56 protein-coding genes, 5 tRNA genes and 1 pseudogene are annotated in these 55,042 nt (G+C 60.3%); 37 read left to right on the top strand and 25 right to left on the bottom strand.

Annotation, left to right across the window (positions count from 1 at the left end; all coding sequences use genetic code 11):
* Positions 1 to 188: 188 nt before the first annotated feature.
* Complete coding sequence (locus C5L12_RS12815) at positions 189 to 1,061, bottom strand: ATP-binding protein (RefSeq protein ID WP_105372442.1); 873 nt, start codon at positions 1,059 to 1,061, stop codon at positions 189 to 191.
* A gap of 195 nt (positions 1,062 to 1,256) precedes the next feature.
* Here C5L12_RS12815 and yajC point away from each other — a divergent pair, with 195 nt between their 5' ends.
* The 4 genes from yajC to C5L12_RS12835 all read left to right on the top strand — a co-directional run bounded on the left by yajC (position 1,257) and on the right by C5L12_RS12835 (position 3,515).
* The gene (yajC, locus tag C5L12_RS12820; protein WP_105372443.1) at positions 1,257 to 1,604 is read left to right on the top strand and encodes a preprotein translocase subunit YajC; all 348 of its coding nucleotides are present in this window, start codon (positions 1,257 to 1,259) and stop codon (positions 1,602 to 1,604) included.
* Positions 1,605 to 1,690: 86 nt separating this feature from the next.
* Entirely contained in the window at positions 1,691 to 2,077 is a 387-nt protein-coding gene (locus C5L12_RS12825) for an Mth938-like domain-containing protein (RefSeq protein ID WP_105372444.1), read from the top strand.
* A 1-nt stretch (position 2,078) separates the two neighbouring features.
* On the top strand, positions 2,079 to 2,933 hold the full coding sequence (locus C5L12_RS12830; protein WP_105372445.1) for a phytoene/squalene synthase family protein: 855 nt from the start codon (positions 2,079 to 2,081) through the stop codon (positions 2,931 to 2,933).
* A 75-nt stretch (positions 2,934 to 3,008) separates the two neighbouring features.
* Positions 3,009 to 3,515, top strand: coding sequence for a hypothetical protein (locus C5L12_RS12835; RefSeq protein ID WP_425350782.1), 507 nt, complete (start codon positions 3,009 to 3,011; stop codon positions 3,513 to 3,515).
* Here the strand turns inward: C5L12_RS12835 and trmFO are convergent.
* The 3 genes from trmFO to C5L12_RS12850 form a co-directional block, all read right to left on the bottom strand.
* On the bottom strand, positions 3,493 to 4,902 hold the full coding sequence (gene trmFO / locus C5L12_RS12840) for a methylenetetrahydrofolate--tRNA-(uracil(54)-C(5))-methyltransferase (FADH(2)-oxidizing) TrmFO (protein ID WP_105372446.1): 1,410 nt from the start codon (positions 4,900 to 4,902) through the stop codon (positions 3,493 to 3,495). The genes C5L12_RS12835 and trmFO overlap by 23 nt on opposite strands.
* Before the next feature lie 167 nt (positions 4,903 to 5,069).
* A complete protein-coding gene (locus C5L12_RS29215; RefSeq protein ID WP_105372447.1) occupies positions 5,070 to 5,213 on the bottom strand; it encodes a DUF1127 domain-containing protein in 144 nt (47 codons plus the stop codon).
* Between the two features lie 241 nt (positions 5,214 to 5,454).
* Entirely contained in the window at positions 5,455 to 5,601 is a 147-nt protein-coding gene (locus C5L12_RS12850; RefSeq protein ID WP_105372448.1) for a DUF1127 domain-containing protein, read from the bottom strand.
* A 730-nt stretch (positions 5,602 to 6,331) separates the two neighbouring features.
* Here C5L12_RS12850 and C5L12_RS12855 point away from each other — a divergent pair.
* The 3 genes from C5L12_RS12855 to C5L12_RS12865 all read left to right on the top strand — a co-directional run bounded on the left by C5L12_RS12855 (position 6,332) and on the right by C5L12_RS12865 (position 9,754).
* A tRNA-Leu gene (locus C5L12_RS12855) sits at positions 6,332 to 6,416 on the top strand.
* Between the two features lie 144 nt (positions 6,417 to 6,560).
* Positions 6,561 to 8,051 carry a trigger factor gene (gene tig, locus C5L12_RS12860; protein WP_105372449.1) on the top strand — a complete coding sequence of 497 codons (1,491 nt, stop codon included), beginning with the start codon at positions 6,561 to 6,563 and terminating at the stop codon, positions 8,049 to 8,051.
* Positions 8,052 to 8,131: 80 nt separating this feature from the next.
* Positions 8,132 to 9,754, top strand: a complete 1,623-nt coding sequence (locus C5L12_RS12865) for an ABC-F family ATP-binding cassette domain-containing protein (protein ID WP_105372450.1) — start codon at positions 8,132 to 8,134, stop codon at positions 9,752 to 9,754.
* A 45-nt stretch (positions 9,755 to 9,799) separates the two neighbouring features.
* Here C5L12_RS12865 and C5L12_RS12870 read toward each other — a convergent pair whose 3' ends face one another.
* Positions 9,800 to 9,979, bottom strand: a complete 180-nt coding sequence (locus C5L12_RS12870) for a hypothetical protein (protein WP_105372451.1) — start codon at positions 9,977 to 9,979, stop codon at positions 9,800 to 9,802.
* A 219-nt stretch (positions 9,980 to 10,198) separates the two neighbouring features.
* Between C5L12_RS12870 and C5L12_RS12875 the strand changes: the two genes are divergently transcribed.
* Together C5L12_RS12875 and C5L12_RS12880 are read left to right on the top strand one after the other, a co-directional pair.
* Positions 10,199 to 10,606 carry an OsmC family protein gene (locus C5L12_RS12875; RefSeq protein ID WP_105372452.1) on the top strand — a complete coding sequence of 136 codons (408 nt, stop codon included), beginning with the start codon at positions 10,199 to 10,201 and terminating at the stop codon, positions 10,604 to 10,606.
* A gap of 197 nt (positions 10,607 to 10,803) precedes the next feature.
* Complete coding sequence (locus tag C5L12_RS12880; RefSeq protein ID WP_105372453.1) at positions 10,804 to 11,022, top strand: hypothetical protein; 219 nt, start codon at positions 10,804 to 10,806, stop codon at positions 11,020 to 11,022.
* A 32-nt stretch (positions 11,023 to 11,054) separates the two neighbouring features.
* Here C5L12_RS12880 and C5L12_RS12885 read toward each other — a convergent pair whose 3' ends face one another.
* The 3 genes from C5L12_RS12885 to C5L12_RS12895 form a co-directional block, all read right to left on the bottom strand.
* Positions 11,055 to 11,684 carry a glutathione S-transferase family protein gene (locus C5L12_RS12885; RefSeq protein WP_105372454.1) on the bottom strand — a complete coding sequence of 210 codons (630 nt, stop codon included), beginning with the start codon at positions 11,682 to 11,684 and terminating at the stop codon, positions 11,055 to 11,057.
* A 54-nt stretch (positions 11,685 to 11,738) separates the two neighbouring features.
* Positions 11,739 to 12,185, bottom strand: a complete 447-nt coding sequence (locus tag C5L12_RS12890) for a GNAT family N-acetyltransferase (protein WP_105372455.1) — start codon at positions 12,183 to 12,185, stop codon at positions 11,739 to 11,741.
* Between the two features lie 69 nt (positions 12,186 to 12,254).
* A complete protein-coding gene (locus tag C5L12_RS12895) occupies positions 12,255 to 13,469 on the bottom strand; it encodes an NADP-dependent isocitrate dehydrogenase (protein ID WP_105372456.1) in 1,215 nt (404 codons plus the stop codon).
* Between the two features lie 226 nt (positions 13,470 to 13,695).
* On the opposite strand from C5L12_RS12895, the gene C5L12_RS12900 reads away from it, so the two are divergent.
* From C5L12_RS12900 to C5L12_RS12940, 9 genes are all read left to right on the top strand, one after another.
* Entirely contained in the window at positions 13,696 to 14,226 is a 531-nt protein-coding gene (locus tag C5L12_RS12900) for a hypothetical protein (protein ID WP_105372457.1), read from the top strand.
* Positions 14,227 to 14,389: 163 nt separating this feature from the next.
* The gene (locus tag C5L12_RS12905) at positions 14,390 to 15,226 is read left to right on the top strand and encodes an RNA methyltransferase (protein ID WP_105372458.1); all 837 of its coding nucleotides are present in this window, start codon (positions 14,390 to 14,392) and stop codon (positions 15,224 to 15,226) included.
* A complete protein-coding gene (gene murI / locus C5L12_RS12910; protein ID WP_105372459.1) occupies positions 15,210 to 16,007 on the top strand; it encodes a glutamate racemase in 798 nt (265 codons plus the stop codon). Before C5L12_RS12905 ends, murI begins: the two co-directional genes overlap by 17 nt.
* Before the next feature lie 384 nt (positions 16,008 to 16,391).
* Positions 16,392 to 16,628 (top strand): DUF1127 domain-containing protein, encoded by a 237-nt coding sequence (locus C5L12_RS12915; protein ID WP_105372460.1) that lies wholly within the window; start codon positions 16,392 to 16,394, stop codon positions 16,626 to 16,628.
* Between the two features lie 80 nt (positions 16,629 to 16,708).
* The gene (locus tag C5L12_RS12920) at positions 16,709 to 17,161 is read left to right on the top strand and encodes a GNAT family N-acetyltransferase (protein ID WP_105372608.1); all 453 of its coding nucleotides are present in this window, start codon (positions 16,709 to 16,711) and stop codon (positions 17,159 to 17,161) included.
* 62 nt (positions 17,162 to 17,223) lie between these two features.
* Positions 17,224 to 17,862, top strand: a complete 639-nt coding sequence (locus C5L12_RS12925; RefSeq protein ID WP_105372461.1) for a LysE family translocator — start codon at positions 17,224 to 17,226, stop codon at positions 17,860 to 17,862.
* A 23-nt stretch (positions 17,863 to 17,885) separates the two neighbouring features.
* Positions 17,886 to 18,257, top strand: a complete 372-nt coding sequence (locus C5L12_RS12930; RefSeq protein WP_105372462.1) for a GFA family protein — start codon at positions 17,886 to 17,888, stop codon at positions 18,255 to 18,257.
* Positions 18,258 to 18,266: 9 nt separating this feature from the next.
* Positions 18,267 to 18,899, top strand: a complete 633-nt coding sequence (locus tag C5L12_RS12935) for a LysE family translocator (RefSeq protein WP_105372463.1) — start codon at positions 18,267 to 18,269, stop codon at positions 18,897 to 18,899.
* 111 nt (positions 18,900 to 19,010) lie between these two features.
* The gene (locus C5L12_RS12940; protein ID WP_105372464.1) at positions 19,011 to 20,525 is read left to right on the top strand and encodes a helicase HerA domain-containing protein; all 1,515 of its coding nucleotides are present in this window, start codon (positions 19,011 to 19,013) and stop codon (positions 20,523 to 20,525) included.
* A 4-nt stretch (positions 20,526 to 20,529) separates the two neighbouring features.
* Here C5L12_RS12940 and C5L12_RS12945 read toward each other — a convergent pair whose 3' ends face one another.
* Complete coding sequence (locus tag C5L12_RS12945) at positions 20,530 to 20,775, bottom strand: DUF982 domain-containing protein (protein WP_105372465.1); 246 nt, start codon at positions 20,773 to 20,775, stop codon at positions 20,530 to 20,532.
* A gap of 300 nt (positions 20,776 to 21,075) precedes the next feature.
* On the opposite strand from C5L12_RS12945, the gene rpsD reads away from it, so the two are divergent.
* Entirely contained in the window at positions 21,076 to 21,693 is a 618-nt protein-coding gene (rpsD, locus tag C5L12_RS12950) for a 30S ribosomal protein S4 (protein WP_105372466.1), read from the top strand.
* 59 nt (positions 21,694 to 21,752) lie between these two features.
* Here rpsD and sthA read toward each other — a convergent pair whose 3' ends face one another.
* Positions 21,753 to 23,246, bottom strand: coding sequence for a Si-specific NAD(P)(+) transhydrogenase (gene sthA, locus C5L12_RS12955; protein ID WP_105372467.1), 1,494 nt, complete (start codon positions 23,244 to 23,246; stop codon positions 21,753 to 21,755).
* A gap of 217 nt (positions 23,247 to 23,463) precedes the next feature.
* On the opposite strand from sthA, the gene C5L12_RS12960 reads away from it, so the two are divergent.
* From C5L12_RS12960 to C5L12_RS12990, 7 genes are all read left to right on the top strand, one after another.
* Positions 23,464 to 24,195, top strand: coding sequence for a FadR/GntR family transcriptional regulator (locus C5L12_RS12960; RefSeq protein ID WP_105372468.1), 732 nt, complete (start codon positions 23,464 to 23,466; stop codon positions 24,193 to 24,195).
* Positions 24,196 to 24,289: 94 nt separating this feature from the next.
* A complete protein-coding gene (locus C5L12_RS12965; protein WP_105372469.1) occupies positions 24,290 to 25,798 on the top strand; it encodes an ABC transporter substrate-binding protein in 1,509 nt (502 codons plus the stop codon).
* A 72-nt stretch (positions 25,799 to 25,870) separates the two neighbouring features.
* Positions 25,871 to 26,818, top strand: a complete 948-nt coding sequence (locus C5L12_RS12970) for an ABC transporter permease (protein ID WP_105372470.1) — start codon at positions 25,871 to 25,873, stop codon at positions 26,816 to 26,818.
* Complete coding sequence (locus tag C5L12_RS12975) at positions 26,815 to 27,690, top strand: ABC transporter permease (protein ID WP_105372471.1); 876 nt, start codon at positions 26,815 to 26,817, stop codon at positions 27,688 to 27,690. Before C5L12_RS12970 ends, C5L12_RS12975 begins: the two co-directional genes overlap by 4 nt.
* 19 nt (positions 27,691 to 27,709) lie before the next feature.
* Entirely contained in the window at positions 27,710 to 29,494 is a 1,785-nt protein-coding gene (locus tag C5L12_RS12980) for a gamma-glutamyltransferase family protein (protein WP_105372472.1), read from the top strand.
* A 4-nt stretch (positions 29,495 to 29,498) separates the two neighbouring features.
* Positions 29,499 to 30,263 (top strand): DUF1028 domain-containing protein, encoded by a 765-nt coding sequence (locus C5L12_RS12985; RefSeq protein WP_105372473.1) that lies wholly within the window; start codon positions 29,499 to 29,501, stop codon positions 30,261 to 30,263.
* Positions 30,264 to 30,274: 11 nt separating this feature from the next.
* The gene (locus tag C5L12_RS12990; RefSeq protein WP_105372609.1) at positions 30,275 to 32,086 is read left to right on the top strand and encodes an ABC transporter ATP-binding protein; all 1,812 of its coding nucleotides are present in this window, start codon (positions 30,275 to 30,277) and stop codon (positions 32,084 to 32,086) included.
* Between the two features lie 11 nt (positions 32,087 to 32,097).
* On the opposite strand, the pseudogene radC reads toward C5L12_RS12990, so the two are convergent.
* From radC to C5L12_RS13010, 4 genes and pseudogenes are all read right to left on the bottom strand, one after another.
* Positions 32,098 to 32,850: pseudogene (gene radC / locus C5L12_RS12995) on the bottom strand (RadC family protein); the annotation flags it as partial.
* Positions 32,851 to 32,900: 50 nt separating this feature from the next.
* Positions 32,901 to 33,737: a type I methionyl aminopeptidase gene (map, locus tag C5L12_RS13000; protein ID WP_105372475.1), complete on the bottom strand. Its 837-nt coding sequence runs from the start codon at positions 33,735 to 33,737 to the stop codon at positions 32,901 to 32,903.
* Positions 33,738 to 33,762: 25 nt separating this feature from the next.
* Positions 33,763 to 34,482, bottom strand: a complete 720-nt coding sequence (gene sfsA / locus C5L12_RS13005; protein ID WP_105372476.1) for a DNA/RNA nuclease SfsA — start codon at positions 34,480 to 34,482, stop codon at positions 33,763 to 33,765.
* A gap of 12 nt (positions 34,483 to 34,494) precedes the next feature.
* Entirely contained in the window at positions 34,495 to 36,378 is a 1,884-nt protein-coding gene (locus C5L12_RS13010) for a PHA/PHB synthase family protein (protein WP_105372477.1), read from the bottom strand.
* A 79-nt stretch (positions 36,379 to 36,457) separates the two neighbouring features.
* Between C5L12_RS13010 and C5L12_RS13015 the strand changes: the two genes are divergently transcribed.
* The 4 genes from C5L12_RS13015 to recJ all read left to right on the top strand — a co-directional run bounded on the left by C5L12_RS13015 (position 36,458) and on the right by recJ (position 41,577).
* The gene (locus C5L12_RS13015) at positions 36,458 to 36,862 is read left to right on the top strand and encodes a hypothetical protein (RefSeq protein ID WP_105372478.1); all 405 of its coding nucleotides are present in this window, start codon (positions 36,458 to 36,460) and stop codon (positions 36,860 to 36,862) included.
* Positions 36,863 to 36,960: 98 nt separating this feature from the next.
* A complete protein-coding gene (locus C5L12_RS13020; RefSeq protein WP_105372479.1) occupies positions 36,961 to 38,178 on the top strand; it encodes an LL-diaminopimelate aminotransferase in 1,218 nt (405 codons plus the stop codon).
* A 63-nt stretch (positions 38,179 to 38,241) separates the two neighbouring features.
* Positions 38,242 to 39,564 carry a homoserine dehydrogenase gene (locus tag C5L12_RS13025; protein ID WP_105372480.1) on the top strand — a complete coding sequence of 441 codons (1,323 nt, stop codon included), beginning with the start codon at positions 38,242 to 38,244 and terminating at the stop codon, positions 39,562 to 39,564.
* A 180-nt stretch (positions 39,565 to 39,744) separates the two neighbouring features.
* Positions 39,745 to 41,577, top strand: a complete 1,833-nt coding sequence (gene recJ, locus C5L12_RS13030) for a single-stranded-DNA-specific exonuclease RecJ (RefSeq protein ID WP_105372481.1) — start codon at positions 39,745 to 39,747, stop codon at positions 41,575 to 41,577.
* Positions 41,578 to 41,610: 33 nt separating this feature from the next.
* Here the strand turns inward: recJ and C5L12_RS13035 are convergent.
* The 4 genes from C5L12_RS13035 to gloA form a co-directional block, all read right to left on the bottom strand.
* Positions 41,611 to 41,685, bottom strand: a tRNA-Glu gene (locus C5L12_RS13035).
* A gap of 160 nt (positions 41,686 to 41,845) precedes the next feature.
* Positions 41,846 to 41,920, bottom strand: a tRNA-Glu gene (locus tag C5L12_RS13040).
* Between the two features lie 124 nt (positions 41,921 to 42,044).
* Entirely contained in the window at positions 42,045 to 42,596 is a 552-nt protein-coding gene (locus tag C5L12_RS13045; RefSeq protein WP_157949044.1) for a hypothetical protein, read from the bottom strand.
* 172 nt (positions 42,597 to 42,768) lie between these two features.
* Positions 42,769 to 43,209 carry a lactoylglutathione lyase gene (gene gloA / locus C5L12_RS13050; RefSeq protein WP_105372483.1) on the bottom strand — a complete coding sequence of 147 codons (441 nt, stop codon included), beginning with the start codon at positions 43,207 to 43,209 and terminating at the stop codon, positions 42,769 to 42,771.
* 198 nt (positions 43,210 to 43,407) lie between these two features.
* Here gloA and C5L12_RS13055 point away from each other — a divergent pair, with 198 nt between their 5' ends.
* The 5 genes from C5L12_RS13055 to C5L12_RS13075 all read left to right on the top strand — a co-directional run bounded on the left by C5L12_RS13055 (position 43,408) and on the right by C5L12_RS13075 (position 45,114).
* The gene (locus tag C5L12_RS13055; protein WP_105372484.1) at positions 43,408 to 43,986 is read left to right on the top strand and encodes a cold-shock protein; all 579 of its coding nucleotides are present in this window, start codon (positions 43,408 to 43,410) and stop codon (positions 43,984 to 43,986) included.
* Entirely contained in the window at positions 43,986 to 44,462 is a 477-nt protein-coding gene (locus C5L12_RS13060; protein WP_105372485.1) for a DUF192 domain-containing protein, read from the top strand. The genes C5L12_RS13055 and C5L12_RS13060 overlap by 1 nt, the downstream gene beginning before the upstream one ends.
* A gap of 97 nt (positions 44,463 to 44,559) precedes the next feature.
* A tRNA-Pro gene (locus C5L12_RS13065) sits at positions 44,560 to 44,636 on the top strand.
* A 51-nt stretch (positions 44,637 to 44,687) separates the two neighbouring features.
* Positions 44,688 to 44,993, top strand: coding sequence for an ETC complex I subunit (locus C5L12_RS13070; protein ID WP_105372486.1), 306 nt, complete (start codon positions 44,688 to 44,690; stop codon positions 44,991 to 44,993).
* Positions 44,994 to 45,037: 44 nt separating this feature from the next.
* Positions 45,038 to 45,114, top strand: a tRNA-Arg gene (locus tag C5L12_RS13075).
* Positions 45,115 to 45,432: 318 nt separating this feature from the next.
* Here C5L12_RS13075 and C5L12_RS13085 read toward each other — a convergent pair.
* Positions 45,433 to 46,575 (bottom strand): glycosyltransferase, encoded by a 1,143-nt coding sequence (locus C5L12_RS13085; RefSeq protein WP_105372488.1) that lies wholly within the window; start codon positions 46,573 to 46,575, stop codon positions 45,433 to 45,435.
* A gap of 433 nt (positions 46,576 to 47,008) precedes the next feature.
* Between C5L12_RS13085 and C5L12_RS13090 the strand changes: the two genes are divergently transcribed.
* Positions 47,009 to 47,665 carry a hypothetical protein gene (locus C5L12_RS13090; protein WP_157949045.1) on the top strand — a complete coding sequence of 219 codons (657 nt, stop codon included), beginning with the start codon at positions 47,009 to 47,011 and terminating at the stop codon, positions 47,663 to 47,665.
* Positions 47,666 to 47,716: 51 nt separating this feature from the next.
* On the opposite strand, the gene C5L12_RS13095 is transcribed toward C5L12_RS13090, so the two are convergent.
* From C5L12_RS13095 to C5L12_RS13110, 4 genes are all read right to left on the bottom strand, one after another.
* The gene (locus tag C5L12_RS13095) at positions 47,717 to 48,490 is read right to left on the bottom strand and encodes an amino acid ABC transporter ATP-binding protein (protein WP_105372490.1); all 774 of its coding nucleotides are present in this window, start codon (positions 48,488 to 48,490) and stop codon (positions 47,717 to 47,719) included.
* A gap of 31 nt (positions 48,491 to 48,521) precedes the next feature.
* Entirely contained in the window at positions 48,522 to 49,679 is a 1,158-nt protein-coding gene (locus C5L12_RS13100; protein ID WP_105372491.1) for an amino acid ABC transporter permease, read from the bottom strand.
* 4 nt (positions 49,680 to 49,683) lie between these two features.
* Complete coding sequence (locus C5L12_RS13105; RefSeq protein ID WP_105372492.1) at positions 49,684 to 50,877, bottom strand: amino acid ABC transporter permease; 1,194 nt, start codon at positions 50,875 to 50,877, stop codon at positions 49,684 to 49,686.
* A 99-nt stretch (positions 50,878 to 50,976) separates the two neighbouring features.
* On the bottom strand, positions 50,977 to 51,999 hold the full coding sequence (locus tag C5L12_RS13110; protein WP_105372493.1) for an amino acid ABC transporter substrate-binding protein: 1,023 nt from the start codon (positions 51,997 to 51,999) through the stop codon (positions 50,977 to 50,979).
* 364 nt (positions 52,000 to 52,363) lie between these two features.
* Between C5L12_RS13110 and C5L12_RS13115 the strand changes: the two genes are divergently transcribed.
* Positions 52,364 to 53,554 carry a cystathionine beta-lyase gene (locus C5L12_RS13115; RefSeq protein ID WP_105372610.1) on the top strand — a complete coding sequence of 397 codons (1,191 nt, stop codon included), beginning with the start codon at positions 52,364 to 52,366 and terminating at the stop codon, positions 53,552 to 53,554.
* On the opposite strand, the gene C5L12_RS13120 is transcribed toward C5L12_RS13115, so the two are convergent.
* Both C5L12_RS13120 and C5L12_RS13125 read right to left on the bottom strand, forming a co-directional pair.
* On the bottom strand, positions 53,555 to 54,718 hold the full coding sequence (locus tag C5L12_RS13120; RefSeq protein ID WP_105372494.1) for an FAD-dependent monooxygenase: 1,164 nt from the start codon (positions 54,716 to 54,718) through the stop codon (positions 53,555 to 53,557).
* A 16-nt stretch (positions 54,719 to 54,734) separates the two neighbouring features.
* Positions 54,735 to 54,980 carry a zinc-finger domain-containing protein gene (locus tag C5L12_RS13125; RefSeq protein ID WP_105372495.1) on the bottom strand — a complete coding sequence of 82 codons (246 nt, stop codon included), beginning with the start codon at positions 54,978 to 54,980 and terminating at the stop codon, positions 54,735 to 54,737.
* Positions 54,981 to 55,042 lie beyond the last annotated feature (62 nt).

Raw genomic sequence — 55,042 nt, forward strand, 5'->3', positions numbered from 1 at the left:
CTCAACAGTGTCCTCACCATCAAATGGGCCGATCAAATCGGACTACCCAGGCTCGCTTAGCCTCAATCTCTCAAACCGCCCGGTGCGGACCCGCATGCCGGGTGGTGTGGCAGGGGTGCGATTGATTGAATCGCCCCCTATGCCGATTGGCGATTTCCGTCGGCAACGGTGCCGCAACAGCCGGGTTTTCAGTCGCGGTTGATCGGTTTGCGCAGCCGGCCGGCGAGGTCCTGGATGTATTGCCATGCGACTCGCCCGGAACGTCCCCCGCGCGTCGTTGCCCATTCGAGCGCTTGCGCGTGCAATATCTCCCGCTCGAGGCCGAGGTCGAAATGATCCGCATAGCCGTCGATCATCGTCAGATAGTCGTCCTGGCTGCATTTATGGAAGCCGAGCCACAGGCCGAAACGATCGGAGAGCGATACCTTTTCCTCGACCGCCTCGGAAGGATTGATGGCTGTCGACTGTTCGTTCTCTATCATGTTGCGCGGCAACAGGTGGCGGCGGTTTGAGGTCGCGTAGAAGAGCACGTTGTCGGGACGCCCCTCGATTCCGCCATCCAACGCGGCCTTCAGGGACTTGTAGGCTGTGTCGTCGTGGTCGAAGGAAAGATCGTCGCAGAAGATGATGACCCGATGGCCGGAGATTTTGAGAATGTCGAGAAGGTCGGGCAATGATGAAACATCCTCCCGATGCACCTCGACGAGCTTCAGGGGGATGCCCGCCGCCGAGCGAACGTCCTCATGAACAGCCTTAACCAGGGAGGATTTTCCCATCCCGCGTGCGCCCCAGAGCAGCACGTTGTTGGCCGGAAAACCCTCGGCAAAACGTTGGGTGTTTTCATGCAGGATGTCGCGGACATGATCGACGCCGCGGATCAGCTTTAAGGCAACGCGGTTGGGACGCGCCACCGGCGAAAGGCGCCGGTTGGTCGGCACCCAGACGAAGCAGTCGGCGGCATTCCAGTCGTTGATGGCCGGAGCCGGTCCGGCGAGACGCTCCAGGGCATCCGCGAGCCTGCGAACTTCAGCCAGGATAAGGGTGTTGATGTCATCGCTCATCGTGTTCCTCCGGTCGTTCAGACGGCTTCGATGCTCCGGTTGCTGCGGTACCATGGCCATTGATGCGTCAAAAGGCTGCGAGTAGTGGATTCAGTACTGTTCACAACCTGTTTCTGTTGCATTCCCGCCCATCACAACTATATTCCGGCGGCTTGTAACGGGGGCTTGGGTCTCCGGTAATCTTAGGAGTTCTCGATGTTCATTACCGAAGCATTCGCCCAGGCCGAAGGCGCCGCACCCGGAGCCTCCGCATTTGGCTCCGGCCTCGAAATGCTGTTCCTTTTCGCCCCTTTGATGGTGGTCTGGTATTTCTTTCTGATCCGCCCGCAGCGGACAGCTCAGAAGAAGCGCCAGGAGACGCTGTCGGCGATCCGCCGCGGTGATCAGGTCGTTCTCGGCGGCGGCATCACTGGCAAGGTGAGCAAGGTCATCGACGATTCCGAAGTCGAAGTTGAAATTGCCGAAGGCGTGAAGATCCGCGCCATGCGGGCCTATATCGCTGAAGTCCGGGTCAAGGGCGAGCCGGTCAAGACAGAAGCCTGATTGAGGCGGGCACGTATCAAACGAGCTTGTAAAAATTGCACGGGCCGGATTGTCCGGCCCGAAACTTTTTAAGGTATGTGCGAACTATGGCGAAAGGCATCGAAATCCGCGAAGCCCATTTTCCAGGCCGCGCTCCGATCGATGCCTATGGCAACGGCGGCTTCCGTTTTGCTGACATGTCGCATCGCGGCTCCTTGCTCTGCCTTCCGTCCGGAATCCACGGCTGGGATATGCAGGAAGGCGATCCGCTGACGGTCGAGGCCTTCGCCAGGGTGCTCGCCGAGGCGGAAGGCATCGAAGTGGTGCTGGTCGGTACGGGTGCGAACTTGAAGCCGCTTCCCGCCAGTTTGAAGGCAGCACTCAAAGCGAAGGGCATCGCTTCCGATCCGATGAGCACGGGCGCGGCGGTTCGGACCTTCAATATCATGCTGGCCGAATCGCGGGCCGTGGCGGCTGCCCTGATTGCGATCTGATATGAACGATTCCCCAAAAGAAACCCGCGATCTGTGTCTATCGATACTGAGGGAAACGGACCGTGACCGTTACCTTGCCTGCCTTCTCTCGCCAGTGGACAAGCGCGGTGCGCTTGCCGCGCTCTATGCCTTCAACGCCGAGATTGCCCGCGTGCGCGACGTGGTGCGCGAACCGCTGCCCGGCGAAATCCGCCTGCAATGGTGGCGTGATCTCTTGGAAGGCAATGCGCATGGCGACAGCGGCGGTAATCCCATCGCCGCCGGCCTGATCACGGCCATAGAGACGTATCGCCTGCCCCGGCAGACGCTCATAGACATGGTCGAGGCGCGGATATTCGACCTCTATGACGATCCGATCGTCGACCGGAACGCGCTGGAAGGCTATGCGGGAGAGACAGCCTCTGCGCTGATCCAGCTTGCTAGTCTGATCCTCTCGGCCAACGATGCCACCCAATCCGCCGATGCGGCCGGTCATGCCGGCGTAGCGCAGGCGATCGCAGGCTTCCTGCTGCTCTTGCCGGTGCACCGACATCGCCATCAGCTCTATCTGCCGGTCGACATTTTGGCTGCCACCGGGCTCGACCGAGATACATTCCTGAGCGGTGAGGACAAGACACGCATATCCGCCGCCATCGATGCCTTCGCCGGCCTTGGCCTCGAGCATCTCGCCAAGGCCCGGAAAGCCGGGCCGATTCCCGCCTCCGTCTTCCCGGCCTTCCTGCCGGTAGCGCTAGCTGAACCGGTCCTGCGCGGCGCGGCTCGGGCGGGCGTCGCTGCGCTCGATATTTCCCTGCAATCGCCGCAATGGCGGCGTCAACTCAGGCTGCTGAAGGCGGGCATCACCCGCCGGTTTTGATCGACGCTAAATTCGCACAAGGCTCGTCATTTAAAGCGACCAGGGCATAGGCCGGCGCATCAAAGGAGAAGCGGCGTGAGTCCCGTCATTGTCTGGTTGATCATCTTTGCGCTTCTGATGGCGCTCGCCTATTACGTGACCCGATTGATCGGCAAGGACCAGGAGGGAAGCCGTCACGATACCGGTCTCGCCATTCTGGAATTCGGTCGCGCCTTCCCCAATGAAGCAATCCGCAGCCTGCATGTCACCGCGGACGCGGGCGCAATCTTTGTCCGGCTCTACGGCAGCAAAGCTGGTTTCATGCGCAGTCGCGGCAACCACTACGCCTGCCACCTGATTGCTCCGGGCCGGGTGCGGATCTTCCCTCTGCCGAACGCGAAAGGATTCAGCGCCGAATTCCTCGACGCGCCGACCCAGAACGGCACCTTCGTCTTCTCGACGGAAAAGGAAGCCGCTGAAGTCTCGCTCTGGCTGCTCGACAACTATGTCAACATCCCCGGCCTTGGGGCCGGGGAAACGGTGGAAGCGCCAGCCGATCCGGACGCGTCCGGAGACGGCATCAGTCCCGACCGAGCCAAATAGAGCAGTCCTGCAGCGCCCGCGCCGCCAGCAACTGCCGTTTCATGACCGTCTTGTCCTTGCCGCGAAAACGCTTGACGCCTTCAGGCTTGACGATCGAGCCAGGCTCCAACTCCGGAAACAGTCCGAAATTGACGTTCATCGGCTGGAAGGAGCGTTTTCCCGGCTCGTCTTCCGAAACGAGATGGCCGCCGGTGATATGACCGAGCAGCGAACCGAAGGCGGTCGTTGCCGGCGGGGCGACCAGTGCTTCGCCCTTCCGTTCCGCGGCGGCGAAGCGGCCGGCCAATAGGCCGATCGCAGCACTTTCCACATAGCCCTCGCAACCGGTGATCTGACCCGCGAAACGCAGACCGGGCCGACTTTTCAGCGTCAGCGTCCTGTCCAGGAGGACCGGTGAGTGGATATAGGTATTGCGGTGCAGGCCCCCGAGGCGCGCAAATTCCGCATTCTGCAGCCCCGGGATCATCCGGAAGATCTCCGCCTGCGCGCCGTATTTGAGCTTCGTCTGGAAGCCCACCATGTTATAGAGCGTGCCGAGCGCATTGTCCTGCCGAAGCTGCACGACCGCATAGGCCTTGACAGTCGGATTGTGGGCATTGGTCAGCCCCATCGGCTTCATCGGTCCGTGGCGCAACGTTTCACGGCCGCGCTCCGCCATCACCTCGATCGGCAGGCAGCCGTCGAAATAGGGCGTACCTTCCCATTCCTTGAAACCGACCGTATCGCCGGCGATGAGGGCGTCGACGAAGGCGTTGTACTGCGCTTCATCCAACGGGCAGTTGATATAGTCCTTGCCGGTACCGCCAGGGCCGACTTTATCGTAACGCGACTGATACCAGCAGATGTCCATGTCGATCGAATCGCGATGCACGATCGGGGCGATGGCGTCAAAAAAGGCGAGCGAATCTTCACCCGTCTCCGCCTGAATGGCCGCGGCGAGCGCCGGCGAGGTGAGGGGGCCGGTGGCGATGATCGCCAGATCCCATTCCTTGGGCGGCAGACCCTGGATCTCCTCGCGCACCACGGTAATCAGCGGGTGCTTTTCGATCGCCTCGGTAACCGCCTCGGAAAAGCCGTCGCGGTCGACGGCGAGCGCGCCGCCGGCAGGTACTTGGTTCCTGTCAGCCGAGGCGATGATCAGGGAATTGGCAAGCCGCATTTCCGCGTGGATGACGCCGACCGCGTTGGCCGTCGCATCGTCGGAGCGGAAGGAATTCGAGCATACCAGTTCGGCCAGACCATCGGTCTTATGGGCGTCGGTGCCGCGCACGCCGCGCATTTCATGGAGAATCACCGGAACGCCGGCCTGGGCGATCTGCCAGGAGGCTTCCGATCCGGCGAGACCGCCGCCGATGACATGGATGGGGAAGAGGGAGCTATTCGTCATGACCGGCTCATTATCACGCCGTTCGTCCAACCCAAATCAAAAATGGGCCGGAATCAAAAAGGCACCCGATCAGGTGCCTTTGATACGTCCTTGGATGTGCTTGCCTGGCCTGCCGTTGGCTTGTCGCCGCTGCGGCGTCGCGCGGCGCAATCCACCAGCTGGGCGGATTAGCGGAAGGAGCGCGATGCGATGTTACGGATATCGTAACGGGTCAGACCGATGTCGTTGAGCGCCTGGTTGGAAAGATTGCCAAGCTCGTTCATCGTGCGGCGGTAGCTGATCCAGTTCTTAGCGATGCGGATCGGGTTCATGGTCGTTTCCTCAAGATTTGTCCTGATGCTCTGTCGTCATCAGCGATGTCAGTCTTATACAACCGCATAATAAAAAAGTGCAGTGCAAAAAATATGCGACTGCCATGCAAATGTGCAGGAGGTTGGTGAATTTTAGGGCTGAGCCTGAAAAACCGGCACGGATGCAAAGTGAAGGCACAAAAAGAAAAGCGCCTCCCAGAGGGAAGCGCTTTTGAAAGTCATCAATACGGTCGTGATCGGCTTAGAAGCCGACTGCGGTCCGTGCAACGCGGCGGATGTCTGCGCGGCCGATGCCGAGGTCGTTGAGTTCGCGGTCGCTCATGCGGCCGAGTTCGTTGACGGTTTCGCGATACTTGCGCCAGCTGCTGAGTTTCTGTGCGATGTTCATGGTCGTGTCCCTTTCAAGGCCCTTGCCAGCAGCCCCTTCGGCGCTGCCTTCAATCTCATGACCGCTAATATATGTTGCGTCGCAAAAAGTAACAGCGCCTATTCGGTATGCCACCTATGCAATTGGCGCATTACGAAACGATTAACCATGATGATGACTGGGTAAACAATGGGCATTTTTGCATGCCCATCGGGGAAATCCTCCTTTTGCGGCGCAAAAAAATAACGCCCACCGGGGGAGGAGGTCCGGTGGGCGTCATTTGTAACGACCGGCGATTTGGGAGGAGGAGGATCGCCAGTCCCATCGGGCTTACGCTGGGAGGAGGAGTGCGTCGCCCGAATTTTCATCGCGGGATCAAATCCCGAGGGCACTTCATTTCTGAACGGGTGCCAGACCGTTCGAACCGGAGAGATCAGGAAAATGTTCCAATCAATCGCCGTATCTCCATATTACGAAGCCACACGCTCATTGTGCAGTGCAATATGGGAATGGATGACATGCAATTCATGCATGCCTTCTTCCTAGTTGGTCCCAATATACACATTAGAATTTAATAAAAAGTTAAGCATCCTTGGCGGCAGGATTGCAGGGCCCGGCAGGCGGGTTTTTCGGGCTTTTGCGGAAGTGCCAAAAAACCGTCATTTTCCCTTTGCGTGTGCTGAAACGGGTGATATAGAGACGCGCGCTCCGGAAGGCCTCAGGCCACGAGGATTTTCGACGCGGTTGGGGCGCGGGTATGGTGAAATTGGTAGACACGCCAGATTTAGGTTCTGGTGCCGCAAGGCGTGGGAGTTCAAGTCTCTCTACCCGCACCAGCACCGCCAGGAGTGCGGTCGGGTCAGGAATGGCCGAAGACAAGCGCTCCACGAAGCTGCGGCTGGTCTCTTTGAAGTTCCGGCGATGTGCTCACTGAAACAATGGCTGTCTGGGCACCGCCGCCACGATATGAAGGTTTAAAAATGCAGGTTACCGAAACGCTCGCTGAAGGGCTGAAGCGCGAAATCAAGGTCGTTATCCCGAAGAAGGATATGGAGGCCGAACTGAACGTTCGCCTCGCCGACGCCAAGGACAAGGTCCGCATCAACGGTTTCCGTCCGGGCAAGGTGCCCGTTGCACATCTCAAGAAGATGTACGGCAAGTCGATCATGGCCGACCTCGTCAACGAGATTGTCCGTGAACGCCCGACCAAGATCCTGTCCGAGCGCGGCGAAAAGTCGGCGACGCAGCCGTCGGTCGCCATGACCGAGGACGAAGCTGAAGCCGAAAAGATCCTGAATGCTCAGGCCGATTTCGAATTCACGCTCTCCTATGAAGTCATTCCGCCGATCGAGCTGAAGCCGACCAGCGGCCTGTCCGTCGTTCGCGAAGTGGTGGAGGTCACCGAAGAGGAAGTCACCGAGCAGATCGAAAAGATCGCCGAAAGCGCGCGCACGTTTGAGACGAAGAAGGGCAAGGCCGCCAATGGCGACCGCGTCACCATGAACTATCTCGGCAAGGTCGACGGCGAAGCCTTTGATGGCGGCGCTGCCGAGGACGCTGAACTGGTTCTCGGTTCGGGCCGTTTCATTCCCGGCTTCGAAGACCAGCTGATCGGTGTCAAGGCCGGCGACGAAAAGCAGATCTCCGTGACCTTCCCGGCTGACTATCCGGCCGCCAATCTGGCCGGCAAGGAAGCCACCTTCGATATCACCGTGAAGGAAGTCGCCGCTCCGGCCGCGATCGAAATCAACGATGAGCTTGCCTCCAAGCTCGGCATCGAATCCGTCGACCGTCTCAAGGAGATCGTCCGCGGCCAGATCGAAAGCCAGTACGGCAGCGTTACCCGCCAGAAGGTGAAGCGCCAGATTCTCGACCAGCTCGATGAACTCTATAAGTTCGACACCCCGCAGGGCCTCGTCGACGCCGAATTCGAAAACATCTGGCGTCAGATCAACGCCGATCTTCAGCAGTCGGGCAAGACCTTCGAGGATGAAGACACCACCGAGGAAGATGCGCGCGTCGAATACCGCAAGCTCGCAGAGCGTCGCGTTCGCCTCGGTCTCGTTCTTTCCGAAATCGGCGAAAAGGCCGGCGTCGAAGTAACCGAAGAAGAGATGCAGCGTGCCCTTTACGCTCAGCTTCAGCAGTTCCCGGGCCAGCAGAAGGAAATCCTCGATTTCTTCCGCAACACCCCCGGCGCTTCCGCTTCGCTCCGCGCTCCTATCTTCGAAGAGAAGGTCGTGGACAAGCTGCTTTCTGAAATCAAGGTCACCGACAAGACCGTGACGAAGGAAGAGCTGATGGCCGAAGACGAGGCCGAATCTGCTGAAAAGCCGGCCAAGAAGAAGGCCGCTCCGAAGAAGGCTGCCGCCAAGGCCGAGGCTGCTGATGCTGCCGAAGGCGAAGAAGCTGCCGCTCCGAAGAAGAAGGCTGCTCCGAAGAAGAAGGCTGCTGAGGACAGCGCCGAATAAGCTTCGCATTGAATCTGTAGAAAAGCCGGGTCGGCAACGATCCGGCTTTTTTGTTGTGACAACCTCCAAAGTTCTTCGCCATGATCCGCATCGAAAACATCAGCAAGTCGAATAGTCACCGCATTCTCTTTATCGAAGCGTCGGCGGCGTTGAACCGCGGCGAAAAGATCGGACTCGTCGGCCCGAACGGCGCCGGCAAGACCACGCTCTTCCGGATGATCACCGGCCAGGAGATCCCGGACGAGGGGCAGGTCACGGTCGAAAAACACGTCACCATCGGCTATTTCAGCCAGGATGTCGGCGAAATGTCCGGACGCAGCGCTGTGACCGAGGTGATGGACGGGGCAGGGCCTGTGAGCGAGGTCGCTGCCGAGCTGCGCGAACTCGAAACGGCGATGGTCGATCCGGACCGCATGGACGAGATGGATCAGATCATCGAGCGTTATGGCGAGGTTCAGGCGCGCTACGAGAAACTCGATGGTTATGGGCTCGAGGGGCGCGCCCGCGAGGTGCTGGCCGGATTGAGCTTTACGCAGGAGATGATGGACGGCGACGTCGGCAAGCTTTCGGGCGGCTGGAAGATGCGCGTGGCGCTTGCCCGCATCCTGCTGATGCGCCCGGATGTCATGCTGCTCGACGAGCCGAGCAACCATCTTGATCTCGAGAGCCTGATCTGGCTCGAATCTTTCCTCAAGGGCTATGATGGTGCGCTGCTGATGACCTCGCACGACCGCGAGTTCATGAACCGAATCGTCACCAAAATCATCGAAATCGATGCCGGATCGCTGACCACCTATTCCGGCGACTATGCCTTTTATGAGCAGCAGCGGGCGCAGAACGAAAAGCAGCAGCAGGCGCAGTTCGAGCGCCAGCAGGCCATGTTGGCCAAGGAGATCAAATTCATCGAGCGCTTCAAGGCGCGCGCCTCCCATGCGGCGCAGGTGCAGAGCCGGGTGAAGAAGCTCGACAAGATTGAGCGGATCGAGCCGCCGAAACGCCGCCAGGCAGTGGCGTTCGAATTCCAGCCGGCGCCTCGTTCCGGCGAGGATGTGGTCAATCTCAAGAACGTGCATAAGAGATACGGCAGCCGGTCGATCTACGAGGGGCTGGATTTCATGGTGCGCCGCAAGGAACGCTGGTGCATCATGGGCATCAACGGCGCAGGCAAGTCGACCCTTCTGAAGCTTGTGGCCGGTTCGGCGGAGCCTGACGAGGGCAACGTCACCGTCGGCGCCAGCGTCAAGATGGGTTATTTCGCCCAGCATGCGATGGATGTGCTCGACGGAGACCTGACGGTCTTCGAATGGCTGGAGGCGGAATTTCCGCGGGCCGGGCAGGGGGCGCTGCGGACGCTCGCCGGTTGCTTCGGGTTTTCCGGCGACGACGTGGAAAAGAAGTGCCGGGTGCTTTCGGGCGGTGAAAAGGCGCGGCTGGTGATGGCGGCCATGCTTTTCGATCCGCCGAACTTCCTGGTCCTCGACGAGCCGACCAACCATCTCGACCTCGATACCAAGGAAATGCTGATCAAGGCGCTTTCGGATTACGAAGGCACGATGCTTTTCGTTTCCCACGACCGGCATTTCCTCGCCGAGCTTTCAAACCGTGTTCTCGAACTCACGCCCGAGGGCATCCACCGTTATGACGGCGGATATACGGAGTATGTCGAACGGACCGGTTACGAGGCGCCGGGCCTGAGAAGCTGAGGTGAGCAATATGCAAGACGTGCGGCGCGGGGGCTTGCGGGCCAGTTAACCGCGACTGCCGTTCGGCCTTAGCGCCGGGCTGACTTCCAGCTGTTGCCGGGGTTGATTTTGCGCCGTCTCGCTATCCTGGCTGCTGATCTTCAGCAGGGCACCGAATCCCACGATCGTCGCCAGGATGAGGGAGCCGATGATTTCATAACGAGGCATTCCGAACCGATTGGCCATGGTCGCAACTCCTGATGAAGTTACTTACGCGCACCATGGAAAAATGTTCCCGATCCCGCTCCATGGGTTGCAGCCATACGAGATGCCCCAACCTTCCTGACGATCTTTCTTGATAACCGGCCCCGGTACCTACATGCTGTGCGGAGGCGGCTCAGTGTGGAGGAGCGGTGCAACTGTTGATGCGCCCGGCCGCTGGTCACCGCCCCTTGGGAGGACAGGATGGCGACCTCTACCGTTGAATTGCGCAATGTAGCCGGGACGGAAGCAGCATTGGGATGGGCAGGCGGGCATACGGTGGTCGTCGATCGGCCCGATGGAAAGGCTGGTGGCAAGGGGCTGGGCTTTAATGGCGCCCAGCTTCTCGGCCTGGCGATCGGCGGCTGTTACTGCAACGACCTCCGGTATGCGGCACACGAAATGGATGTCGAACTGGGTGAGATCGAAGTGACGGTAACCGTCGCCCTGGATGGCTCGCCACTGTTGGCAACAGGTGCCGAGCTCGCCGTCCGTTGCGAAACCAGGGATGGATCGGACGTTCGCCTTGTCATCGACAGGGCGTGGCAGGTCTGTACCGTCGCCAATTCCCTTCGGCTCGGCATCCCGGTCAGCATTATCTCCTCGCTATAACTCTGGACGGCGCCCGCCGCGACACCAGAACCGACATCGGCGCCACTCCCTTGCTCCCGAAGGGCACTCCCCGCTTGATCCTTGCCACGCCTCCGTAATCGCGTCGCCCAAAAGGTGTAGGACGGTCTGACGGCAAGCGACGGAACTTCTTGCCTTGCAATCCAGTTATTGCGCCAGGGCATGCAGGAGGCCAGAAGATGCCGCTGCTGATCAGCTATATCATTATTCGCGTGTCGATCGGTTTTGCCCTGGGCGCTGCCACGGCATTGGCGATCCTTCTCCAGTGGTTTGTAACTGGCCCCACGACTCTTGCTGCGCTTGAGATGTGGCTGGTGATCTACGGGTTCGGCTCCGTTTTCGGGCTCGGCTATCTCGCGACATCTCTGGCGTTGGATGCCGACGACGACGGAGCCTGAGCGGCTACCCCGCCATCCGGCCGGATCCAGCACTAACCGGCCTGCTGCAGTTCAGCGGCCGCGGCATTGTCCTTTTCCGATGCGCGCTGATAGGCCTGCCGCGTCGCAAGTCTTTCAAAATATTGCTCGAACGCCGGTCGTTTTTCAATCGAACCAAACTGCAGCCCCCAACCGATCTGCGCGCCGACATAGACATCGGCAGCCGTAAAGGTCTCGCCGGCGATATAGGTATGGGCGCCGACAGCCATTTCGAGCGTGTCCATCACATCCCGGAAGCTGCCGTAGCCGACCATTCGCTCTCGGCCCGGCGGCACTTCAAAGCCAAGCACCCTATTGCTGACGGCGGCTTCCAGCGGGCCGGCTGCGAAGAACATCCAGCGGTAATAATCGCCGCGGGCGGCCGGCGAGGGCGCCAAGCCTGCCTGTGGGAAGGCATCGGCAAGATAAGCGCAAATCGCGGCGCATTCCGTCACGACGGTTTTTCCGTGCACGACCGCCGGCACCTTGCCCATGGGATTGACCGCCTTGTAGGCCTCCCCCTTCATCGTCGTGCCGAAGTGAAGGATCTCGGCCCGATAGGGTACGCCCACTTCTTCCAGCATCCAGCGGGCAATGCGCCCCCGAGACATCGGGTTGGTATAGAGTACCAGTTCTTCCGTCATGACGTCCTCCTCTTGGTTCCGCCAGTGCTACGGCGACTGTTTTGCGGAATCAAGTCACAGCGGCTTGCGGTACTGAATGAAGCCGGAGGCCTGGGCTATCCGATCATAGAGCCGCCGGGCGGTCGCATTGCTCTCGTGGGTCAGCCAATAAAGACGTCCGGCCTTTTTCTGCCGTGCCAGCTCGGCCACGGCTTCGATCAGCGCTTCGCCGGTGCCCCGGCCGCGCCCGCTCATCGCGACGTAGAGATCCTGAAGATAACAGGTCCAGTCCGGAAGCCAGCAGGACCGGTGGAGGATCGCATGTGCGATGCCGACCATCTTGCCGGTTTCGTCGAAGGCGCCGAAGCCATGCATTGGCTCGCCGGGGTCGAGAAGGCGAGTCCAGGTGAGCTCGTACTGGTCCTTCGACAGCACGGTTTCATAGAAACGGAGGTAGGCTTCCCAGAGCGGCTCCCATTGGACCCGGTCGGAAGGTTCGAGCGGACGGACGGTGGTTGTCATGGCTGGCTCCCCAAAAGAAAACGGCAGAACTTGCGTCCTGCCGTTTGATTTCTAGCCGATCTCGGCGACTTACGCAGCCATGGCCTTCTTGAGATTCTCGTCGATCTTGTCGAGGAAGGCGGTGGTGGAGAGCCACGGCTGATCCGGACCGATCAGCAGCGCGAGGTCCTTGGTCATGAAGCCGGATTCGACGGTGTCGACGCAGACCTTTTCGAGCGTGGTGGCGAACTTTGCGAGCTCGGCGTTGTCATCAAGTTTCGCACGGTGTGCGAGGCCGCGGGTCCAGGCGAAGATCGATGCGATCGAGTTCGTCGAGGTTTCCTGGCCCTTCTGATGCTGGCGGTAGTGGCGCGTCACCGTGCCGTGCGCGGCTTCGGCTTCCACCGTCTTGCCATCCGGAGTGAGCAGCACCGAGGTCATCAGGCCAAGCGAGCCGAAGCCCTGGGCAACCGTGTCGGACTGGACGTCGCCGTCATAGTTCTTGCAGGCCCAGACATAGCCGCCGGACCATTTCAGAGCGGACGCAACCATGTCGTCGATCAGGCGGTGCTCATAGGTGATGCCGATTTCGTCGAACTGCGCCTTGAATTCGTTCTGGTAGACTTCTTCGAATATATCCTTGAAGCGACCGTCATACGCCTTGAGAATGGTGTTCTTGGTCGACAGGTAGACCGGCCACTTGCGCATCAGGCCGTACATCATCGACGCGCGAGCGAATTCCCGGATCGACTCGTCCAGATTGTACATGGCCATCGCCACGCCGGCGCCCGGTGCATCGAAAACTTCCTTTTCGATGACCTGCCCGTCTTCGCCGACGAACTTGATCGTCAGTTTGCCCTTGCCGGGGAACTTGAAGTCGGTGGCGCGGTACTGGTCGCCGAAGGCGTGGCGCCCGACGACGATCGGCTGGGTCCAGCCGGGAACGAGGCGCGGGACGTTCTTGCAGATGATCGGTTCGCGGAAGATGACGCCGCCCAGAATGTTGCGGATCGTGCCGTTCGGGCTCTTCCACATCTGCTTGAGGCCGAATTCCTTCACGCGCGCTTCGTCCGGCGTGATGGTGGCGCATTTGATACCGACGCCGTGTTTCTTGATGGCGTTTGCGGCGTCGACGGTGACCTGGTCGTTGGTCGCGTCGCGGTTTTCCACCGAAAGGTCATAATATTCGATGTCGAGATCGAGATAGGGAAGGATCAGCTTGTCCTTGATGAGCTGCCAGATGATGCGGGTCATCTCGTCGCCGTCGAGATCGACGACCGGGTTTGCTACCTTGATCTTTTGCATGGAATTCCTCTCGGACGTATGAGGGATATTTCATCCCCAAAGGTGGACACCAGTGGTGTGCGCTATAGCACCGCCCGACTGGAACGCAAAGGCATTCAGCCAGTGTCATGTGGCTTTTCGCGCCAGAAATCGTCCCGCACTCCGGCTGGTGCAGGATTGTCCTTGCCAAACCACAAACCGCGTTTAATGTCCGGAAAAATCCCACTCGAACAACCGGATTCCTCCCATGCGGATCTTGCCGCTCGCTATCGCTTTTTCGCTGACCTCCATTTTGGCCATGGCGGCTGACGCCACCGATCCGGTCAAGGAGGTCATGAAAGTCACGGAGGACAATTGGAATACGGTCGACAGCGAGTGGAAGTATATTTTCGACGCAGATTCGCTGAAGCGCCTGTTCAGCAAGAAGTTCCAGACAGCTTATGCGGAGGCGGCGAAGCATCCGGCCTACGAGACAGAAAACAATCAGCCGGGCGACCCCTTTGGATATGACGTCGTGACCGCCTCCCAGGACGGCTGTCCGCTGCAGGATATCAAGATGACGGCGGCGCCGGGCGCCAACGGCGTTACCGACGTGACGGTGACGTTCAAGCAATGGACCTGTGTCGATGATGCCCAGATCAAGGACAGCATCAGCGAAGTCCATTTCGACGTAATCGGCGAGGATGGTAGGTCGGTCATCGATGACATCCACCGGGTGGCGGACGGCGAAAAGGATTCCGTCGTCGAGGAAATGCAGTCGATCGCCAAGGGCGAATAGTCTCGCAACCGAAGAGCCGGCCTATTGCCGCTTCAAAGCCCGCCGCGAGGCCGCCTGTCCTGAACCGACGGTCGCTGGTCGATCTGCTATCCAGAGCCATAACGCCCTTGCCGATTGCATTTCAGCTGGTTATTTCCCGGCCAACGATCATCGGAAGGGCATCATGTCAGGTACCAATAGCGAGCGCAAACTGATTGCCGAAGGACCGGCAATCGTGCTGGTGGAACCCCAACTCGGCGAGAACATCGGCATGGTTGCCCGCGCCATGGCGAATTTTGGCCTGGCGGAGCTGCGCATTGTCAATCCTCGCGATGGCTGGCCGAGCGAAAAGGCGCGCTCCGCAGCCGCCAAGGCCGATCATGTGATCGACGGAACCAAGGTTTACGAGACGCTGGAGGAGGCGATCAAGGATCTCAATTTCGTCTACGCGACGACGGCCCGGGAGCGATACGGTTTCAAGCCGGTGCGCTCGCCGGTGGTAGCGGCAGAGACGTTGCGCGGCAGGTTCAAGGCAGGCGAAAAGACAGGCATTCTCTTCGGCCGCGAGCGCTGGGGACTGACGAACGAGGAAGTCGCACTTGCCGACGAGATTGTCACCTTTCCCGTCAATCCGGCTTTTGCCTCTCTTAATATCGCCCAGGCGGTGCTGTTGATGTCGTATGAATGGATGAAATCCGGGCTGGACGACCTGAGCGAGACGACCTTTCAACCGGTCGAGCAGCGGCCTTCGACCAAGGAACAGGTCTTCGGTCTGTTCGAGCATCTGGAGGAGGCCCTCGATGCTCGCGGATATTTTCATCCGCCCGCGAAAAAGCCCAAAATGATCGACAATCTGCGCGCCGTCATCTCGCGGCGGGGGTTTACGGAACAGGAGATCAGTGTGTTCCGGGGCGTCATCAACTCGCTCGACCGTTTTCCGCGCCGATGGTCGAAACAAAATCGGGCAGGCGAGCCGGGAGCGGCCCTGGGGGAGGCGGCAGGGAATGACGCAGACGAATGAGTTGAAGCCTGTGCTGATGTTCGATTCGGGCATTGGTGGGCTGACGGTGCTGCGCGAGGCGCGCGTGCTGATGCCGGAGCGCGGCTTTATCTATGTGGCCGATGATGCCGGGTTTCCCTACGGCGATTGGGAGGAGGCTGCGCTGAAGGAGCGGGTTATCGCGCTCTTTGCCAAGCTTCTCAAGGAATACGATCCTGAAGTTTGCGTGATCTCCTGCAACACCGCCTTTACCCTGGTTGGTGCGGATCTCCGCTCGACCTTTCCGAAGATGACCTTTGTCGGCACCGTGCCGGCGATCAAGCCTGCGGCGGAACGCACGCGCTCCGGTCTGGTCTCGGTTCTCGCGACCCCCGGTACGGTCAAGCGCGCCTATACCCGCGATCTCATCCAGTCGTTTGCCACGCAATGCCATGTGCGTCTGGTAGGTTCCCAGAATCTGGCGCGCATGGCGGAAGCCTATATCAGGGGCGAGAACATTTCCGACGAGGCGGTTATGGCGGAGATCGCTCCATGCTTCGTCGAGAAGGACAACAGCAAGACCGATATCGTCGTTCTCGCCTGTACCCATTACCCTTTCATGGCCAATGTCTTCCGGCGGCTGGCGCCCTGGCCGGTCGATTGGCTTGATCCCGCTGAAGCGATTGCAAGACAGACTCGCCGGAAAGTGCCCCTGGTCGATGGCGCCGAACATCCCGACAGCTATGATTTCGCGGTCTTCACGTCAGGCAATCCCGATTTCGCCACCAGGCGGCTGATGCAGGGATTTGGCCTGAAGGCCTGAGCGCCATCGAACAATGTGGCTTTTTTGTCACGAATTTTTCCTTATGATTGCAATTCGCGATTGTGTGCTTGATTGCCGGCCGATCTCGTGTATGATCTATTCATTCCGCAAAGCGAACACAGGAGGCGTGAGATGACATCCATTACCATGTTTATGCGCCTTTCTGGCGGAACGGCTATCGTGGCCTCGGTGTATCATACATCGACGCCGGCCGGCATGTGCCATCAGGCCGTATAAGCCTGTATCTCCGCCGTTTTTGGCATTTTCCCATTGATCTGACGTGACTGATTGACGGAGCGATTTATCGCGTTTCCGTGTCCGCATCCGCACGTCTTCTTTCATCTCAGAGGACCTGGTCGCGTCATGCGCCGGGACGGAAAAATCATGCGTGAATCACAATTTTTAGTTGCTGACACCCTTTCGGCTGCGGTTCATGATCTGTGCCGCGAACATGGCGTCTGGAAAACTGCCCGTGCACTGCTCCTGGCAGCCTGGAGCCGTCGCCAGACGGAAAACCAGATCTCCGATCTTTCCAGTCGGATGCGCCGCGATATTGGTTTCCCGGAACTGGAGGACGAACGCGGGAATGTACGGTTCATCCTTTGGGATATCCGGCTGTGAAAGGGCTGACACAGATCTCCGGCGGCTTTCCGCCGGAGATCTCGAGCATCTCTTACGGAGATGCCAGGCTGGGGGCTGAAATGACAATCGTCTTCCGCAAACTTGACCATGACGATATGGCGGCTGCCGCGAGCCTCCACCGTGTTTCCTTCGACGAGCGGCTGCCCTGGCTGGCCGGCCTTCATACTTTGGAGGAGGATCGTGGATACTGGCGCGGGCATCTTTTCGCGACCTGCGACATTTGGGGCGCCGAAAGGGGGAGCGCCTTGCTCGGCGTTATCGCCTTCCGCAAGGACTGGGTCGATCAGCTCTACATCCTGCCGAGTGCGCAGGGGCAGGGGATAGGTTCCCGGCTGCTGGACATCGCCAAAGAAGCCCATCCGCAGCTTTTCCTCTGGACCTTCCAGCGCAATGCTACGGCCCGCCGCTTTTACGAAGCGCGCGGCTTTGTGGCGGTCGAACAGACCGATGGCACGGCCAATGAGGAAAAGGAGCCGGACATTCTCTATCATTGGCGTCGCGAAACTCGATAAACACCGCTTGCAAAGCGAAAAAATCGGTGGCTTGCTCGCCCTGTTCCATGGAGGAGTTTCGCATGTCGCTTGAACACTGGCTCGCTTTCGTTGCCGCTTCGTCCATTCTGCTTGCTATTCCCGGGCCGACGATCCTGCTTGTCATCTCCTATGCGCTGAGCCACGGCCGCAAAGTTGCGAGCGCGACGGTCGCAGGTGTCGCGCTTGGTGACTTCACCGCCATGAGCGCTTCCATGCTGGGTCTCGGCGCCGTGCTTGCGACCTCTGCCACGCTCTTCACCGTACTGAAGTGGATGGGCGCCGCCTATCTCATCTATCTCGGCATCAAGCTCTGGCGTGCGCCGGTTTCCGAACGTGCGGCGGAGGCCGATGAGGCGGAGGCGGCATCCGCCAAGCCGATCAGGATTTTCCTTCATACCTATGTCGTGACGGCGTTGAACCCGAAGAGCATCGTCTTCTTCGTCGCTTTCCTGCCGCAGTTCCTTGACCTCAGCCGGCCGCTCTTCTTCCAGATGGCGGTCTTCGAGGTGACCTTCCTGGTTCTCGCAACGCTCAACGCCGCGCTCTACGGCCTGCTCGCTGCTATGGCCCGGAACACGATCCGCAAGCCCAAGGTCCAGCGAATCGTCAATCGCACCGGCGGCTCACTGATGATCGGCGCCGGTCTGCTTTCGGCCAGCTTCAAGCGCGCGGCGGCATGAGGATATTTAAGGGAGGATAACGCATGCTGACCGGACGTTGCCATTGCGGCGAGACCGTCTTCGAGATCAACGGAGAATTGCCTCAGGCGCTGACGCGCTGCACCTGCACTTTCTGCTCCCGTCGCGGCACGCTCTATGCCTATTACGAGCCGAAGCAGGTGCGCGTCACGGCCGATTCCGAGAGCGACAGAATCTATCGCTGGAACTCGAAGCTGGTGGCGCATCATTTTTGCGGCACCTGCGGCTGCGGGACCTATAGCGACAGCCCCGATTTCCAACTCGACGGCACCTGGGACGGCAAGACGCGCCGCATTGGCGTGAATGCCAGGCTGTTCGATGATTTCGACGCCGAGGAATGGCCTCACACCGTGATCGACGGCAGGAACCTCTGGTAGGAGAGCGACATGAGCGAGATGACCATTCTAGCCTTTGCGATCGTCGCCTTCATAGGCATTGCGACGCCGGGGCCGACAGTGCTTCTGGCGCTGACCAACGGTTCCCGTTATGGATTGCGCCGGGCTTTGCCGGGCATGGCGGGCGCCATGCTTTCCGACTTCGTTCTGATCGGCGCCGTAGCACTGGGCCTGGGCGCGCTGCTTGCAGCCTCCGAATTCTGGTTTACGGTGGTCAAGTGGCTGGGTGCGGGTTATCTGGCTTTTCTGGGCATCATGCTTCTCCGCTCCAAGGGATCTCTTGACGTTACGGAAGCTGCTGCAGCGTCAGGCTCTGGCTCCTCCGCTTCCATTTTCCTCAAGAGCTTTCTCGTCGCAGTGACAAATCCCAAGGGCTACCTGTTCTTTTCGGCCTTCCTGCCGCAATTCATCGTGTCCGATGCGCCGCAGGTGCCGCAATATGCCTTGCTCGCCGTCGTCTTCGCGCTGATCGATTTCGCCGTAATGTTTGTCTACGCACTGCTCGGTTCGAAAGCGGTGCATCTTCTCAAGAAGAAGGGCGCTCTCTGGCTCGACCGGGCTTGCGGCGGCGCGCTTTTAGCGCTCGCGGGATCGCTCGCGCTCTATCGGAGGGCCGCCTCTTAAACCCTGTGCATTTTTGCACTTGTCCGGCGAAACGAATCCCGATCTCTGTTATGGCTCGGGAGTGGCGGGCCGTTGGGTCGCCGCACGGAGACGGCATACGGGGTGAGTGCATTGCAGGTTGGCATCGATATGGGAATTGTGTCCGGCGGCGCTCCGGCCAAGCTCGATATCGAGGAGCTTCTGGCCACCCGCTTGCTCGTGCAGGGTAATTCCGGCTCGGGCAAATCGCATCTGCTGCGGCGGTTGCTGGAGCAGTCCGCCCCTTGGGTGCAGCAGGTGGTGATCGATCCCGAAGGCGATTTCGTCACGCTCTCGGATAAGTTTGGCCATGTGGTGGTCGACGGCGAGCGCACCGAGGCGGAACTCGCCGGCATTGCCAACCGCATTCGCCAGCACCGGGTGTCTTGTGTACTGACGCTTGAGGGCCTTGATCTGGAAGAGCAGATGCGGGCCGCCGCAGCCTTCCTCAACGGCATGTTCGATGCTGACCGCGAGTACTGGTATCCGGTCCTGGTCGTCGTCGACGAGGCCCAGATGTTTGCGCCTTCGGTCGGCGGCGACGTCTCCGAAGATGCCAGAAAGCTGTCCCTCGGTGCGATGACCAACCTGATGTGCCGCGGTCGCAAGCGCGGTCTGGCGGGCGTCATCGCTACCCAGCGCCTCGCAAAACTCGCCAAGAATGTTGCCGCGGAAGCCTCGAACTTCCTGATGGGACGAACCTTTCTAGACATCGACATGGCGCGCGCCGCCGATTTGCTCGGCATGGATCGGCGCCAGGCGGAAATGTTCCGCGACCTCCAGCGCGGTAATTTTGTCGCTCTCGGTCCGGCTTTGTCCCGCCGACCGCTGCCGATCGTCATCGGCACCGTAGAGACGTCTGCCCGATCTTCGAGCCCGAAACTGATGCCGCTGCCGGATGCGCCGCAGGATGTCGAGGATCTGATCTTCACGCCGGATCCGGAGGAGTTTACCCGGCCTATGGTTCGCCGGGCGCCGCCGGCACCTCGTCCGACGACGGATATATTGGCCGAGCTTTCCCGCTCCATGCCCGCTGCCTCGCAGGCACCTCAGGAGCCGCGCGCGCCCCAGCCGGAGGTGTCGCCCGAAGCGCGTGAGGAGCGGCTTTCCGCTGTGCTTTCCGAGATTCTCGACGATCCGCAATCGGGCTATCGGACTGACGCGGTCCTCTATCAGGAATTTCTGGTGCGCGCCCGCATGCGGCGCCTGCCCGGACCACCACTGACGCTCTCTGAATTCCGCCGCCGGGTGGCCGTTGCGCGTTCGGGCGTCGACGCCGAAACGGCGGCAGGCGAGGCCTGGCGGACGGCCTTGTCGCTATCCGGCGGGGTCTCGGATGATCTTCAGGGCGTTTTCCTGATGATGGCGAAAGCAGCGATATCAGGCGAACCGTGTCCATCGGATGCCCGTATCGCCCGCGCCTATGGCACCCATTCCGCCCGCCGCGCCCGGCGTCTGCTCGGCTATTTCGAGGAGCAGGGCCTGATCGTGATTCACACGGATTTTTCCGGAAAGCGCGTCGTGGCCTTTCCGGACCTGCAATCGGAGACCGCTCCCGGTAGCGCCGACGCGCCGGACGAGGGCGAGGCGAGGGTGGCGGCCGAATAATCCGCTAATGGATGTGGAAATGCGCTTCCACGGCGGCGGCAATGAAGGCTTGCCGCGCTTCCGTCGGTTCCGATCTTCCGTCAAGGGCATCACCGCAGACCTGTTCGGCGCGGCTGTACTGGCTGCCGTGATAAGACGGCCAAAAACAGTCGAGCACCGTCTTTGCCTGACGCACCGTTTTCACTGTGCGAGTAACGCCGGTTTCCGGGTCTTCAAGTCTGATCGGGTTGTTCCAGGCCTTCGGGCTCATGACACGATACCTCCTCTCTATATGAGATGGGCTGAATATACCGGGATTCAATTGGAGTCTGGAAACAGCCTTACCGAAAGGTTACGACAGCTGACGCTGTTGACATTTCCATGACATACGCCTAAAGACCCCGCCAACGCCGGGTTCAACGCCCGGTGTTTTTGTTGACATGTCCCGTGGTCTCTCCGATCGCTGTCGTGAGAAACCTGTCAGAGCTCTTAAATCAGGGCTCAGAGGAGGGCGTGTTTCCTTGATCCGGTTTGGCAACAAACCGGACTAACCGTTTGAGAAGGAAATGCGATGAGCAAGCGCGCTGCATCCAAGTACAAAATCGATCGCCGCATGGGCGAAAACATCTGGGGTCGTCCGAAGTCCCCGGTCAACCGTCGTGAATACGGTCCGGGCCAGCACGGCCAGCGCCGCAAGGGCAAGCTTTCCGACTTCGGCGTGCAGCTGCGCGCCAAGCAGAAGCTGAAGGGTTACTACGGCGACCTGCGCGAAAAGCAGTTCCGCGCCACCTACGACGAAGCAAACCGCCGCAAGGGCGATACCTCGGAGAACCTGATCGGTCTCCTGGAATCGCGCCTCGACGCCATCGTCTACCGCGCCAAGTTCGTTCCGACGGTCTTTGCTGCCCGTCAGTTCGTCAACCACGGCCACGTGACTGTCAACGGCGTACGCGTCAACATCGGTTCCTACCGCTGCAAGGCCGGCGACGTCATCGAAGTTCGCCAGAAGTCGAAGCAGCTCGTTTCGGTTCTGGAATCGGTTCAGCTCGCTGAGCGCGACGTTCCGGACTACATCGAAGCCGACCATAACAAGATGGTTGCGACCTTCGTTCGCGTTCCGACGCTCTCCGACGTACCTTACGCCGTGGTCATGGAACCCCAGCTGGTCGTCGAATTTTATTCGCGTTGATCACTTGCGAAAATGGCCCCGGAGGGGGCCATTTTCATATTCAGCTGCAGAAAGCCGTCTCATTTCGAGGCGGCTTTTTTTCTTTCCGGTGTCGCGGTGTCCGCGGTCGTGGTCGCGGTGGTATCGAGCGGCTGGGCGGTTGCCACGGGAGCTTCCTTCGGCAGCTCTCCCATGCGATTCCAGGCGTCCAGACCGGCGATCTTGTAGGCTTCCGCCAGCGTCGGATAGTTGAACGTATTCTCCACGAAATATTCGACCGTCCCCTTGAGATTGAGCACTGCCTGGCCGATGTGGACGAGCTCTGTCGCACCTTCGCCGACGATATGAACGCCCAGGAGGCGGCGCGTCTTCAGCGAGAAGATCAGTTTCAATAAGCCGGTATCGAGTCCCATGATGTGGCCCCGCGAGGTCTCGCGGAAGCGAGCGATGCCGCATTCATAGGGAATGCCCCGTTCCTTCATCTCCTCTTCGGTCAGGCCGCAGGTGGAAATCTCCGGCACGGCATAGATGCCGTACGGGAAGTATTTCTGCGGTTCCTTGGCAATCGCGCCGACGGCGACGCGGGCGGCGACGCGACCCTGTTCCATCGAGGTCGAGGCGAGGCTCGGAAAACCGACGACGTCGCCGGCCGCGTAGATACCGGGAACCTCTGTCTCGAAGGTCTCCGGGTTCACCTTCAGGCGACCGCGGCTATCGGCTTCGAGGCCGGCGGCAGCCAGCTTCAGCGTGTCGGTAGCCCCTGTGCGCCCGGCGGCATAAAGGACCATGTCGGTGGTGATTTTGCGGCCCGAATCGACCGTCACCAGCACCTTGCCGTCGTCCAGACGTTCAACCTTGTCGACCTTCTGGCCGAGGAGCAGCTTCATGTTGCGGTCGCGGAGCTGATAGGTGAAATCCTCGACGATCTCCTTGTCGATGAAGTCAAGGATGGTGGATTTCGGGTCGATGACAGTGACGGCCGTATCGAGTGCGCTGAAGATTGTTGCATATTCGATGCCGATGACGCCCGCACCGATGACGACCATGGAGCGAGGCAGATCCCCGATTTCCAGAAGTTCGTCGCTGTCGAGGACCGTCTTGCCGTCGAAGGGGATGCTGTCCGGGCGAAACGGCCTGGTTCCGACGGCAAGCAGGATGCTCTTGCCCTTCACGTGGACCGTCTCGTTGTCGTCCTTGAGCACCTCCAACGTATCCGGCGCGGCGAAGCTCGCCTTGCCGCGAATGTGCTGTACCCGGTTGCGGGCGAACTGGTGTTCGAGCACTTCCACCTCGTGATCGAGGGTGATGAGGAGGCGGCGGCGCAGGTCTTCCGCGCTGATCTCCTGTTTCACGCGATAGGCGCGCCCATAAAATCCGCGCTCGCGCCAGCCGGAGAGGTTAAGTGCGGTTTCCCGCAGGGTCTTTGAAGGAATTGTGCCGGTGTGGACCGAAACACCCCCGACACGTCGACCCTGTTCGATGACAAGGACTTTCTTGTCGAGTTTGGCGGCCTGAATGGCGGCGCGGCGCCCCGCCGGTCCGCTGCCGACGACGATGAGGTCGTATTGGTTCATGGGTGCTCCGTCTTCGAATCTCTGGAGCTGCCGCGATGCAGCAGCGATCACGAATCCTTTTGTAGCCACTTATTCTAAAGGTTTGATTGCGAGGCGTCCAAGCCTGGATTTCGGCGGTAATGCCTATAGTTTGTGCAATGCAAAAATTGCCGAAAAAATGTCTTGACGTTGCGGGCCAAATGCCGTCCTCTTGAACCAATTGTGAATTGGTACGGTAATGGTCCAGAAAAAATCAGAAGTGGCTCACGACACCTCGAGTTACGCGCTCGATCGGTTGCGGGAGCATTTTGCCACCGGAGAATTCGGCTCGGAGGGGCGCCTGCCCACTGAGCGGGCGCTGGCCGAAATGCTCGGCATCAGCCGCCGCGCGGTCCGTCGGGCACTGGAAGTGCTGGAGGGGGAGGGGCTGATTTGGCGCCGCCAGGGCTCTGGTACCTTTATCGGCGAGCGGCCCGACCGGTGGAGCGATCATGTCGGCGAGATCGTCGCCGGTACGGACTTCATGGAGATCATGGAGGTCCGGCTGAGGATCGAGCCGCAGCTTGCCCAGCTTGCCGCAATGCGCGCCAAGCCGGGCGAGATTGACCGGATGCGCAATCTCGCCAGAAAAATTACCGAGAGCCACGATGCCGATGCAAGCGAACTGTGGGACGGCGCCTTGCACCGGCAGATCGCCCAGAGCGCCGGCAACAGACTTTTCCTGTCGATCTTCGACGTCATCAACCAGGTTCGCCAGGACGAGGCGTGGCAGGCAATCCGCGAACGCGCCCGTTCGAGCGGCAACGCGGTCAATATCTCCTTCGCCCAGCACGACGACATCATCGACGCGATAGCGGCGCGTGACCCGGTCCGCGCAGGCGAAGCGATGCGCCAGCACCTCCTGATGCTTCAGGAGCGGCTCGTCCGGGCGACCTCGATGGAGGGCCACCCTCTCGGACAGGCAAGTTGAATTTCCGGTCGGCGCGAGACGGCCAGCAACGAGAAACCGGCACATAAGCCGGGCGACTGCAAACAGGAACAGAGAAAAGAGAGGAATAATTGCAATGAAACGACTGACAAATCTAACGGCAGCGCTGCTGACTGGCGCGCTTTTCGCCTTTCCAGCACTGTCCGCCGAACTGCGCATCGGCCTGCAGGACGATGCCGACGTCCTCGATCCGGCGCAGTCCCGCACCTTCGTCGGCCGCATCGTCTACACGGCCATGTGCGACAAGCTGGTGGACGTATCGCCGGATCTGAAGATCGTTCCGCAGCTGGCGACCGAGTGGAAATGGTCCGCGGACGGCAAGGAGCTGACGATGAAGCTCCGCGATGGAGTAAAGTTCCACGACGGTACCGCGATGGATGCCGCCGCCGTCGTTGCCACGATCGAGCGCAACCTGACCTTGCCGGAATCGCGCCGCAAGAGCGAGCTTAGCTCCGTCGCCAAGGTCGAAGCCGCTGGTCCGCTGGAGGTCAAGTTTACGCTGAAGGCGCCCGACGTTACGTTGCTCGCCCAGCTCTCCGACCGCGCAGGTATGATCGTCTCCCCGAAGGCAGCCAAGGAGCTTGGCGCGAATTTCGGCTCGAAACCCGTCTGCGCCGGCCCGTTCAAGTTCGTCGAGCGCGTCCAGCAGGACCGGATCGTGCTCGAGAAATTTGCCGATTACTGGGACAAGGACAAGGTATTCGTCGACAAGGTCACCTACCTGCCCATTCCGGATACGACCGTGCGCCTTGCAAACCTTCAGTCCGGTGACCTCGACATGATCGAGCGGCTGGCGCCGACCGATGTCGCTGCCGTCAAGGGCGCCTCCGGCTTCAAGGTCGATTCCGTCGTCAACATTGGCTACATGGCGCTCTACGCGAACATCGCCAACGGCCCGCGCGCCGACAACCCGTTCGGCAAGGACAAGCGCCTGCGCCAGGCCTTCTCGCTGGCGATCGACCGCGATGCGCTGAACCAGATCGTTTATGAGGGCACCGCCGTCGGCGGCAACCAGCCGTTTCCGCCGAACAGCCCGTGGTATAACAAAGCATTGCCGGTTCCTGCCCGCGATGTGGAGAAGGCCAAGGCTTTGATCAAGGAAGCCGGTTTCGAGCGGGTACCGATCGAGATGCAGATCCCGAACAATCCGGTGGCCGCGCAGATGATGCAGATCGTCCAGTCGATGGTGGCGGAGGCCGGTTTCGACGTCAGCTTGAAATCGACGGAATTTGCGACGCTGCTGGATGAACAGACCCGCGGTAACTATCAGCTCAGCCGTTCCGACTGGTCCGGCCGCGTCGATCCCGATGGGAATATCCACCAGTTCATCACCTGCAAGGGCGGCATCAACGATACCAAATACTGCAATGCCGAAGTCGACAAGCTGCTCAACGAAGCCCGCGCGTCGACGGACGACGCGGTCCGCAAGCAGAAATACGACGCCGCGGCCGAGATCCTGAACGACGAACTGCCGGTCATCTACCTCGGCCATCAATCATGGATCTGGGCCTACAAGAACAGCGTCACCGGTTTCGTCGCGAGCCCGGACGGCATGATCCGTCTTGTGGGCGTGAAGAAGAGCTGATCCGCTTGTGCCGCGCGGAAGCTCTGCGCGGCACTTTTTCAACGCACCTTTGGAAACATGAGGGGCGGCACTATGCCTGTCTATATCGGAAAGCGTCTCCTCGTCGCGATCCCAACCCTGCTGATCATCTCCATCTTCGTCTTTTCGCTGCAGAAGCTTCTTCCCGGCGACCCGATCCTGACCATGGCAGGCGAGGAACGCGATCCGGCCGTGATCGAATTCCTGCGCGAGAAATATCGGCTGAACGACCCGGTGATCGTGCAGTATTTCTATTGGCTCGGCGGCATTTTGAGCGGAGACTTCGGCATCTCGCTGCGTACCAACCAGCCGGTTCTCGAACTCATCCTGCAGAAGCTGCCGGTGACGATCCAGCTTGCGACCATGGCAATGTTTTTCGCCTTCCTGATCGGCATTCCGATCGGAATCCTCGCGGCCGTCAAGAAGAACACGACCATCGACTACGTGGCCAACATTGTCGCGCTCTCGGGTCTCTCGATCCCGAATTTCTGGCTCGGCATCATGCTGATCCTGCTGATTTCCGTCCAGCTCGGCTGGCTTCCGGCGTCCGGATACGAATCGATCTTCGCTGATCCGGTGCGGTCGCTTCAGACCATGGTCATGCCCGCCTTCGTGCTCGGCAGCGCGCTGGCCGCGACGCTGATGCGGCATACCCGTTCGGCGATGGTGGGTGTGATGAGCGCCGATTATATCCGCACCGCGCGGGCAAAGGGCCTGTCGCCGCGGGAGGTGGTGCTGAGCCACAGCTTCCGCAACGCGCTTCTGCCCGTCGTCACGCTGTCGGCGCTGCTTTTTGGCGAACTGCTGGCAGGTGCCGTGTTGACGGAGCAGATCTTCACCATTCCCGGTTTCGGCAAGCTGATCGTCGATGCCGTCTTCAACAGGGACTATGCGGTGGTGCAGGGCGTCGTTCTGTGCACCGCTGTCGGCTTCATCCTGATGAATCTCATTGCCGACGTGCTTTATGTCCTGCTCAATCCGCGCTTGAGGGCGACGCTATGACGACGATCGATCAAGCGCCGCCCGTCCTGGCGGCGAAGCGAGAACACAGCCGCGCCTGGCGCAAGATGAGGAAAAACAAGAGCGCGCTCGTCGGCGCCGTGATCATTCTCTTCTTCACCGCCCTTGCCGTGACGGCCCCGATCCTGCCGATCATCGATCCGCTGGCGACGAGCTGGTCGGCGATCCGCAAGGCACCGTCTGCCATGTACTGGCTCGGTACCGACGACCTTGGCCGCGATATCCTCTCCCGCATGATCTGGGGTGCGCAGGCTTCCCTGATGGCGGGTGTCTTTTCGGTGGCGATTTCGGTCTGCATCGGCGTGCCGTTCGGGCTCGTCGCCGGCTATTTCGGCGGTTGGGTGGATATGGTGATCTCGCGCGTCACCGAGGCTCTGCTCGCCATGCCCTTCCTGATCATGGCGATCGCGCTGGCCGCCTTCCTCGGCCCGAGCCTGATGAACGCCATGATCGCGATCGGGCTGTCCGCCATGCCGATTTTCGTGCGGCTGACGCGTGGGCAGGTATTGGCGGTGAAGACCGAGGACTATGTGGAAGGTGCTCGTGCGGTCGGCCTGAACCACCTGGAAATCATGCTCCGTTACATTCTGCCGAACGTTATGGCTCCGATCATCGTGCAGGCGACCTTGACGATCGCCACGGCGATCATCGCCGAGGCAAGCCTTTCCTTCCTGGGTCTCGGCCAGCAGCCGCCCGCCGCTTCATGGGGCTCAATGCTGAACGTTGCCAAGAATTTCCTGAACCAGGCTCCCTGGATGGCCATGTGGCCGGGTGCCGCGATCTTCCTCGTCGTCATCGGCTTCAACCTGCTAGGCGATGGCCTGCGTGACGCGCTCGACCCGCGCGAAGCCTAATCTAGAAGGAATTCCGAGAATGACCGAATTCACGACCAGACCCGAAATCCTCGGTACGTTCGGTGTCGTCACCTCCACCCATTGGATAGCGTCGGCCGTCGGCATGGCGATCCTCGAAAAGGGGGGCAACGCCTTCGATGCGGCGGTTGCAACCGGTTTCGTGCTGCAGATCGTCGAACCGCATCTCTGCGGGCCGGGCGGCGATATGCCGGCCATCTTCTACTCGAAGAAGAAGGACAAGGTCGAAGTCATCTGTGCGCAAGGAACTGCGCCTGCTGGCGCGACGATCGAGCATTATACGTCCGAGGGACTGAAGCTCATTCCCGGCGATGGTCTGCTGGCAACCGTCATCCCCGGTGCCTTCGACGGCTGGATGCTGATGTTGCGCGACTATGGCACGATGAGCATCCGAGAGGTCCTGGAACCGGCGATCTATTATGCCGAGCAGGGCCATCCGGTGCTTGCCCGCGTATCCGCCACCATCAAGGGACTTGCGGGATTCTTCGAGAAGGAATGGCCGACATCCTATGCCACGTGGCTGCCGGGCGGCGCAGCGCCGGAACCGCAGAGCAATTTCAGGAACCCGGTGCTTGCCGATACCTGGAAGCGCGTCGTCGCGGAGGCCGAAGCGAAAACCGGGCGCGAGAACCAAATCGAGGCGGCGCGAGATGCCTTCTACCGCGGCTTTGTGGCGGAGGCGATCGACGCTTACGTCCGCACAGCCGAGGTGATGGATGCGAGCGGCGCGCGGCACAAAGGCGTGCTGACCGCGGACGACATGGCGAATTGGCGCGCGACTGTCGAGGCGCCGCAGACCTACGACTACCACGACTGGACCGTCGCCAAAACGCCGGCCTGGGGGCAGGGGCCGGTGCTTCTGCAGTCCTTGGCGCTGTTGAAGGGCTTCGATCTTTCGGCGATGGATCCGGCCGGTCCTGATTTTGTGCACGTGGTCGTGGAAGCCATGAAGCTCGCGTTCGCTGACCGCGAGGTCTATTACGGCGACCCGGAATTTGCGCAGATTCCAACCGAATACCTGCTCTCGGAAAGCTACAACGTTGAGCGTCGCAAGCTGATCGGTGAGCAGGCGTCACTCGAACTGCGGCCGGGCCGTGTGCCGGGTTACGACAACCAGTTCGACCTGACCATGGCGATGCTGGCGGAGGTGAGCGGCAAGGGTGCGGTCTATGAGCCGACCATGTCGCACCTGACCGAGAAGCGCGGCGACACGGTGCATATCGACGTCATCGACCGCTGGGGCAACATGGTCTCGACCACGCCGTCCGGCGGCTGGCTGCAATCGTCGCCGGTCGTGCCGGGCCTTGGTTTCGCGCTGAACTCGCGCGCCCAGATGTTCTGGCTCAAGGAGGGCCTGCCAACCTCGCTCGCGCCGGGCAAGCGCCCTCGCACCACGCTGACCCCCTCGCTGGCGCTGCATCAGGGCAGACCGACGCTGGTCTTCGGCACGCCGGGCGGTGATCAGCAGGACCAGTGGCAGTTGCCGTTCTTCCTGCGTTATGTCCACCACAAGCCGAACCTGCAGGCGGCGATCGACATGCCGCTTTTCCACACCACGCATTTTCCGGGATCGTTCTATCCGCGTACCAGCGAGCCGGGCAACATCATGGTGGAAAGCAATATCGGTGCCGAGGTTCTCGAGGAGTTGCGCCGCCGCGGCCACCAGGTCACCGTTGCCGATCCGTGGAGCGTCGGCCGCCTGACGGCGGCGCGCCGCGACGCGGACGGCCTCATGCGGGCGGCGGCAACACCGCGCCTCATGCAGGCTTATGCGGTGGGGAGATAGGTCCATGACATGGTCGATCGTCGCGCGTGACACGCAAACCGGTCATCTGGGAATAGCCGTCGCCAGCCGCTTCTTTGCTGTCGGCAGCGCGGTACCGCATATCAAGGGCAGAGTGGGTGCCGTCGCAACCCAGGCCTTCGTCAGCCCGCTCTACGGCACGGACGGCCTGAAACTTCTGGAAGAGGGCAGGAGCCCGCAGGAGATCATCGAGACGCTGACCGCCCGCGATGATGGTCGCCGCCAGCGCCAATTCCACCTGATCGATGCCGGCGGTCGCAACGCGGCCTATACCGGCGAGATTTGCGTCGATTGGGCCGGGCATCTGGTGGAGGACAACGTTTCCGTTGCCGGCAACATGCTGACCGGGCCAGAGGTAATCGCCGAAACGCTGCGGGTCTATAAGGAAAAGGCCGCCGCCGGTGCTCCGCTTGCCGAACGCCTGCTCGACGCCATGGATGCCGGCGAGGCAGCCGGCGGCGACAAGCGCGGCAGGCAGTCCGCCGCCATGGTGATCTACCGCGACCAGGATTATCCCTGGTTGCGCATCAACGCCGATGACCATTCCGATCCGCTCAAAGAATTGCGCCGGCTTTATGCCGTCGCGCAGGAGCGGTTCCTGCATGTCGCCGAAACGATGCCGACCCGCGAAAACCCGCATGGCATGATCGACCGGCGTGTCATCGATCAGAAGATAGCCGCGCTGGAAGCCGCCCGTGAGGCGGAAGGCCGTCCATCCGCCTCCTTTGCAACACCCTGGAAACCCCAATGAGGGAGGCGGTCATGAGCGAAGTACCAGTCCTTTCAGTCAAAAATCTCAACACGTCCTTCCTGGTCGATGGCGAATGGAAGAACGTCGTGCGCGACGTCTCCTTCGACGTATATCCCGGCGAGACGGTCGCAATTGTCGGCGAGAGCGGCTCCGGCAAGAGCGTCACATCGCTGTCGATCATGCGTCTGTTGGCTGCCAACACCAGCCGTATCGAAGGCAGGATCATGCTCTCCGGCAGAAATCTCCTGTCGATATCGGAAAAGGAGATGCGCGGTGTACGCGGTAACGATGCATCGATGATCTTTCAGGAGCCAATGACCTCGCTCAACCCGATCTTCACAATCGGAAGGCAGATCTCCGAGGTGCTGACCCGCCACAAGGGATTGTCGAAAGCGCAAGCGCGTGCTGAAACCGTGCGGCTGCTTGAAAAAGTCCGCATCCCGAATGCCGGCGCCCGGTTCGACGACTATCCGCACCAGTTCTCCGGCGGCATGCGCCAGCGCGTCATGATCGCCATGGCCTTGGCATCGAAGCCGAAGCTGCTGATCGCCGACGAACCGACCACCGCGCTTGATGTCACCATCCAGGGACAGATCCTCGACCTGATCAAGCTGTTGCAGGAGGAGGAGGGCATGTCGGTGCTCTTCGTGACCCATGACATGGGTGTGGTCGCCGAGATCGCCGATCGCACCATCGTCATGTATCGCGGGGAGGCGGTTGAGAGCGGCCCGACGGAAGAGATCTTCCATCGCGGCAAACATCCCTATACGCGGGCGCTTCTCTCTGCCGTGCCCCGGCTCGGTTCCATGCAGAACCGCAGGTGGCCGACACGGTTTCCGGTTGTGGATGTGAAGACAGGCGAGGTGGCAGAGCCTTCAGAAATTGCCGGCACGGTCGCCAAGGGCAGGACGCCGGTTCTTGCGGTGAAGAATCTCGTCACACGCTTCCCCGTCCGTTCAGGACTGTTCGCCCGCCAGACTGGCGCGGTGCATGCGGTCGAGAACATTTCTTTCGATCTGTTTCAGGGTGAGACCTTGTCACTGGTCGGTGAATCCGGCTGCGGCAAGTCGACCACGGGCCGTTCGATCATGCGGCTGATCGAGCCGACCGGCGGCGACGTGGCACTCGACGGTTATGACGTCCTGCGCCTCGATCAGACCGGCCTTCGCAATATGCGCAAGACCATCCAGATGATCTTCCAGGATCCGTTCTCGTCGCTCAACCCGCGCATGACGGTCGGCGCCGCAATTTCCGAGCCCTTCGTCAAGCACAAGCTCGGCAATACAAAGGAGGCCAGGGAAAAGACCGCCGACCTGTTGCTGAAGGTCGGCCTGTCGCCCGATATGGCAGGCCGCTACCCGCATGAGTTCTCCGGTGGTCAGCGGCAACGTATTGCCATTGCTCGTGCTCTGTCGCTCGACCCGAAGGTGATTGTCGCCGACGAGAGCGTTTCGGCGCTCGACGTGTCGATCAAGGCGCAGGTCTGCAACCTGCTCCTCGACCTGCAGCAGAGCCTGAACCTGGCTTTCCTCTTCATCAGCCACGATATGGCGGTGGTGGAGCGTGTAAGCCACCGGGTGGCGGTCATGTATCTTGGCGAGATCGTCGAGATCGGCCCGCGTGCTGCTGTCTTCGACAACCCGCAGCATCCCTATACGAAAAAGCTGATGGCGGCGGTGCCGGTGCCCGATCCTTCACGCCGTGGCATCCGGCGCGGAATTTCAAACGACGAGCTGAAAAGCCCCGTCAGGTCGATCGGTTATCAACCACCGAAAAGGCAGTATCGCGAGGTTTCCGATGGGCATCTCGTGCAGGTTGCGTGACGGCTGCAGAGCTAGATCAGCCTGAGGCCCTTGAGGCTGACATGCCCGTCCTTGCCGACGATGATGTGGTCATGCACCGTGATGCCGAGTGGTTTTGCGGTATCGATGATCGTCTTCGTCATGTCGATATCGGCGCGCGACGGCGTCGGGTCGCCGCTCGGATGGTTGTGGACGAGGATGATCGCCGTGGCGGAAAGCTCCAGCGCGCGGCGCACCACCTCACGGGGATAGACCGGCGTATGGTCGACCGTCCCCTGGCCCTGCACCTCGTCTGCAATCAGCGCATTGCGCTTGTCGAGGAACAGGATGCGGAACTGCTCGCGGGACTCGTAGGCCATCGCGGCGTGGCAATAGTCGATGACCGATGACCAGGAGGAAAGCACCTGCTTTCCGCGCAACTCGCTTTTCAGCATGCGCTGCCCGACGGTCGCGACGAGCTTGAGGTCGAGCGCCACCGCTTCGCCGACGCCCTTGACCTCTTGCAGCAGCGTAGCGGGAGCGCCGAAGACGCCTGCAAGGGTGCCGAAGCGGTCGAGCAGAGCCTTGGCGATCGGCTTGGTGTCGCGCCGGGGGATCAGCCGGAAGAGCAGCAGTTCAAGGATTTCGTAGTCGGCCAGCGCCGTGTCGCCATGGTCCCGGTATTTTGTTCGGAGCCGCTCGCGATGGCCATGGTAATGGGCAGCCGGCTCGTCCTTCAGGACGGGTGAGGATTTTTTGAGCGCCTTTGGTTTGGAAAGCTGCTCGGCAAAAAAGCCACGCTCGTCTTCAAGAAGGGACTGCTGATCGTCCGGAGGAGCCGAGCGGTTTGCCATGACTACCTCGATAGTGGTGGCAGGCCCGGTCGGTCCAGCCCGCCGGGCGAGAGGGTGAATATCTCGCATCCCGTCGCCGTCACGCCGACGGCATGTTCGTATTGCGCTGACAGCGACCGGTCCCGCGTGACCGCCGTCCAGCCGTCGGAAAGCACCTTCACATGCGGCTTGCCGAGGTTGATCATCGGTTCGATGGTGAAGATCATCCCTTCCTTCATCTCCGGACCTTCATCGGCCCGTCCATAGTGGAGGATATTTGGCGAGTCATGGAAAAGCCGACCGACGCCATGGCCGCAGAAATCGCGCACCACCGAGCAGCGCTCCGCTTCCGCATAGGTCTGGATCGCTTCGCCGATGGCGCCGGTGCGGGCGCCGGGGCGGACGGCCGCGATGCCGCGCAACAGGCATTCGTAGGTGACTTCCAAGAGCCGTTCCGCAGCGCGTTTGATCTGGCCCACCGGATACATGCGGCTCGAATCCCCGTGCCAGCCGTCAAGGATATAGGTGACGTCGATATTGACGATGTCGCCTTCCCGCAGCGGCTTGTCGTCCGGCATGCCGTGGCAGACGACATGGTTGATCGAGGTACAGACGGAATATTTATAGCCGCGATAATTCAGGGTCGCCGGAAGCGCGCCGTGATCCATGCCGAATTCGAAGACGAAGCGGTCGATTGCCTGGGTGGTGACGCCGGGTTGGACGATCGCCGCAAGCTCGTCCAGGCAGCGCGCCGTGAGCAGGCAGGCTTTGCGCATGCCAGCAAAGTCTTCCGGTGAGTAGAGCCGGATCGCGCCCGTATTCTTCAAAGGGGCGGAAACCGCCTCGATGTAGTTGACCATTGTTCTTCTCTCGCAATTTCTCGGTTCATAAAGCAGCCGCACCCGGTTCGTCTATCGGAACCAGCCCAACAGGCACGATTTCTTCGGGCGAAACCCTGCATCGGAGGGCATAGGCCTCGACACCCCGGGCTTTGGCGCGTTCGAAGGCAAGCGCATAAAGCGGGTCGAGATCTGAGCAGATGCGAAAACGCAGGCAGTCGTTTCGCTGGATAAGGTAGATCATCACCGCCCGGTGACCGGCTTCCGCCATGTCGCCGAGCTCTTCGAGATGCTTGGCACCGCGTTGCGTGACGGTATCCGGAAACTCGGCCAGTCCGGCCACGCGACTGAAATGAACGTTCTTTACCTCGACGTAGGCCTTCGGAAGGCCAGAGCCGGAAAGCAGGAAATCGATGCGCGAGTTTCGCCCGTAGCGCTGTTCGCGCTGGATCGTCTCGTAAGGCAAAAGGCTTGGCACCAGGCCGCCGCGGATCGCTTCCTCGGCGAGCCGGTTCGGCAGTCCGGTATTGATGCCGACCATTTCGCCTTCCACCTCGATCATCTCGAACATGTGGCGGTATTTGCGCGTCGGGCTGTCGTGAAAAGAGACCCAGATCGTCGAGCCGGGCGCCGTCAGTCCCCTCATTGAGCCCGTATTCGGGCAGGAGCCGGTGAAGGGGATGCCGTCCTCGGAAATGGCGTCGAAGAGGAAGCGTTTGTAGCGCTGCGACAGCGTCGCGGGAACAAGCGGGGGATCAAAACGCATCGCCAGGATTGTTCAGACGCGGGCGAGCACGTAGGTGCCGGGAGCATCGGCGATCGCATTCAGGGCAGAGCCGCCGGGCTTGCGTGCCGGAACCCGTTTGTCATCCTTGGCCTCGATCCATGCGTGCCAGTGCGGCCACCAGGAGCCCTTGGTCTCTTTGGCCTCGGCGGCCCAGTCCTCGTAATTTCCTTTCGCCTTGCCGCCCGTCCAATACTGATACTTCTGTTTGTCCGGCGGGTTCACGACACCGGCGATATGACCGGAACCGCTCAACACGAAATCAACAGGCCCGCCGAACAGCGATGAGCCCAGGAAAACGGATTTCGGCGGTGCGATATGATCCTCGCGGGTAGCCAGATTATAGACCGGAACCTTGACATCCTTCAGCGAGATCACCTTGCCGCCAAGCGTCATTTCGCCTTTGCTGAGGGTGTTGTTCAGGTAGCAGTTTCGCAGATAATAGGCGTGATTGGCCGCCGCCATGCGGGTGGAGTCGGAGTTCCAGTAGAGCAGGTCGAAAGGCGCCGGTTCCTGGCCCTTGAGGTAATTGTTGACGACATAGGGCCAGATGAGTTCCGAAGCGCGCAGCATGTTGAAGGCGCTCGCCATCCTCGACCCTTCGAGGTAGCCGTCGGCCTTCATCTGCTTTTCGATCGCCGCAAGCTGCTCTTCGTCCACGAATACTTTGAGGTCGCCCGCATGAGTGAAGTCGACCTGGGTGGTGAGGAAGGTCGCCGAGGCAATCCGGCGGTTCTTTTCCTTCGCGTGGTAGGCGAGGGTCGCCGCAAGCAGGGTGCCGCCGACGCAATAGCCGATCGCGTTGACTTGGCGTTCGCCCGTCGCTTTCTCGACCGTTTCAAGCGCGAAATCGATCCCTTCACGCATATAGGACTCCCAGTCCTTCGTGGCGTGCCGCTCGTCCGGGTTGACCCAGGAGATCACGAAGACCGTGTGCCCTTGCTCGACGCACCACTTGATGAAGCTCTTCTGCGGATTGAGGTCGAGGATGTAGAACTTGTTGATCCAGGGCGGGCAGATGAGCAGCGGCCGCTTCAATACCGTGTCTGTGGTTGGCTCGTACTGAATGATCTCACAGACCTCGCTCTGGGCGATCACCTTGCCGGGTGTGAGCGCAAGATTGCGACCGATCGCAAACTGGGTGGCGTCGGTGTGGCGTAGCCGCAGTTCGCCACGCCCGGCGGCGATATCTTCGGCAAGCATCTTCATGCCTGCGACCAGATTGGCGCCGCTGGTTGCCACGGTCTCCCGGTAGACTTCCGGATTGGTGAGAGCGAAATTGACGGGCGAAAGCGCAGCCGTGATCTGCTTCACATAAAAGGCAGCCTTGTGTCTGGTGAAGTCGTCCAGCCCATCCGCCTCATCGACCAGTTTTTCCGCCCAGGACGCAGTGAGGAGATAGACCTGCCGAAGGAAAGCGAAAAAGGGGTTTTTCACCCAGTCCGGGTCGGAGAAGCGCTTGTCTTTCGGCAGCGTCTCCGGTTCCATCGGTTGGCCTGAAAACTGGCTCAGGGTGCGCATCCATATGCCCATGTAACTGGAGAAGAGAAGCGTCTGGGCCTCCAGCGTCCGCTTCGGGTCTGAGATCCAGTACTCGATCACCTTGGAGAGCGTCTTCACGAGGTCGGTCATCGGATCGGCGACCGAATCGACGATTTCTCCCCGTTCGCGGGGAGCGAGCCATTCGGAAGCCGCCTTGCCGAGATTTTCCAACGCGCGGGCAACATTCATTGCGAGCGCCTGTGGATCTTTGACCATGTAGGCCTCGACCGATTTGGGATCGAAACCCGGGAAATCGCGGCTGGTCTCGGCCTTGTCCTCGATCTTCTCCCCCACGTGCGGCCTCCCACTGGTTGTCGTTTGTTTTCGTTTGTACATTGTGCCTGAAAGCGAATACAAGTGCCAGCGATCGCTGCTATCGGGCAGATGTTGCCGGCGCGGAAACTGGGTTAGGGAAATGGAAAAACTGAGGCATCGGGTTATAGGCTTACCGCTTTTTCTGGGTCTTGGCGCGTTGCCTTTCGTGCTTGCCGGCTGCAACAGCAACACCTTTGCTCTTGACGACGGCATTCCAAACACCCCGCCGCCAGCCGTCATAGCGCAATCAAAGACGTCGCCGCCGCCCGGTCCCCTGACCAAGAGGAATACCGGCACCTATCCGACCTTCGATCCGACGCTAACGGCCGCGGCCGAGCAGATCGAAGATCAGGACTATCAGAAGGCGGAGCCCCGTCTGGCTGCCCTTGCCCGCGCCCGCAAGGCAGGCGCGATTTCCGAGGCCGAGTATCAACGGCGCGTTGCCGAATACCGCAAGCTGGCTGCCGAGCACGGCAAGGACGCGCTGGCAAATATCGCCAATTAGCGCTTGCGTTTCGGGCCGTTTGGCCGCAAAGCACAAATCGCCTAAGATGCGCCATGAAGCGGGATAACGCCTGTTTCGCATCTACCTTGGGGAGACACATGGAAGAGTTTCATAAAGTCCGGCGCCTGCCGCCATACGTTTTCGAACAGGTCAACCGTTTGAAGGCGAGCGCGCGAGCGGGCGGGGCGGACATTATCGATCTCGGCATGGGCAACCCCGACCTCCCGACGCCGAAGGCGATCGTCGACAAGCTCTGCGAAGTGGTCCAAGACCCTCGCACCCATCGGTATTCGTCGTCCAAGGGTATTCCCGGTCTGCGCCGCGCACAGGCCGCCTATTATGCGCGCCGTTTCGGGGTCAAGCTGAACCCGGATACGCAGGTCGTGGCGACGCTCGGCTCGAAGGAAGGCTTTGCCAACATGGCGCAGGCGATCACCGCGCCCGGCGACGTGATTCTCTGCCCGAACCCGACTTATCCGATCCACGCCTTCGGTTTTCTGATGGCTGGCGGCGTGATCCGCTCGATGTCGGTGGAACCGGACGAGACATTTTTTCCGCCGCTCGAACGTGCAGTACGGCATTCGATCCCGAAGCCGCTGGCGCTGATCCTCAATTATCCGTCCAATCCGACGGCCCACGTCGCTTCCCTGGATTTCTACAAGGACGTGATCAGCTTTGCGAAGAAGCACGATATCATCGTGCTTTCCGATCTTGCCTATTCGGAAATCTATTTTGAAGGTGAACCGCCGCCGTCCGTGCTGCAGGTGCCGGGTGCAATCGATATCGCCGTCGAATTCACGTCGATGTCGAAGACGTTCTCGATGCCGGGCTGGCGCATGGGCTTCGCCGTCGGCAACGAGCGCCTGATCGCTGCGCTGACACGCGTGAAGTCCTATCTCGACTACGGTGCCTTCACGCCCATCCAGGTGGCCGCGACCCATGCGCTGAATGGCGACGGCTCGGATATCGCAGAGGTCCGCAATATCTACAAGCGGCGCCGCGACGTCATGGTCGACAGCTTCGGCAAGGCCGGTTTCGAAGTGCCGCCGCCTGCGGCGACCATGTTTGCCTGGGCGAAGATCCCGGAGAAGTTCCGCCATCTCGGTTCGCTGGAGTTTTCGAAGCTTCTCGTCGAAAAGGCGGACGTGGCAGTGGCACCGGGAATTGGTTTCGGCGAGCAGGGCGATGATTACGTCCGCCTGGCGCTCGTCGAAAACGAGCACCGCATTCGCCAGGCGGCGCGTAGCATCAAGAAATTCCTTTCGACGGCCGACGACACGATGCATAACGTGATTTCACTCAACACGCGCCGCTGATCCAATTGAATTTCCAGTGGCCCAGGCGGGCCACTTATTCCCAATCAGTCAGGAAGAAAAGCCATGGCAGATGCCCTTAAAGTCGGCATTGCGGGCCTCGGCACCGTGGGTGCCTCGCTCGTCCGGATCATCCAGAACCGTGCGAACGAACTCGCCGTCACGTGCGGCCGTGCAATTGAGATCACAGCGGTAACGGCTCGCGACAGGTCGCGGGATCGCGGCATCGACATCTCGGGCATCGCCTGGTTCGATACGCCGGAAATGCTGGCCGCCGAAGCGGATATCGACGTCTTTGTAGAACTGATAGGTGGGGCGCAAGGTGCAGCCGCAAATTCGGTTCGCACGGCGCTGGAGCGGGGTCTCCATGTGGTGACGGCCAACAAGGCGCTTTTGGCGGCCTCCGGTGTCGAGCTCGCGGCGATTGCGGAGGAAAAGAGCGTTCTCCTGAATTTCGAGGCGGCTGTCGCCGGCGGCATCCCGGTTATCAAGGCGCTTCGCGAGTCCTTGACGGGCAACACCGTCTCGCGCGTCTACGGCATCATGAACGGCACCTGCAACTACATCCTCACCCGGATGGAGAAGGAGGGGCTTTCCTTTGCCGATTGCCTGAAGGAGGCGCAGCGGCTGGGATATGCGGAGGCCGATCCTTCCTTTGACATTGAAGGCAACGATACCGCTCACAAGCTGGCGATCCTGACGACGCTCGCCTTCGGGACGAAGATCGCAGCCGATGAGATCTATCTGGAGGGTATCACCAATATCTCGACCGAGGACATTCACGCTGCGGCCGATCTTGGATACCGGATCAAGCTTCTCGGCGTCGCCCAGAAAACCGATAGCGGCATTGAGCAGCGCGTGCATCCCACCATGGTGCCGTATGATACCGTGATTGCCCAGGTGGACGGCGTAACCAACGCGGTGGCGATCGAGTCCGACATTCTTGGCGAATTGCTGATGGTCGGCCCCGGCGCTGGCGGCAACGCAACGGCCTCTTCCGTGCTCGGCGATATTGCCGATATCGCCAAAAGCCAGCCGGGCGCCCAGCGGGTTCCCGTCCTCGGCACGCCGGCGGCCGCATTGGCGCCCTACCGTCGCGCCCAGATGCGCAGCCACGAAGGCGGCTATTTCATCCGCCTGACCGTTGCGGATCGTACTGGAGTCTTTGCAAGCATCGCAGCACGCATGGCGGAGAACAATATTTCGCTCGAATCGATCATGCAGCGCGCCAAGCCGGATGCGTCCGACGACACGTCCAAGACCATTATCCTCGTCACGCACGCGACAACGGAGGATTCTGTCCGGAAGGCCGTCGATGCGATCAAGGCCGAGAGTTATCTGGCCGGGGAACCGCAGGTGATTCGGATCGAACGGCCGAAAGCGTTCTGAGATGGATGCACGACGGGAGCAAAGCGTCGCGTAGCCTGATCCGGCGCATGCCAGGGATCACGACAGCGGCGGCGCTCTTGTCCCGGTTCTGAAGGACCGGGACGCCCGCACGAACAGCAATCCGTTCACGCTCCTCGCAAATCGATTCCGATTTCGGTTGGAATGCGGTAGAAGCGGTCAATGACCAGATTTATCTCCGCGCTTTCCTCGGCGGCGGAAACGGTTGATCCCGTGCCGCGCGCATTCCTTGGCGTCGAACGCTCCGCAAGCGACCAGCGCTGGATGTCGCGTCTCGACCAGGCAGCGCAAAACCGCGCCCTCGCCATCGCACAGATCCACGGCATTCCCGACCTCGTCGCTCGCGTACTGGCGGGACGCGGCGTTTCCCTCGACGATGCACCGGCGTTCCTGGACCCGACTATCCGCTCGCTGATGCCCGAGCCCTACACGCTGACTGATTGCGAAAAGGCGGTTGGCCGTATTGCCGAGGCGATCGCGAAGCGCCAGAAGGTCGCGATCTTCGGAGACTACGACGTCGACGGTGCGGCGTCCTCCGCGCTGCTTTACCGCTTTCTGCAGCATTTCGGCGTCGAGGCCGAGATCTATATTCCTGATCGCATTTTCGAGGGCTACGGACCGAATCCGGCAGCGATCCGCCAACTGATCGCCAATGGCGCGGGACTGATCGTCACGGTCGATTGCGGTTCCACCAGTTTCGACGCACTGGCCGCGGCGCGCGAAGAGGGCTGCGACGTCGTCGTCATCGACCACCATCAACTCGGCCATGAGCTGCCGCCCTGTCTCGCGCTCGTTAATCCCAATCGCGAGGATGACCTGTCGGGCCAGGGGCATCTCTGCGCCGCGGGCGTCGTCTTCATGGTGCTTGTCGCGGCGGCTCGGCATTTGCGGCAACTGGGTGATTCTCGTGCCAAATCGCTTGATCTGCTCGGCTGGCTGGACATCGTGGCACTTGCCACTGTCTGCGATGTGGTGCCGCTGAAGGGGCTCAACCGCGCCTATGTGGTCAAGGGTTTGATCGCAGCGCGCCACATGGACAATGCAGGGCTTGCCGCACTTTTTCGCAAGGCGGGGCTCGGCGGGCCGGTGACGCCCTATCATTTTGGCTTCCTGATCGGCCCGCGCATCAATGCGGGCGGACGCATCGGCGATGCAGCGCTTGGAAGCCGGCTTCTGACGCTCGACGATGCGATCGAGGCAGAAGAGATCGCCGGTAGGCTGGACGACCTGAACCGCGAGCGGCAGGCCATGGAAGCGGCCATGCTGGCCGAAGCGGAAGCGGAGGTACTAGCGGAATACGGGACAGGCGAGGGCGCCTGCGTCATCGTCACCGCGCGTGAGAACTGGCATCCCGGTATCGTCGGCCTGATCGCCGCGCGGCTGAAGGAAAAGTTCAAGCGGCCAGCCTTCGCGATTGCCTTTGATCCCTCCGGCAAGGGTACGGGTTCCGGCCGCTCGATCAACGGTTTCGACATGGGCCGGATGGTGCGGGCCGCAGTCGAGGCCGGGCTCTTGATGAAGGGCGGCGGTCACGCCATGGCCGCAGGCCTGACGGTCGAGCGGGTCAATCTCGGCCGCCTGCGGGCGTTCTTCGAGGAGACGGCCGGTGAAGCCGTGCCTTCGTTGGTTGCCAATCATGTGCTGAAGATCGACGGGGCCTTGTCGGCCTCAGGCGCGACATTGGAGCTCTTCGATCTTCTCGAACAGGCAGGCCCCTATGGATCCGGCCATCCCCAGCCGATCTTCGCAATCCCGGCGCATAGACTGAAGGACGCGCGTCTCGTCGGTACGGCGCATATCAAGGTGACGCTGGAAGCGGCGGATGGGACGCGTCTGGAGGGTATCGCCTTCCGCGCGGCCGAAACGCCGCTTGGCAATATGCTCCTCAATTCCCGCGGATCGCAGATACACGCCGCCGGTTGCCTTAGCGCGGATCACTGGCAGGGCCATCGTCGAATCCAGCTCCGTCTTCTCGATGCAGTGAAGGCTGCTTGAGAGGCATTCTTCCGGATTGTGGAGAGAAGGAAGTGGCACGCCCTAGGGGAGTCGAACCCCTCTTCCCAGAATGAAAATCTGGTGTCCTAACCGATAGACGAAGGGCGCCTGCGCTTCGTGGTGGCGCCCTTATAGAGAGGTGTTTTCTTTCCCGCAAGCGCAAATTTCATGTTTTTGCACATCGCAAATGCGAAAAACCATGGTGTGCAAAATGCACCCGCGAGACGGGTCAGAATGCATAGATAACAATGACTTAGGGAAAAAGAAGTGGCACGCCCTAGGGGAGTCGAACCCCTCTTCCCAGAATGAAAATCTGGTGTCCTAACCGATAGACGAAGGGCGCCTGCGCTTCGTGGTGGCGCCCTTATAGAGAGGGGATTTCTTTCCCGCAAGCGCCAAAATCATCTTTTTCGCAAAAAAATGACAGCTGCTTGCGGATTCGGTCGTTCTCCGAAAAACCGTAAGAATCAGCAGCTTACCGAATTTCCTTGTTCGTCGGCGCTGCAAGCCGCCGCCGGTGCCGGCTGCTGCATGCTGTAGACGCTGGAAGCCACGGCGTTGAAGTTGCGCCTCGGCAGTTCTGCTGGGACGGGACCGCTTGCAGATGGTTCGGTCGAGAGTGCCGGCGGATTGGTGGAAAAGATCGTGCCGCTGCCGGCGCGTACCCCGGTCGGCTGCGTGACGAGGCCTGCGATGGAGGTTGGTTGACTGGGCGCCGGCGGAAAGGCGCCCTCGGCCCCCGGGAGGGCCGTGGCAGCCTCTGGCGCGGACTGGGCGGTATGCGCCTCTTGACTGGCCGCCCTGGAGATCGCCGGATCGACATAAAGGTTCGAGGCCGTGGCGCCACCCTTAGCGAGAATTCCCTTGGCGCTGGCCGGGCTGGCAGGTTGAACCTGCGGCCCATCGGCATCGGCGGTTTTCTTCATCGTGTTGCAGCCGGCCAGCGTCAGCGCACCCAGGCACGTGGCTGCCGCCAGCATCGCCCAGCGGATGTTTGAAGCAAATTTGGTTGTTGGCAAAGGTTGCCCCATCGGCTCTTTCGCGCGCATCATGCCGCGAATCATATGTTCGAGCATCTCTGCGAATCAGGACGGGGGCAAGCGGCGCGACGGCATGTTGCCGTCGCGAGGTCAGCTTGGGACAAGCTTGCATTTCGGCTGGCGCGGCGGCATGAGCGCCGCGCCACGATTGTTACCAGGCGCCGGTATTCGGCATCGATGCCCAGGGTTCGGCGATGGGCAGGCTCTCGCCCTTCTGGAGAAGTTCGATCGATATGCCGTCGGGCGAACGGATAAAGGCCATGCGGCCTTCACGCGGGGGACGGTTGATGGTGATGCCGCTGTCCTGCAGATGTTTGCAGAGGTCGTAGATATTGTCGACCTCATAGGCAAGGTGACCGAAATTGCGTCCGCCTGTATAATCCTCCGTGTCCCAGTTGTAGGTGAGCTCGAGACAAGGGGCCTGGTTCTGTTTGGCGGCGTCAACGTCGTCGCGGGCTGCGAGGAAGACCAGCGTGAAGCGGCCCTTCTCGTTTTCGATGCGGCGGATTTCATCCAGTCCGAATACGGTTTTGTAGAAATGAAGCGAAGCATCCAGGTCTTTGACCCGAACCATGGTATGAAGATAGCGCATTAAGACGTCTCCCTCGGGTAAACACCGAAGGGATATGGCGCAGACGCCAGCCTGGAGCAAGCCACCTTCAATAGACATCAGGGTGGATAAAGCCGAGACGGGGGCTTGCGCTGTAGGGTTAGCGGGATGTTAATCTACTCGCTAAGAATCAGTTAAAACCGTCATGTCGTAACGCGTAATCTGAGGGGCCGGAAGGATATGGCAGACAGGATGTCATCGAAGGGCGTTGCCGGTTTCGAGGAGCTTTCGGGTGAGCCGGTTGAGCTGATCGAGATCACCGGTGTCGTCAAATGGTTCGACGTGGCCAAGGGGTTCGGCTTCATCGTTCCGGACAATGGCATGCAGGACGTTCTCTTGCATGTCACGTGCCTGAGGCGTGACGGATACCAGACGATCCTGGAGGGTACGCGGATCGTGGCGATGATCCAGAAGCGGGATCGCGGCTACCAGGCCTTCCGTATCCTTTCCATGGATCAGTCGACGGCCGTCCACCCTTCCCAGCTTCCGCCGGTCCGAACCCATGTGCAGGTGACGCCGACCAGCGGCCTTGAACGCGCACTGGTCAAATGGTTCAATCGCACCAAGGGTTTCGGCTTTTTGACGCGGGGCGAGGGGACAGAGGATATTTTTGTCCACATGGAGACGCTTCGCCGCTTCGGCCTGACGGAGCTGCGCCCAGGGCAGGTGGTGCTGGTGCGCTTCGGACCCGGCGACAAGGGGTTGATGGCGGCCGAGATCCACCCCGACAATCCTAATCCCGTGAGCCGGTCGCACTGATGCGTTCGCCGTTGCCGATCCTGTTCAAAAGCGCCCTTGGGGCGCTTTTTCTGCTCCTTGCGACCATGGTTATGGCGCAGGAAGTCTCGTTTTCTCGCGATGAACTGTCGATCAGAACGGCCGCCGGTAAGACCCATGAATTCTCGGTGGAGCTTGCCGTAACGGATGCACAGCGCGCGCAGGGCCTGATGTTCCGCAAGACCATGCCTCCGGACCACGGCATGTTGTTCGATTTCGGCGAGGCCCGCCCGGTTGCGATGTGGATGGAGAATACCATCCTGCCGCTCGACATGCTGTTCATTCAGGGCGACGGCACCATCTCCCATATTCGAGAAAACGCCGTTCCCTATGCGCGCGATGTCATCGATTCGCGCGGGCCGGTGAAATTCGTGCTGGAACTGAATGGCGGTCGTGCGCGATCCCTCGGCATCAAGGTCGGCGACAAGGTCATCAGCCGGCGCATCGGCAACCGTTAGCGATTTCTCCGCATCTTTTCTGTTTGGCTAGGCGAACTTATCTATTTTTGGTGTTGCGGCACAAATGGGAACCGTGTATCTCGCAACCAACGTAGAACGGAGTGTAGCGCAGTCTGGTAGCGCATCTGGTTTGGGACCAGAGGGTCGGGAGTTCGAATCTCTCCACTCCGACCACGCTTTCAGGCGAGGCTCCACATACGGTCCGGTCCATGGAGCGTTTCAGGAATGTCTGCCAAGATTTATCGCCCGGCAAAAACCGCCATGCAATCCGGCAAGGCCAAGACCCATCTCTGGGTGTTGGAATTCGACCAGGAACAGCCGCGCCGAATCGACCCCATTCTGGGCTATACCTCTTCCGGAGATATGAAGCAGCAGGTGCGCCTGACCTTCGAGAGCCAGGAACAGGCTGAGGCTTATGCAAAGCGTGAAGGCATTCCTTACCGCATCATCAAGCCGAAGGAAGCCGCCAGGCAGATCGTCTCCTACACGGACAATTTCCGCTTCAACCGTCTCCAGCCCTGGACCCATTGATCCTGCCGCTGGTCGATCCAGTGCCGGCAGCCAGGACATCGATTGGCCCCTTAGCTCAACTGGATAGAGCAACTGCCTTCTAAGCAGTAGGTCGCAGGTTCGAGTCCTGCAGGGGTCGCCACCTATCTTTTTTCCATACCGGAGCCATAGGTGACAGAATGTACCTATGACATGGCTGACGACCTCTTGTCCGCCGGTTCTTCGGCCCTATCGTCTCTTCAATAACGGAGAGCGCTATGGTCCCTGAAGAGAGAATCAGACGCCACGAGGAAACGATCGCTCGCTTGCGGGAGGATAAGGAGTGGCTGCGGGATACCGGATTCTGGACCGAAGCTGGCTCAAACGAGGATCTCATTGGCGAGATCGAGCGCGCAATTAATCTCTACATAAGCCTGATTAGAGAACTCACTCGCCCGGTAGGATGAGCGTTATACGCGGCTCATGCCACGGATGGCTCGTTCAATTCGCTGCTCTCCGTGCCGATTGTCATCGTATTGCCTCGCCATTCGAACGATCCGCCGATCCAGCTTCTGAGCCAGATGGCAGGCATCAGGAGGTCGCGTACGATCATGGCGAGGCACAGTCGAAATGACACGGGCCAGTTTTTGGCAAATGCCAAGCCCAGCTCCGGAAGATAGGCAATGAGGAGAATCGCTGCTGCCGGCGCGACCGGGCTGATGTCCGCGGTCAGGGCGGCCAGAACTCCCAGCGTGAGCGGCGGTACGCCGCCGAGCAATATCTCGGGAGCAAAATAGATCGGGAAGGTCACACGGCGAAGCCTCGCCCAGCGGCTCTGCCGCGCCCAGATTTCTCTAAGGTCGCGCCGGCCGAGCGGTTGCTCGAACGGCGAGGAAACGAGATGCACCTTGCGTCCCAGCCTGTTGACGAGCTTCGTGGCGGCTGCGTCCTCGGCGATTTCCGCGGCCAGCGCTTCGATTCCCCCTGCTGCATCGAGCATCGGCTTGTACCAGAGCATGCTTTTTCCCTGGGCAAAACCGAAGCCGAGAGCCTCGCCGGCATATTGCCAGCGCGCCTGATGACCATTGAGAAAGGCGCATTCGGTCTCGGCCCAAAATCCGGCTGGCCGGGAGCCGAGCGGCGTGGAGCAGACCAGGCCGGTATCATCCCTCCAGGCGGATATCAGATGCTCCACGTAGTCGGCGGGCATGAGCACATTGGAGTCGGTCAGAATGACCCAGTCGTTTTCGGCGGCCCGCCATCCCTTGACGCAGTTGTTCAGCTTCGGATTGGCGCTTATGCGGTCATCGCCCGCCAGAATGCGGGAAGCAATCTCGGGATGGGCAGCCATTGCTTCTTCGATCCTGCCGACAACCGGATCCCTCTCCTCGGCAACACAGAAGATCAACTGGTAATGGGGCCAGTCGAGCTCAAAGGCGCGCGCCAGGGTCAATGCCGTGAAGTTTTCGACGCCGCGGACGGGGATGACGATCGAAACAGCCGGCCGATCTGAGATGCTGGGAGCCGGTGTGCCGCGGGGCGACAACCTCCACATTGCTATGGCTAGGCTGATCAGGTTGACAAGCAGGAGGGCTGCTGCGGCGAAGGCGAAGTAATATTCCATGACTATGATCCCGATGGCCCCGAACGCTATTTCTGGCCGCAGCTCCGGTAAGGCCTCGATTCAGCGTCCGATTATCAACACAGCATCGTCATGTGACAGGTGGATGACGGCGTAGGCGCCGGTTCGCCAGCTGTTTTGAACGTCCTTGCCGGATGTAGTATCCGAATGTCGGGCTCAATGGAGGCGCTGGCCCGAAGAACAGCGTCTTCAAAATCCCAGTCTTGCCATACTGCGGATTCGGAATAGCCGCATTGTTTCGTATCTTCGGATAGGTCGGCTCCGCCATGATTTGGTGAGCGGAGGGCAAATTGGTGCAACGCCGGCCCAAGGGTCGCGGACGCGCTTCCAATACACTTCAAATCACTTTTGTCCGGGCGACCTGATGGTTGCTCGCACGCTTCGCATCGTTTTTTACGCTTTTAGCGGGGATCGCATGAATAGGATGTCATATGCCGCGGCGGTATGCGTCTTTGTGGCTGTCTTTGTACCTGGTCCGGGTTTTGCGGACGACAAGCCGCTGATCTGGAAGCCTTCCAAAACCTCCAATACGAGCTATTCGGTCAAGCTCGGCCTTAAACTGCCCACCCGGATCGAGACCGAGGCTGGTGTTTCCATGGGCGTCAATACCACAAGCAGCGGAGCACCGGTCGATATGCCCCTCAGATTCTGGAGCAATTTTACCGCCGAGAAAATCAAGACCCCGGCGGGCCAGTTCGGTCGCGACATCGGTGTCGATCTCGACGGCAATACAGGCAGCGCCGGGATCACCATGAACTATTACGACAAGGAAATTGCGACGCCCCAGATCGATATCGAGAGGCGCAGCAGCTACGGCGTTCATTATGACGGCGCTTCGGGCGAGTGGCGGGGCCTCGACGCCAGCCAGTCGGTGCGGCTTTCGCATGCCGCAAGCGGCACCGCGCTGATCGGCCGTGCTACCGGCCGCGATGGCTTCAGGACGGTGACTGCCGGGGTGGTCATGGAAAAGAAGCTCGGCACGCGGATGACGGTGAGCGGCTCGATCGACCGGTCATCGGACTCCGCAGAACCCGCGGCGAGTATCAAGGCTCGCTATTTCTTCAGGTGGTAAAATGAAAAGGGGCGTCTGGCGCCCCTTGGAAAACCGCAGTTTGCCCGTTGCTCAATGCAGGATCTGGCTGAGGAAGAGCTTGGTGCGCTCATGCTGCGGATTGTCGAAGAATTCCGCCGGCGAGTTCTGTTCGACGATCTGGCCCTGGTCCATGAAGATGACCCGATTGGCCACTTGGCGGGCAAAGCCCATTTCATGGGTGACGCAGAGCATGGTCATGCCTTCTTCGGCAAGGCTTACCATCGTATCCAGCACTTCCTTGACCATTTCAGGATCGAGCGCAGAGGTCGGTTCGTCGAACAGCATGATCTTCGGCTTCATGCACAACGAGCGGGCAATCGCCACGCGCTGCTGCTGACCGCCGGAAAGCTGGCCCGGATATTTGTTGGCCTGTTCCGGGATCTTCACGCGCTTCAGGTAATGCATCGCGATTTCTTCGGCCTGTTTCTTCGGCATCTTACGGACCCAGATGGGCGCAAGCGTGCAGTTTTCCAGGATGGTCAGATGCGGGAAGAGGTTGAAGTGCTGGAACACCATGCCGACTTCTCGGCGCACTTCGTCGATCTTCTTCAGGTCGTTGGTCAGCTCGATTCCATCGACGATGATCGTGCCGGCCTGATGCTCCTCAAGACGGTTGATGCAACGGATCATCGTCGATTTGCCGGAGCCGGAAGGCCCGGCGATGACGATGCGCTCGCCCTTCATCACCTTCAGGTTGATATCGCGCAGCACGTGGAAGTCGCCATACCATTTGTTCATGCCAACGATCTCCACGGCGACGTCGGTGGCGGAGACAGTCAGTTTCTTGGGTTGGGCGTCAGCCATTTTCTTCCCCTTTGTTATCGTTTTGCGGCGTTTAGCGCTTGTGGCTCGTGTCGAGGTGCCGTTCCATGAATGCGGAATAGCGCGACATGCCGAAGCAGAACAGCCAGAAGATGAAGCCTGCGAAGATGAGTCCGGTAATCGGCGTCACCGGCGTGATCCAGGTCGTGTCGGTGAAGTTGAGCCGCACGATGCCGAGCAGATCGAACATGCCGATGATCGACACGAGCGAGGTATCCTTGAAGAGGCCGATGAAGGTGTTGACGATGCCCGGGATAACCAGCTTGATCGCCTGCGGCAGGATGACCAGGCGCATCGTCTGCCAATAGCTGAGGCCGAGGGATTCGGAACCTTCTGTCTGGCCTTTGGGAATTGCCTGGAGACCGCCGCGGATGACTTCGGCCATATAGGCCGACGCAAAGATCGCGACCCCCACCAAGGCACGGAGAAAGTTGTCGATCGTCCAGCCTGTCGGCAGGAAGAGCGGCAGCATCACGTTCGCCATGAAGAGAACGCTGATCAGCGGCACACCGCGGATGATTTCGATGAAGCCGACGCACAGCATCCGGATGACAGGCATTTTCGACCGGCGCCCGAGAGCAAGCAGGATGCCAACGGGCAGAGAGACAGCGATGCCGACGAAGGAGAGAATGAGCGTCACCATCAAGCCGCCCCAGAGCGGGGTCTCCACTTCCTCGAGACCGAGGACGCCGCCATGCAGCAGGAAGAAGGCGACAACCGGGAAAACGACGAAGAAGAGGAGGGCGGTAAGTCCTTTGCGCGGCAGTTTGGGAACCAGTAGAGGCACGAGCAGCACAACGAAGAGTGCGGCAACGAGCATTGGCCGCCAGCGCTCGTCCAGCGGATACCGGCCGAACATGAACTGCTGGAACCGGTCGCCCACAAACGCCCAGCAGGCGCCCTTCCAGCCCTCCGGCTGTATGCCGCCCTGCGCGACGGTGGTGCAGGCGCTGCGATCACTACCGGACCACACGGCGTTGAAGAAGAGCCAGTCCAATATGCCGGGCAGTGCCCAGATCAACAGGACGACGGCCAAAAGCGTCAGCACTGTGTCCTTTGGCGTGGCGAGAAGATTGGTACGGACCCAGCCGCTGACTGTCCTGGTGCTGATTGGGGCGGGCTGGGCATTCAGCATGTCGCTGCGGACATAAGAGAGGTTTTGGGTATTCATGAGCTTATCTTTCCACCAGCGCCATCTTGGCATTGAACCAGTTCATGAAGATCGATGTCGCGATGCTGATGGCCAGATAGACCGTCAGCATGATGGAGATCGCCTCCACTGCCTGACCCGTCTGGTTGAGCGTCGTACTGGTCGTGGAAAAGAGCTCGGGAAAACCGATAGCAACGCCCAGCGATGAGTTCTTCGTCAGGTTGAGATACTGGCTGGTGAGCGGTGGAATAATGATACGCATGGCCTGCGGCACAACGACGAGCCGTGTCGTATGCGAAGGCTGGAGACCGAGCGCAAAGGCAGCCTCACTCTGTCCCTTGGCCACGCCCCGGATGCCGGCGCGGATCACTTCCGCGATGAAGGATGCCGTATAAAGCGAAAGCGCCACATAGAGTGCGACGAATTCCGGCAGGATGCGCGCGCCCCCTGTCATGTTGAAGCGGCCGGCGATCGGGGAATCGAACGTGAGCGGAGCGCCCATGATCAGAAATGCAAGGATCGGCAATCCGATGATGAGGCCGGTGCCCGTCCAGATCGTATGGAACTGCTTGCCGGTCGCCGCCTGACGCTGCCTGGCCCACCTGGCGACGACGATGGTCGCGACGACCCCGACCAGGAAAGCGACGGGGATCAGCCAAGCGCCTTCTCCCCAGATCGGATTCGGAAATGCGAGACCGCGATTGTTGAGAAAGATGTTGAAGGGCAGCGCAATCGAATCCCGCACCTGCGGCAGCGAATCCAGCACCCCCTTGTACCAGAAGAAGATGATCAGCAGCACCGGGATGTTGCGAAAGATCTCGACATAGAGCGTGCAGAGCTTTGCAATGAGCCAATTCCGCGACAGACGACCGAGACCGATGATGAAGCCGACGACGGTTGCCGTGAAGATGCCGAGAATGGCCACAAGCATCGTGTTCAGAAAGCCGACAACGATCGCGCGTCCATACGTGGAATCGCTCGTATAGGCGATGAGCGACTGGCCGATATCGAATCCGGCTCGACCTCTCAGGAAGCCGTAACCGGACGCCGTTCCGGAACGGGCAAGATTTTCGGTGGTGTTATCAAAGATCCACCAGCCGACCACCAGGACGATAAGGAGAGTGAGTACCTGGTAGAAAATACCGCGAAACTTCGGGTCATACGCATAAGACCTCAGCGTACGAGCCTCCGTAGACGCAATTACAGCGTGATCTGTCATGCTGGCCTTTTCCCCTGCGGCCTGTTTTAGGCCTTTTTTATATTTTTGTTATTGAGGGTAAGGCAGCTTTTGCCGCCTTACCCGATTTCGCATGTGCGATTAGCGCACCGGCGGTGCGTATTGCAAGCCACCCTTCGACCACAGGGCGTTCAGGCCGCGCTGGATCTTGAGAGGTGTGTTTGCGCCGATGTTGCGTTCGAACACTTCGCCGTAGTTCCCGACGTTCTTGATGATATTGTAGGCCCATTCATTGGTGAGACCGAGGTCGGTACCGATCTTGGTGTCCTTTTCGACGCCCAGGAAGCGGCGGATATCCGGGTTGGTCGAGTTTTTCATCTCTTCGAGGTTCTTCTGGGTGATGCCGAAGTCTTCGGCCTGCACCATTGCGTAACCTGCCCAGGTGACGATGTCGAACCACTGGTCATCGCCCTGACGGACGGCCGGGCCGAGCGGCTCCTTGGAGATGATTTCCGGCAGAATGATGTGGTCGTCCGGGTTGGAAAGCGACAGGCGCAGCGAGTAGAGGCCCGACTGGTCGGTCGTGTAGACGTCGCAACGGCCTGCCTGATAGGCGGCGTTCACTTCTTCGAGCTTTTCGAAGACAACCGGGTTGTACTGCAGATTGTTGGACTTGAAGTAGTCGGCAAGGTTGAGTTCCGTCGTGGTGCCGGACTGGACGCATACCGCTGCGCCGGAGAGTTCAAGCGCCGACTTCACGTTCAGGCTCTTCGGAATCATGAAGCCTTGGCCGTCATAGTAGTTAACGTAGCGGAAGTTCAAGCCGAGCGAGGTGTCGCGGCTGATGGTCCAGGTGGTGTTACGGGCAAGGAGGTCGACTTCGCCGGACTGGAGCGCGGTGAATCGGCTCTGCGCGGTGGTCGGCGTGTACTTGACCTTGCTGGCATCGCCGAAGACCGCAGCTGCGACAGCCTTGCAATAATCGACGTCGAAGCCAGTCCAGTTACCAGCCGAATCCGGAGCGGCAAAACCGGCAAGACCGGTGTTGACGCCGCACTGGACGAAACCCTTGGCCTTCACGTTGTCCAATGTGGCAGCCGATGCAGCAGAGGCAAACCCCAGGACCGCTGCGCCAATAGCGGCTGACAGAAGCGTCTTTTTCATTTTCCCAACCTTTTTATCTGTGGCTTTGTGATTTGGTGACACCGCGCCGCTCCCCGATTCCTTCGAATACGGCGGGTCGTCCGCCAACCTCCCGGTGCGGACTTTCCTATCTCATTCGCAAAACAACGCAGGGTCAAGTGTCGCAGTTTCGAATTGCGTCCGAAATAAGGTAAATTCGTTAACTCGGCCCGCTAAACGATCAGATACCCAAAGTTTGAGCAGCCTTTGATCAAAACGCAAGCGCCGCTCCCCAACGCCAGAATCTTGACCCGGCGGTTTGGGGGGGCCGAAAGCGGGGTTGACCGGGCATTGTTCCGGCGGCAAAACTCTGCGCCTCTATCGCCAACCGAAAGCATTCCCGGATATGAAGAAGAAAGAAACCCTGCTCAACGGCGCTGGCGCCAACACGCGCCTCGCCCATCTGGGCCATGATCCCTTGGGATACCATGGCTTCGTCAATCCGCCCGTTGTGCACGCCTCGACGGTCCTGTTTCCCGACTCCGCGACCATGGAGAAGCGCTCTCAAAAATATACTTACGGGACCCGCGGGACACCGACGACCGATGCCCTCTGCGAGGCTCTTGACGAACTGGAGGGGTCGGCAGGCACCATTCTCGTCCCGTCGGGTCTGGCCGCAATCTCCGTGCCGTTCCTGGCTTATCTTTCTGCTGGCGATCACGCTCTGATCGTCGATTCGGTTTACACGCCGTGCCGCAATTTCTGCAACACGATGCTGACGCGGCTGGGCGTGGAGATCGAATATTACGACCCGGAAATCGGCGCCGGCATCGAGGCGTTGATCAAGCCCAACACGAGACTGGTCCACACAGAGGCACCTGGTTCAAATACCTTCGAGATGCAGGATATCCGGGCAATCGCGGATGTGGCGCACAAGCATCACTGCGTCGTCACCATGGACAATACCTGGGCGACCCCGCTCTTTTTTCGCCCCCTGGATTTCGGGGTCGACGTATCCATCCACGCGACGACCAAATACCCATCCGGACATTCGGACATCATCATGGGCTCGGTTTCCGCGAATGCCAAACACTGGCCGAAGCTTGAAGAGGCACGCATAACCCTCGGCATCTGTGGGGCGCCGGATGATTCCTACATGATCCTGCGCGGTCTGCGCACCATGGGCATCCGCCTCGAACATCATCAGAAAAGCGCTCTCGACATCGCAAGATGGCTGGAGACTCGCGACGATGTCTTCCGCGTCCTGCATCCGGCCTTGCCGAGTTTCCCGGGGCACGACATCTGGAAGCGTGACTTCAAGGGCGCGAGCGGCGTCTTTTCTTTCGTTCTGAAGGCGGAAACCGATAAGGCCAGGGCGAAGGCGCATGCCTTCCTGGATGCGCTTTCCTTCTTCGGTCTCGGCTATTCCTGGGGAGGTTACGAAAGCCTCGCCGTCGCGGTCAATCTCTCCGACCGCACTATCCGTACGGCGCCGCCGGAAGGCCCGGTAATCCGCCTGCAGATCGGGCTTGAAGACGTTGCAGATTTGAAAAAAGACCTGGAGGCCGGTTTCGCCGCAGCCGCGGCGACCGTCTGATCATTCGGCCGTGAAGCCGTAAAGCCAGTCAAGATCCGCCGCGAGCGATTGCGGCGGACGCAGGGATAAGACGATGTCCCGCCCCAGCCGGATGGGGCCGCGCGCATGATAGGCGAAGCGGTTGAACAGGCCGCGGGCGCGAACCTTCGCAGCCCGTTCCCTCCGCACGCCCTCAAACGCCGCCAGTGCCTCGCTGAGGGTAAGGGTGCTCGCGACGCGATTTGCGAGCACGAATGCATCCTCGATTGCCATGGCCGCGCCTTGTGCCGCAAACGGCATCATCGCATGCGCCGCATCGCCGATCAGCACCTTGTCCCTTCCATTGTGCCAACGTCCAGCGCTGACCTCGTAGAGCGGCCAGAATGTGGGGCTGGGAACGTGTTTCAGCAGGTCCGAGATACGTCGGTCCCAACGGTAAAACTGCGAAGTCAGCATGTGCCTCTGGGCCTCACTTGCCTCCGCGTCCCATGTTTCGCCAGGTGTCACGCCCGAGGCTATCGCGACGATGTTGAAGCCGTCCATCTCCTTCAGTGGATAGGCGACGAGATGGGTGGATGGCCCGAGAAAGGCGGTCACCTGATTGGCGGCCAGCCACGTGGGCACGTCGCTGCGGGCAATGGTGAAACGCCAGGCGATATTCCCCGAAAAATCCGGCTCCGGAGCGCCGGGAATAGCACCGCGAAGATTGGACCAGACCCCGTCCGCGCCGACGATCAACGGGTAGTCTCGGTCCGTCATCGCCGCCAATGCCCGATGGACGTCATCCCGGACCGGCGCATCGAGATGGAGCGTGCAGAGCGGGTTTCGTTCGACCGCCGCAAGCAGGGCTTTCTGCAGCGTTGCCCGATGGAGAACGCCGTAGGGCGCCCTCCAACGTTCGCGGGCAAAACGGCCGACGGGGACATGTGCTAGGGGCCTCAGCGAGGTCCCCGACACCAGCGCGATCCGCTCCGGTTCGGCCCAGATTGCTTCAAACGAGGCAAGCACGCCAAGTCTGGCGAGAACCCGGGACGCATTCGGCGAAATCTGCAGGCCTGCGCCGACTTCCACCAGCTCGGACGCTTCTTCGAAAATGTCACTGGCTATGCCGTGGCGGGCGAAGGACAGCGCAGCGGTCAGCCCGGCCACGCCGGCGCCGATGATTGCTACCCTTTCGATTGGCATCCCCGGGGCCGGCGCCTCAGGCGGCCTTGACGTGGAAGACGCAACCCGGCGGATCCGTCTGTTCGGGCTTCAGCGACGGATTATAGCGATAAAGTGTCGAGCAATAGGAGCAGACTTTCTCGTTGTCGTCGCCCATGTCGATGAAGATATGCGGATGATCGAACGGCACGGATGCGCCGGTGCACATGAATTCCTTCACGCCGATCTGGACCAAGCGATGTCCGCCGTCGTTCTGGAAATGGGGAATGCTGTGCCCGGCCATGATAGTCTCCATGCGTAACAGAAGGCGCGTCTGATTTGCGGCGGACAATATCGTTCTCGATC

The sequence above is a fragment of the Neorhizobium huautlense genome, assembly GCF_002968575.1.
Lineage (GTDB): Bacteria > Pseudomonadota > Alphaproteobacteria > Rhizobiales > Rhizobiaceae > Neorhizobium > Neorhizobium huautlense.

Coding starts and splice junctions, on each gene's coding strand:
- C5L12_RS12815 (WP_105372442.1), bottom strand. CDS start 1,061: ATGAGCGATGACATCAACACCCTTATCCTGGCTGAAGTTCGCAGGCTC.
- yajC (WP_105372443.1), top strand. CDS start 1,257: ATGTTCATTACCGAAGCATTCGCCCAGGCCGAAGGCGCCGCACCCGGA.
- C5L12_RS12825 (WP_105372444.1), top strand. CDS start 1,691: ATGGCGAAAGGCATCGAAATCCGCGAAGCCCATTTTCCAGGCCGCGCT.
- C5L12_RS12830 (WP_105372445.1), top strand. CDS start 2,079: ATGAACGATTCCCCAAAAGAAACCCGCGATCTGTGTCTATCGATACTG.
- trmFO (WP_105372446.1), bottom strand. CDS start 4,902: ATGACGAATAGCTCCCTCTTCCCCATCCATGTCATCGGCGGCGGTCTC.
- C5L12_RS29215 (WP_105372447.1), bottom strand. CDS start 5,213: ATGAACCCGATCCGCATCGCTAAGAACTGGATCAGCTACCGCCGCACG.
- C5L12_RS12850 (WP_105372448.1), bottom strand. CDS start 5,601: ATGAACATCGCACAGAAACTCAGCAGCTGGCGCAAGTATCGCGAAACC.
- tig (WP_105372449.1), top strand. CDS start 6,561: ATGCAGGTTACCGAAACGCTCGCTGAAGGGCTGAAGCGCGAAATCAAG.
- C5L12_RS12865 (WP_105372450.1), top strand. CDS start 8,132: ATGATCCGCATCGAAAACATCAGCAAGTCGAATAGTCACCGCATTCTC.
- C5L12_RS12870 (WP_105372451.1), bottom strand. CDS start 9,979: ATGGCCAATCGGTTCGGAATGCCTCGTTATGAAATCATCGGCTCCCTC.
- C5L12_RS12875 (WP_105372452.1), top strand. CDS start 10,199: ATGGCGACCTCTACCGTTGAATTGCGCAATGTAGCCGGGACGGAAGCA.
- C5L12_RS12880 (WP_105372453.1), top strand. CDS start 10,804: ATGCCGCTGCTGATCAGCTATATCATTATTCGCGTGTCGATCGGTTTT.
- C5L12_RS12885 (WP_105372454.1), bottom strand. CDS start 11,684: ATGACGGAAGAACTGGTACTCTATACCAACCCGATGTCTCGGGGGCGC.
- C5L12_RS12890 (WP_105372455.1), bottom strand. CDS start 12,185: ATGACAACCACCGTCCGTCCGCTCGAACCTTCCGACCGGGTCCAATGG.
- C5L12_RS12895 (WP_105372456.1), bottom strand. CDS start 13,469: ATGCAAAAGATCAAGGTAGCAAACCCGGTCGTCGATCTCGACGGCGAC.
- C5L12_RS12900 (WP_105372457.1), top strand. CDS start 13,696: ATGCGGATCTTGCCGCTCGCTATCGCTTTTTCGCTGACCTCCATTTTG.
- C5L12_RS12905 (WP_105372458.1), top strand. CDS start 14,390: ATGTCAGGTACCAATAGCGAGCGCAAACTGATTGCCGAAGGACCGGCA.
- murI (WP_105372459.1), top strand. CDS start 15,210: ATGACGCAGACGAATGAGTTGAAGCCTGTGCTGATGTTCGATTCGGGC.
- C5L12_RS12915 (WP_105372460.1), top strand. CDS start 16,392: ATGCGTGAATCACAATTTTTAGTTGCTGACACCCTTTCGGCTGCGGTT.
- C5L12_RS12920 (WP_105372608.1), top strand. CDS start 16,709: ATGACAATCGTCTTCCGCAAACTTGACCATGACGATATGGCGGCTGCC.
- C5L12_RS12925 (WP_105372461.1), top strand. CDS start 17,224: ATGTCGCTTGAACACTGGCTCGCTTTCGTTGCCGCTTCGTCCATTCTG.
- C5L12_RS12930 (WP_105372462.1), top strand. CDS start 17,886: ATGCTGACCGGACGTTGCCATTGCGGCGAGACCGTCTTCGAGATCAAC.
- C5L12_RS12935 (WP_105372463.1), top strand. CDS start 18,267: ATGAGCGAGATGACCATTCTAGCCTTTGCGATCGTCGCCTTCATAGGC.
- C5L12_RS12945 (WP_105372465.1), bottom strand. CDS start 20,775: ATGAGCCCGAAGGCCTGGAACAACCCGATCAGACTTGAAGACCCGGAA.
- rpsD (WP_105372466.1), top strand. CDS start 21,076: ATGAGCAAGCGCGCTGCATCCAAGTACAAAATCGATCGCCGCATGGGC.
- sthA (WP_105372467.1), bottom strand. CDS start 23,246: ATGAACCAATACGACCTCATCGTCGTCGGCAGCGGACCGGCGGGGCGC.
- C5L12_RS12960 (WP_105372468.1), top strand. CDS start 23,464: ATGGTCCAGAAAAAATCAGAAGTGGCTCACGACACCTCGAGTTACGCG.
- C5L12_RS12965 (WP_105372469.1), top strand. CDS start 24,290: ATGAAACGACTGACAAATCTAACGGCAGCGCTGCTGACTGGCGCGCTT.
- C5L12_RS12970 (WP_105372470.1), top strand. CDS start 25,871: ATGCCTGTCTATATCGGAAAGCGTCTCCTCGTCGCGATCCCAACCCTG.
- C5L12_RS12975 (WP_105372471.1), top strand. CDS start 26,815: ATGACGACGATCGATCAAGCGCCGCCCGTCCTGGCGGCGAAGCGAGAA.
- C5L12_RS12980 (WP_105372472.1), top strand. CDS start 27,710: ATGACCGAATTCACGACCAGACCCGAAATCCTCGGTACGTTCGGTGTC.
- C5L12_RS12985 (WP_105372473.1), top strand. CDS start 29,499: ATGACATGGTCGATCGTCGCGCGTGACACGCAAACCGGTCATCTGGGA.
- C5L12_RS12990 (WP_105372609.1), top strand. CDS start 30,275: ATGAGCGAAGTACCAGTCCTTTCAGTCAAAAATCTCAACACGTCCTTC.
- map (WP_105372475.1), bottom strand. CDS start 33,737: ATGGTCAACTACATCGAGGCGGTTTCCGCCCCTTTGAAGAATACGGGC.
- sfsA (WP_105372476.1), bottom strand. CDS start 34,482: ATGCGTTTTGATCCCCCGCTTGTTCCCGCGACGCTGTCGCAGCGCTAC.
- C5L12_RS13010 (WP_105372477.1), bottom strand. CDS start 36,378: ATGTACAAACGAAAACAAACGACAACCAGTGGGAGGCCGCACGTGGGG.
- C5L12_RS13015 (WP_105372478.1), top strand. CDS start 36,458: ATGGAAAAACTGAGGCATCGGGTTATAGGCTTACCGCTTTTTCTGGGT.
- C5L12_RS13020 (WP_105372479.1), top strand. CDS start 36,961: ATGGAAGAGTTTCATAAAGTCCGGCGCCTGCCGCCATACGTTTTCGAA.
- C5L12_RS13025 (WP_105372480.1), top strand. CDS start 38,242: ATGGCAGATGCCCTTAAAGTCGGCATTGCGGGCCTCGGCACCGTGGGT.
- recJ (WP_105372481.1), top strand. CDS start 39,745: ATGACCAGATTTATCTCCGCGCTTTCCTCGGCGGCGGAAACGGTTGAT.
- gloA (WP_105372483.1), bottom strand. CDS start 43,209: ATGCGCTATCTTCATACCATGGTTCGGGTCAAAGACCTGGATGCTTCG.
- C5L12_RS13055 (WP_105372484.1), top strand. CDS start 43,408: ATGGCAGACAGGATGTCATCGAAGGGCGTTGCCGGTTTCGAGGAGCTT.
- C5L12_RS13060 (WP_105372485.1), top strand. CDS start 43,986: ATGCGTTCGCCGTTGCCGATCCTGTTCAAAAGCGCCCTTGGGGCGCTT.
- C5L12_RS13070 (WP_105372486.1), top strand. CDS start 44,688: ATGTCTGCCAAGATTTATCGCCCGGCAAAAACCGCCATGCAATCCGGC.
- C5L12_RS13085 (WP_105372488.1), bottom strand. CDS start 46,575: ATGGAATATTACTTCGCCTTCGCCGCAGCAGCCCTCCTGCTTGTCAAC.
- C5L12_RS13090 (WP_157949045.1), top strand. CDS start 47,009: ATGAATAGGATGTCATATGCCGCGGCGGTATGCGTCTTTGTGGCTGTC.
- C5L12_RS13095 (WP_105372490.1), bottom strand. CDS start 48,490: ATGGCTGACGCCCAACCCAAGAAACTGACTGTCTCCGCCACCGACGTC.
- C5L12_RS13100 (WP_105372491.1), bottom strand. CDS start 49,679: ATGAATACCCAAAACCTCTCTTATGTCCGCAGCGACATGCTGAATGCC.
- C5L12_RS13105 (WP_105372492.1), bottom strand. CDS start 50,877: ATGACAGATCACGCTGTAATTGCGTCTACGGAGGCTCGTACGCTGAGG.
- C5L12_RS13110 (WP_105372493.1), bottom strand. CDS start 51,999: ATGAAAAAGACGCTTCTGTCAGCCGCTATTGGCGCAGCGGTCCTGGGG.
- C5L12_RS13115 (WP_105372610.1), top strand. CDS start 52,364: ATGAAGAAGAAAGAAACCCTGCTCAACGGCGCTGGCGCCAACACGCGC.
- C5L12_RS13120 (WP_105372494.1), bottom strand. CDS start 54,718: ATGCCAATCGAAAGGGTAGCAATCATCGGCGCCGGCGTGGCCGGGCTG.
- C5L12_RS13125 (WP_105372495.1), bottom strand. CDS start 54,980: ATGGCCGGGCACAGCATTCCCCATTTCCAGAACGACGGCGGACATCGC.